The organism is Fictibacillus sp. WQ 8-8 (assembly GCF_024494405.1).
Taxonomy (GTDB): domain Bacteria; phylum Bacillota; class Bacilli; order Bacillales; family Fictibacillaceae; genus Fictibacillus_C; species Fictibacillus_C marinisediminis.
In genome coordinates this window covers 1-56,263 of the sequence record NZ_JAMXKG010000007.1, presented here as the reverse complement: position 1 = coordinate 56,263, position 56,263 = coordinate 1, and the positions used below count along the sequence as shown (strand labels likewise).

The window sequence follows — 56,263 nt, the reverse complement described above, 5'->3', positions numbered from 1 at the left end:
GTGATATCCGATGGTTCTGTCTCAATAACATCCACCATTTTTTGAAGTTCTTTTTTAGACCAATAAACACCAGTTTCGTCAAGAAACGTAAGATTTCCAAGACGGCCTGTTCTTTCAATGTCAGCAGCAAGCTGAACCGCTTGCGCCACCGTCACGGGATCTGAAACAAACCGTATCATATTCATTGATCTTGAGGGCTTATATTCCCATTCCAACGTAACTTTCATCGCAGGTCCTCCCTGAATTTGTAATATCTCATTTCTTATTGTATCCCATTTCGCTATAATAGAAAAAAACAGGAGGGGATCGGATTGATCGAAGTGTATATTGACGGAGCAAGCGCAGGAGATCCGGGTCCTTCCGGGGCAGGCATCTTTATAAAACTAGGAAATGGAACGGTTGAAAAACACAGCATTCCGCTCGGAAGCTTATCCAATCATGAAGCGGAATTCCGCGGCCTGCTTCTTGCTTTAACGATTTGTGTGGAAAAGAACTATGACCCGGTTTCATTCAGGACCGATTCTCAAGCGGTGGAAAGAGCGGTAGAAAAACGGTTTGCCAAAGACAAACGATATGATCCCTTATTGCAGGAAGCCTTACATATGATTGATCAGCTGCAGTTGTTCTTCCTGAAATGGATACCGAGCAAACAAAATAAGGTGGCGGATGATCTTGCTCGAAAAGCTGTCCAGCTCAATGAAGTGCAATGAAAAGAAAAATAGCAGATACCGGTCTTCTTCTTGTTGCATTGGTGTGGGGAACAACATTTGTCATCGTTCAAAACGCGGTTGCCTTCCTCCCTCCGTTTGCATTTAACAGTATCCGTTTTTTTTTGGCTGCTATAATATTGGGAGGCTGGATCGTTTTTGCTGCACCTGACAAGAAGCAGTTTCTCAAGAGTAAACGCATCTGGCATAAAGGGATCTCACTCGGCTTCTGGCTATACCTGGGATATGGATTTCAAACTGTCGGATTAGTCTACACGACATCGTCGAAGACTGCGTTCATCACGGGATTGAGTGTGATTGTCGTTCCCCTTATGGCCGTCTTTTTTTTAAAACAAAGGCTGAATCTTTCCTCTGCAATCAGTGTAATAATGGCAGTAGCTGGTCTGTATCTACTAACAGGAGGAAGCGGCTTAGCTATGAATAAAGGCGACTTTTTCGTCCTGCTTTGTGCATTTTCATTTGGTATGCATATTGTGATGACTGCCAAATTCGCTTCCGGTGCCCCCGTTTTATGGTTAACACTCATTCAGCTGGCAACCGTCTCATTCCTGAGCATGATCACATCGCTCTCCATTGAAAACTGGAAACCCGCTTTCAAGTGGGACATCATGCTCCAAAAGGAAGTGATAACAGCTCTGGTCGTCACTGCTATTTTTGCTACAGCTCTCGCGTTTTTAGCACAAACCTATTTTCAAGGCTACACTACTCCAGCCCGTGTGGCTCTCATTTTTGCTCTCGAGCCCGTTTTCGGTGCTCTGACAGCTTATGTTTGGGCAAATGAAACCCTTGGTGCGAAAGGGATCACAGGATGTATCCTTATCCTTGCAGGAATGATCGCTGCTGAATTTCCATTTGCTAAATTTTTAAAGAAGAGAAAAACAAAAGAGTGGGTAAATTCTTAACCCACTCTTACATTTATCTCAAGCTCAGTAAGCTCGTCCAACAATTTTGATTTATCTACTTTGATCTGTATCTGATCAAAATCAAGCTCAAGAATATCCGGAACATCGGTATATATTTTGCAAAGATCCTTGCTAAGGAACGCCATTTCTCTTCCAAGCTGAAGCTTTTTGAAATACCTTTTGTATTTCTCGTCCAGTTCATCTACCTTATGATAGATGCCCTCAACATTTCCATACTGCTGAATGAGAGGCAGAGCTGCCTTTTCACCTACACCGGCAACACCGGGAATATTATCGCTCTTATCCCCTAACAGTGCTTTTACATCCACCCATTGAGACGGTTCAATGCCATAGTCTGATTGAAAATGAGTCAGCGTATACTTGGTTTCACCCTTCTTTGCAGCGATAAGCTGAGATGTTTTTCCGCATAGCAGCTGAAGCAAGTCCCTGTCGTTACTGTAAATGATGCATTCCCCGTCTTTTTCATCTCTCCATTTTTGAACAAACGTCCCAATGATATCGTCGGCTTCATATTTTGGAACCGTAAACTGAGGAATACCTAAGCTATTAAATAGGGAAACTGCTGTTTCATATTGCTGGATCAATGGTTCCGGCAATTCATTCCTGGTTCCCTTGTAATCTTGATATTTCTGTTTGCGCAGCGTTTCATTTCTCTTTACATCCCAAGCGATGGCTAAGTGAGTCGGTGTGTGGATCCTCAACAATTGCAGCAATTTTTGAATTTTAGCGCGCAGACCATTTATAAACAACCCTTTAGAGTTGCGTTGAAGCTGATGAAGTTCTTTTCCGTAAGCCGTAGCAAAATAACACCTGCTCAGTAAATTAAACCCATCAATCAGCAATAGTTTCTCATGTTTTTCATCAACCATTTCATTCACCGTCCCGCATACCCGGCCATCTCGTCTGCCAAGTTATTTTTATTTCATAAAAAAAACTTATTTTACGTAGTTGTAAAATAAGCTGTTTATGTATGTCCGCTCTGCCGTAACTCATCCTGTCTTAAAACCCGTTCTCACAGGTGGGTATCCGCAGCTGTATTTTCATCTTCCTCTAACGAATGGAGAGGCACGATGTATTCAACAGACATTTAGGATTCCCTTATTACTCATATCGGTTTAAGACAAAATAAGAGCTACTAACATCGCAGACTGTAATTATAACGCCATATTTAAATTTTGTAAATAAGTTTACTTCGTTTTCTTGCCATGGCGATGGCCGCTGCTTCTGGAATCTTCCATAGCAGCAAATTCAGAATCGCTTCGCTGTGCCATTTGTTTCGCATTGTTGTTGCGCTGGGCATTGGCATTTCCTTTTTTCTGTTTTCCCAATGTTTTCAGCTCCTGTTATATAGAGTATAACTATTGTTTCCATTCGTCAAAAATAAATGCGTAACATAATTTTCCTGACAATGGTAACCCTATGAACAGGAGGTTGATGTACAATGTCAAATGCTTATCTATGCCCAAACTGTAAAACCAATCGTACAAGGTTTAATCTGATCGCGCAAGTTCCGCAGTCTGTAAAATTAGATCCGTCAACAGGCTCAGTTGTCAATCAGTACGAAAATGCTGATGACTTGGATCCCTTCCATATTCCGTATAACGGAGCGGAAAGGCTTGTGCAGTGCGCTGCTTGCGGAGTCATCGGGGAAGAAGCTTCATTTATTAAAAGAGCACAGCACAACCCTCGTTAAAAAGATGAACAGTCTTGTTCATCTTTTTTTTGGCTGAAAAAGGAAATCATTCTACGGCGGCGAAATGTAGAGTAAATACCAAAGGAGGAATAAAGCGATTGCACGATAAAAGTCCAGGATCCCATTTGTTTAAAATACCGAGATGCAGCATTCAAAACGATGAGTTTCAAATTGTCTCTCAATATTATGAAAGCGAATACTTGGCGTACAGAACATTTATCGTTTCAAAATTAGGAACACCCTATCTCCTTTATGAACTCGGCATTACATACGGTGCTGCGTACGAGCTGAATCAGTCGTATCCTCTGCATGTTCCGGCCTTTCTGCTTCCTCTTGGATTAAATTTTGTTTATGAAATGCTTGCAGCTCCCTGCCCGCCCCATTGTTCATCCTTAATCACGAAACAGCATATCACCTCACTTACTATTCATTGGAGCAAACTCCCTCCGATCACCGATCATTTCACTTCTCATTCATTCCACAGTTAAAGAAAAAAAACCCGCCTCAGCAGGTTTTACGTATCTTTTTTGACGAGCAGATCTTCTTTTGTTTCTGTTTCAATCCCGCCGCACCAATCCATAATCGTTAAAGTGATAATTTCAGCTGCCTGAAAAATTTTATCCAGCTCAATATGTTCGTCCGGATAATGGGCAACTGAAGTTACTCCAGGCCCGAATACAATGCTCGGTGTATGGCCGACAGATGTTAACAACCCTCCATCTGTTCCCCATGGTGATGCTTCAATAACAGGTTCACTCTGACAGATTTCAGTAAAACGATTGGACAAAAGCTTCATGAGATCATGGTCTTGTTCAATGCTGCCAGGCAGCCACTGTGCTCCAAACCATTCCACAGCGGGAGGATGTTCTTTAAGCCATTGATCGTTGAGGCTCGCCATTCGATTTTCTAGCTCGCCTTTCACATCCTCAAGTGTTTCACTTGGAGCCACACCTATTCTCCCTTCAATAACAATATGATCGGGAACAGATGAAGGCCATTCCCCGCCTGATATTTTCCCTAAGTTAATCGGTACAGGGATAGGAATATTTTGATAGAGAGGATCTGTAATTCTTTCATTTCTTGCTTTCTCAAGGTCTTGCAGCTCCTTAACAACAATCATCGCCTTTTCAAGCGCGCTGACCCCTTCGTATCTTGTTCCTCCATGGGCGGATCTGCCGTACACATTTATCCTGAACCACATGGATCCTTGCTGGCTTGGAAATATCTTCATATTCGTCGGTTCCGGAATGATAGCAGCATCTGCCGTATATCCCCTAAGAATAGCGGCAAGTGTACCTGCCCCTCCGCTCTCCTCTTCCATTACACTATGGAAAATGACATCTCCTTTTAACGGAACGTTCAAATCCTTTAAGCATTGTATTGCTAGAAGCAGGCATAAATTTCCGCCCTTCATATCTGTCGCGCCTCTGCCATACAGTTTTCCGTCCTTAATTTCACCGCTATAGGGATCGTTTTCCCATTGGCTGAGATCACCTGGAGGCACGACATCCACATGCCCGTTCAAAACGATCGACCGCCCTCCTCCGCTTCCTTTTAAAATCCCCGCAACGTTAGGGCTGTTTGAGAAATCTGTTCTCGTCGCACAAAAATAAGGATGCCGGAAAAACGCTTCGCCATCCGGATGCCAAACATCTACTTCCAGACCTATATCCTGAAGCTTATCTGCGATTAGCATCTGGACTTCTTTTTCTTTTCCCTGTTCACTGTTCGAACGTACCATCTTCTGCAAAAATGAGATGGCTTCTGGCTTATTGCTGTCCATCCACTTTTGAATTTCCTTTTTCATGTTCACCCTCCTGCCATTTTTTACTGAAAAGTTCCGATCTGATCGAGAATTTCTAAAGGAGCACCCGTTGATTTCACCACATCATCAACGGTATAGGGATGCATAATTTCTCTTAATACAAGCTTTCCATCCATCACGTCAATTACAGCTTTTTCTGTAATGATCATGTGAGCGCCTTTTTGCACCGTAAGCGGCAATTTGCATTGTTTTACGATCTTTGGATTGCCTTCTTTATCCGTGTGATTCATAAGAACGATGACCTTTTTGGATTTTTGTGCAAGGTCTATGGCTCCCCCCATGCCCGGCACCCTTTTTCCGGGTACAATCCAATTGGCGATGTCCCCTTTTTCACTGACTTCCAAAGCTCCTAATACGGTAATGTCCAGAAGTCCGCGCCTTATGATGCCAAAAGCTGTGGCACTGTCAAAATAGGATGCTCCTGAGATCAAGGTGACTGGATAACCTCCGGCATTGGAGAGGTTGCCGTCTTCTTTTCCCTTTTCTGGTGATCCGCCCATGCCTAGAATTCCATTCTCTGTATGAAGCATGACACCGTGGTCATTCGGAATGTAATCCGCAACTAGCGTAGGTATGCCGATGCCTAAATTGACGATCGTTCCTCTGTCGATTTCAAGTGCTGCCCTGCGTGCTATTCGGTGCCTTGTTTCAATTCCCAAACCCATTCCCAATCCACCCCCTTGCTTTGAACGATATAATCCACGAAGACACCAGGCGTTATAATACATTCCGGATCCAGTTCACCTGCGGGTACGATTTCTTCTACTTCTGCAATCGTTATGTTGCCTGCCATAGCCACGAGAGGATTCGTATTCCGCGCGCTTTTATCGTAGACTAAATTTCCATAGGTATCGGCTTTTTGTGCATAAACGATAGAAACATCGGCTGTAAGGGCAGGCTCTACCATATAAGTCGCTGAGTTAATATCCACTTTCTGCTTGCCGGATTCAACGACCGTTCCAAGGCCTACATCCACTAAAATTCCGCCAAGGCCCATCCCGCCGGCCCTGATTTTCTCGGCCAGGGTGCCCTGAGGAATAAACTCCACAGCCAGTTCACCGCCGTGCATCTGTTTACCCGCTTCCGGATTGGAACCGATGTGGGAAGCGATAAGACGGCTGATCCGCTTCTCAGTGATCAGTTTGCCAGGTCCGATCCAAGGAAAGCCGGTATCGTTGCTGATCATAAAAATATCCTTGATGTTTTGGTCAAGAATGGCATTGATTAAGCAGGGCGGAGCCCCCACCCCTCCAAACCCTCCTACCATCAGCGACATGCCATCATAAAAAAGAGCAGCTGCTTCTTCCATCGTGATGAGCTTTGTTTTTAATGTTGTTTCATTGGTATTGGACAGCATGGTTTTAATCTCCTTTCTTCTAGCTCGTTGCTCGATGAATCACAATTCCTGAAGATACAAGATGGTTCATTAATTCTTGCAAGCTTTCATCCAATATTCTTAATATTTCGTAAACTTGAAAAGAAGTAACAATTAATGGTGGAGAAATTAACACAGCATCTCCCTCGTATCCGGTAACTCCTCCGAAAGCAGGATATATGATGAGTCCTTTGTTGAAGCAAATGGAGATCAGCTTTTCCCCCACACGGTCGCTGACAGAAAATGGCGCGTGGTTCAGCGCATCATTGACAAGTTCTAATCCGCATAAGAGACCTTTACCGCGAACATTGCCGACAAAAGAGTATTTTTGCTCCAGTTCTTTCAATCCATTTAATAAACGTTCTCCTTGTTCCTCGGCATTCTGAACAAGATTTTGTTGATCCATATATTCCATGACTGCACAGCATGCCGCAGCAGAAAGAGGGTTTGCACTGAAGGTGTGCCCGCTCATGACCACTCTGGATCCTTTTCGTATCACATTAATAATGCGGTCGGACACCACGGTTGCCGCCATTGGGGTATATCCTGCACTGAGCCCTTTGCCGAGGGTCATAATATCAGGCTCTATTCCCCAGTGGTCGATAGCAAACATTTTTCCTGTTCTGCCCATCCCCGTCATCACTTCATCGGCGATGGTTAAAATATGATACTTGTCACAGATCTCTTTCACTTTTTCATAATAGCCCGGTGGAGGTACAATCGCGCCGCCTGCAGCGCCAATGATAGGTTCAAAAATAAACGCAGCGATGTTTTCAGGCCCAATCTGTTCAATTGCACGTTCCAATTCGTCAGCACATTGTAATCTGCATCCGGGGTATGTATTTTGCAAAGGACATTGGTAGCAATAAGGTGCGGGAACAGCCGGGAAATCTTCAAGCAGCTCCGAGAATCGTTCTCTTCTCATATGATGGCCGGACATCGACAGAGCTCCGAGTGTTATGCCATGATAGCTGGTCCATCGGGAAAGTATTTTTGTTTTCGTGTAAATTCCTTGTTCCTGGAAGTACTGGATCGCTACCTTTAATGCGGTTTCCGTGGCTTCCGATCCGCTGTTGACAAAAAAGGTCCAGTTCAAGTCACCAGGAGTCATACTTGCTAACTTCTTTGCCAGTTTTTCTGCCGGCAGACTTGTGAAGTGCGAACGGTAAACGAAGGCAACCTGCTTTGCTTGTTCTTGTATCGCATCCGCGATTTCATCTACACCATGGCCGATGTTTGCGGTTACGGCTCCTGAGGATCCATCGATATACCGATTGCCTTTTTCATCATATAAATAGATTCCCTTTCCATGACTGATCATGGGATAGCTTGCATCCAGCACCGGTTTAATAATTCCTGTTTTGTCCATGAAAGGCACTCCTTCCAATCATGATGGAAAAGCAACGGAAATCCGCTGCTTTTCATTGAATGCATATTTAATAGGATTTAAAGTAATTTTTCTTTAAAAAACGTTCTTGAGCCATTAATTCTTTGAACGTCAAAACCTGACTCAGCTTTTTTGTATCAATCAATAAAAGCTGATCTTCAATTTCTTCTACGATTTCATCTTCATGATATTCCATACTGCAAGACTCGCAATAAAGAGCCGGGATTTCTTTTATTTGAAGTGCCCGGGTACCGTCATGCAGTTCCCAGTATCCCGTCTTGGTAATGTCTTTGGCTGAATGATCATTGCACCACATGCATTCCTTCATGAGCGGCCTCCTATGCTTCTTTCACTGTGCCATCATCCTGAGTGGCTGTTTCTTTTTTCAGTTCATGTTTGAATTTCTTTTCTTTCATTTCGTCCCGTTTTTCACGTTTATCTTTCAGCGTGGCATGTGCCGGGTTCGTTTCGTATGTTTTTCTTCGGTCAAATCGGTTTAAGCCTTCAGGAACGATATTGAATTTCTCATCCTTCATAAGTGCTGTAATTCCTATTGCGGCCGGCTGCTCTGTAATACCCATGGTCTGGTTAAAGTACTCATCTGCCAATCCGGCTTTATAGTTTTGAGGTTCGGGATAAGACGTGATAACTCCTTCAAAGTTTCGTAAAATTACTTTATCAGGGCTCTGTGAAATCAAATAATTTGGCTGAAGAGAAATTTTGCCTCCTCCACCCGGTGCATCCACAACAAAAGTCGGAACAGCATATCCGGACGTGTGGCCACGTAATGCTTCTATGATCTCCAGCCCTTTTGAGACAGGTGCACGGAAATGTCCGATGCCTTCAGATAAGTCACATTGATAAATATAGTAAGGGCGTACACGGATCTTTACGAGATCGTGCATCAGCTTTTTCATAATATGCGTGCTGTCATTGATTCCAGCCAGGATAACAGACTGGTTACCGACCGGTACACCGGCATTTGCCAGCATTTCACATGCCTTTTTGGATTCCTCTGTAATTTCAATGGATGTATTAAAATGGGTGTTGAGCCAAACCGGATGATATTTCTTTAAGATGTTGCACAGATTTTCGGTAATTCGCTGCGGGAACACGACAGGAGCACGTGTTCCGATCCGAATGATTTCCATATGCGGGATTTCTCTTAGCCTTTTTAGAATATATTCAAGAATGTTGTCATTGATTAATAAACCGTCTCCTCCAGAAATCAGGCAATCTCTCACCTGAGGAGTCGCTGCAATATAATCAATGGCTGCGTCGAGCTGCTTTTTAGGTACACCCATTCCGATCTGTCCGGAGAAACGTCTTCTCGTACAATATCTGCAGTACATGGAGCATTGATTGGTTACTAGGAATAACACTCTGTCAGGATAACGATGTGTCAGTCCAGGAACTGGAGAATCTTCATCCTCATGCAGGGGATCTTCAAGATCATATTTTGTTTTCAGGATTTCCTTTCCGATCGGTACGGACTGCATCCGGATCGGACAGCGCGGATCATCCTCGTCCATCAGCCATGCATAATACGGGGTGATATTTAAAGGAATCGTCATGGTGGATATACGAACGCCTTCCTCTTCTTCAGGCGTTAAGTTTACGACTTTTTTTAAGTCTTCAATATTTCTTACCGTATGCGTCAGCTGCCAGAGCCAATCATTCCACTGCTCTTCTGTGACGTCCTTCCATAACTCAATTTCTTTCCAATGTCTTTTTGGCTGGTACAATCCATTCATGATAGGCATTGCGTTACCTCCTTGTATACTTAGCTCGTTAATCTATACTTGCAAGTTCCGTGCCAAAATGAATGATACTGAAAAAAAGCCTTAGATCCCTGATTATTCTGATAATGCTAATGTATGCGCCTATCCACTTGTTTGGGAAAAAGAAAAAACTGCCGAAAATCCGGCAGTTCAGTGTGCATTAATTTTTAATTTATATTGAAGTGTCTGTCTCGGTATTTTGAGCAGTTGTGCAGCTTTCTGAATATTTCCATCCGAAGCAGAAAGAGCCTTGGATATCAGCTCGCGTTCCCGATGAGCGAGAGCCTCCCTAAGAGGAGGAATGGGTGTCTGCTCAATAGAGCCTGCAAGAGAAGGAGTGGCCAGGAGATGATGAGGCAAGTCTGCAACTTTTATTTCCGCATTATCATCCGCCATATTCATGGCATATTCGATCACATGTTTCAGCTCCCTGACATTTCCTGGCCATGGATATTGCTGAAAAAGATGGAATGCTTCTTCTGAAAGCCCCTTAATTTGTTTTTTGAATTGAACATTATATTGAGAAATAAAGTGCTCCGCAAGCAGATGAATATCTGAAATACGATACCGCAATGGAGGGATTTCAAAAAAAATCACGTTCAGCCTGTAGTATAAATCTTCCCTAAGTTTATTTGATTTAACACATTCTGAAGGGTGTTCATTCAATGCAGCCATGATCCTTACATTCACCAAATTGCCCTGAACAGCACCGATTCTGCGGACTACCCCATCCTGAAGGACCCTCAATAATTTTGCTTGGATATCAAGAGGCATAGAATTGATCTCATCTAGAAACAGGGTTCCACCATCCGCCAGTTCAAAAAGGCCCGGCCGGTCGACAGCACCCGTAAAGCTTCCCTTCACTGTACCGAATAACATACTCTCCAAGAGCTGTGATGGAATTGCAGCACAGTTCTGGGCAATAAATGGTTTGTTTTTTCTCAATGAATGATTATGTATACCTTGAATAAGAACTTCTTTTCCGGTTCCGGTCTCCCCGAAGATCAGAACGGGTGAGGAAGTTTCAGATACTTTCTTCGACAGTGACTTTAACTGATCAATCTGAGGATCAGCTGAAATAAAGTCCTCTAAGTGATAAGATGCATAATGGCCATTTTTTATGGTAACGGAACGGCCTTTATGGAACTGCGCCTGCATATCAAGAAGCTTCTCGGACAATTGTTTTATTTTTGTAAGGTCTTTTGATATTTCAATCGCACCGATCAGTTCCCCGTCAACTATGAGCGGCAGCGTCGTGTTGACAGTATCCACCCGCTTGCCGTTTACGTTTGTATACGTTTGATGCTGGTTGATGATCGGTTTTCCTGTTTTAATAACGTTCAGCAATGTACTGGTTTGCTGGTTTAATGAAGGAAAAGAGTATAGTACGTGCTGGTTTAGCACTTGAGGAACTTTTAAACCATCAAGCCTTGCGGCAACTTCATTATAAAAAATGGTCATTCCGCTGGCATCCACTGCATGAATTCCTTCATCAATCGTCTTCAATATGGCTTTTAGCATCTCAATGGTTTCAACCGAGTCTTTAAACATAGGCACCTCCACTCTGAATCAAAAGAACAAGCTGCTCAATTTTCATCAGGATCGCCGAAAATTCGGCACTATTTTGCTGACAGATCTCTCATCCAGAGGTTCATGTCCTCGTATTTATCAAAAATCAGGCAATTTTTTGTGAATCTCCCATGATATTTATAGCCTCTTTGAAAAAAGACGGCATTCATTCCAAACGACAAAGAGCGTGCGATGGAATAGGCACAATAGATCTTACGGTTCTTCAGTTCCAGTTCAAGCTTCTCAATCAAGATTTTCATCAGACCAAATTTTCGGTGTTCAGCCAATGTAGCACAGTCTGTAAGTTCTGCATTGTGATATTGCAGATTAATATCCGCAGATGCAGCACTTACAATTTCTTCATTCTGTTCGATCACATAATAAATGGTCCCCTGCTCCATTGTATTTTTAATATAGGAAGGATCATTCATTGGAGTGGGATATACTTGGAATACCTTTCCATATAAAGTGGATAGGCCTTCTGTATCGTTTTGGTCAGCTAATCGGATAAAGTAGTTTTCTGGCAGAGAATATCCGCCGGATTTACCCTCTGGAAGTTCAAAAATTCGATCCATAATCTTATCTTCCTCAACCCAATAGTCACTTCTCTTCCTTTCGTTTGTGTAATATCGGCACATCGCCACAGCATCGCTTCCATTGAAATACTGGCTGAATACCGCTTCAGGCAAAAAGCCCAATGCTAGAAAAGCTCCGACATGTTCTGATTTTGCCTTAATGATCACTTTTGAGAAATCATGCTGAACAGCCAGTTCGTTGACTTCAGCGGCCAAGGAAGAAATATTTCCCCGATAATCATCCACTCTCAATCGTTCATTAAAATAATCCAGAAATATCTCAGCTGTTACATCTTCTTTATTAATTTCTGTTTGTTTATAAAACGTTTCAGTTTGCATTTGATTATTACCCCCATTTCTACCTTGTTTATTCCATAGCCATTTGTTTATTCCTTTAAAAATTTAAAAGGAAAGGCGAAAAGAAAAAACTGCCAATTGGCAGTTTAACGATATTTTTTTGATAAGCTTTTTAACTTTTCTACTGTTATTAAGTCAGAGTATCGATTACCAAGGTCTCCGTGAAAAACTTTTCCGTTTCGAATTCCATGATAATCACTGCCTCCTGTGGGAATTAACTGGTAGCGCTCAGCAAGGTTTCGATAATGCACTTCCTGCTCGGCTGAATGATCCGAATGGTAAACCTCGAGCCCTGCTAATCCATGCTCCTTCAACTGCGGAATCAGTTCGTCCTGATCATATAAACCCGGGTGAGCCAGAACAGGGACACCCCCGGCATCAAGAATAATATTAACGCCATCAGCCGGTGATATTCTCTCAGTGATGGCATAAGCCAGCTTCCCTTTGCCTAAATACTTATCAAATGCTTCTCTCAAAGAGCTGATGATTCCTTTCTCCATCAGTACTTCAGCAATATGAGGACGGCCAATATTACCACTGGATGATTTCCTTTTTGCTGTTACTTCTTCCATGGTGATTGAAATTCCGAGCTCCTGAAGGTTGTTAACGATCTTTTCATTTCTTTTATTTCTGACAGTACGAAGTTCCTCCAGCTTTGAAAGGAATTCAGCATTCTCATGGTCAATGAAATAACCAAGAACATGAATATCTTGTCCGTTGTCGAGCGTACTGATTTCAATTCCTGGGATACATAAAAAGTTTGAATGACTCGCAGCCCCGCTTAGTGCTTCAGAAACGCCTGAAACCGTGTCATGATCGGTAACTGCAAGCCCGCCAAGCCCTTTTTCTGCGGCAAGTCTGACGTTCTGAGCAGGCGAGTTTACTCCGTCTGATGCGGTTGAATGAGTATGCATGTCGATGTTTGCCATATTTATTTCCTTTCATTCATACTTTAAATTACGGTACGTGAAATTATTTTATTGTTTTTCAATTTTATTTTCCGGATAAGATATCCAGTCACTCCAGCTTCCAGGATATAATCTTACATTCTCGATGCCGGCTTCGTCCATGCCGAGTATATTGGCGCACGCCGTTACTCCAGATCCGCAATAGACGATCACTTCAGGTTTTTCTTTCAGACCTTTATGAACACACTTCAGCTCTGATGAGTCAAGCCATTTACTTCCTTCACTCACGTTCTTTAGCCACGGAATATTCACCGCTCCTGGAATATGCCCCGCTTTCTTATCGATCGGCTCATGCTTACCTTTATACCGTTCAGGGTCCCTGGAATCAACAACAATGGCTTCCTTACCATCTTTGAGCGATGCTAGTCTGACTTCTTCCATACTGACCGTTCTCCATTTGCTTTCTTGAGGAGTAAAAACCATTGGCTGCAGAACCGTATTCTCGGACGTCACTGGGTACCCTTTCCTTTCCCAGGCAGAAAAACCTTCCTGCAGGACAAAAACCTTCTCACTGCCAAGAAGCTTCAGCATCCACCATAACCTTGCAGCATATGAGCCTCCCTGATCATCGTAAGCAATAACGGTTTTCTTTTCATCAATTCCTAAACGTCCAAACACTTGCGACATTTCTTTTTTTGACGGAAGCGGATGGCGACCTCCATGCTCTGTGACACTCCTTGACAAGTCTTTTTCTAGATCCACATAAATTGAACCTGGAATGTGTCCCGAATCGTACTGTTTCCTTCCGGCTTCCGGGTCGGATAGGCTATACCTGCAGTCACATATGACAAGCTCTGAGCGCGATAAATGAGACTCCAGCCATTCTTGTGTTACAATATTTTTCATGAGGCGACTCCTTTCGATAAATAATTCACGTTATTTTTATGAAACATAGGGGAAACTGATGTCATACGCAATATTAGCAAAGTGAGGATTGATATCATGAACAACCATATTCCAGAAGCCTGTATCGTACTTTTCGGTGCAACAGGAGATCTGGCTCACCGTAAACTGTACCCTGCACTCTTTCAATTGTACCAAAAGCAAAAGCTCAACGAAAAGTTTGCTGTCATCGGTGTCGGAAGAAAAGAATTTTCACATGAAAAATTTCAGGAAGATGTGAAACTTTCTATATCTAAAGAGAAAAACATCCAAAATGACAAAGTGGATGAATTCATCTCCCATTTTTATTTCCTTCAAATGGATGTAACCAACGAAAAAAGCTATCAAGATCTAAAAGCTCTTGCTGATGAACTCGACAGCAAATACAGCCTTGGCGGAAACCGTATGTACTATCTTGCGATGGCTCCGCAATTTTTCGGTACCATTCCTTCCTTCTTAAAATCAGAAGGACTGACTGAGACGGAAGGCTGGCAGCGCCTGGTTATTGAAAAACCTTTCGGACACGATCTTCAATCAGCCACTGAACTGAATGAGCAGCTTCAGAAGAGTTTTCCTGAGGAAAGCATCTACCGTATCGACCACTATCTTGGTAAAGAAATGGTCCAAAACATTCAGGTCATCCGCTTCGGAAATGCGATCTTTGAATCGATATGGAACAACAAGTACATATCCTCTGTTCAGGTTACCTCCAGTGAAACACTTGGTGTTGAAGACCGCGCATCCTATTATGAAAAATCCGGTGCGATATTGGATATGCTGCAGAACCATATGCTGCAGATGGCGATGATGGTTGCTATGGAGCCTCCCGGCGGACTGGATCCCAAATTAATCCGCGATGAAAAAGTTAAAGTGCTTCGTGCCCTGCGTTTCTACAATGAAGAAGAAGTTGCTAAAAACGTGATTCGCGGACAATATAAGGAAGGCACAATGAACGGAAAAACCGTTCCTGCTTACGTGGATGAAGAGAATGTCGATCCTGCTTCAAAAACGGACACATTTGTTGCGGCTCGCGTGTTTATTGATAATTTCCGCTGGGCTGGTGTACCGTTCTACCTTCGTACAGGTAAACGTATGGCAACAAAGGCAACAGAAATCGTGGTTCAGTTTAAGAACGGACCAATGGCGCTCTATCACGAGCATGTTGACCATTATCAGCCAAACCTTCTGAGAATTCATATTCAGCCGGATGAGGGCTTGAGTCTCTCGCTGAACGCGAAGCCTCAAGGTGATTTCCCTGCCCTTCTGCCGATCAACATGAGCTATTGCAACAACTGCCATAATGAGTTGAACAGTCCTGAGGCATACGAGAAACTGATGCACGATTGCCTCCTCGGAAATTCAACGTATTTCACGCGCTGGGACGAAGTGGCTCTTTCTTGGGAATTTATTGATGGAATTACAAATGCCTGGAGAAATGGAAATATTCCTCTCTACAAATATTCTTCAGGAACAATGGGTCCTCTTGAAGCGGAAGAACTATTGAACGAAGACGGCTACACTTGGTGGCCGCCAACAAACCTTAGAACTGATCGCGATGAAAAGTAAAAAGCTCACGGCATATGCCGTGAGCTTTTTAATGCAATGCAGGGTTCAGCGGTTTTGCCTGCCCTTCTTCTTTTTTGCCTTTCTCACCTTTTTCCTTTTCGGGTTTAATCGCAAAAAAAGCAAGCAGTGCAGCAAACAGACTGACACCCGCGGATGTATAAAATACGATGGAATGATCGGATTTCATGATGATCGCATAAATGGGAGGTCCGAGAGCAACCCCGACGAAGCGCATTGAGCTATACAATGAGGTGATGGTCCCTCTCTCTTCTTTCTCTATACCTTCTGTGATTAAAGCGTCCAGACATGGCAAGGCTGATCCAATTCCTATTCCGCTGACAAAAAGAATGGCAAGCAGGAAATAGAGTCCATCTGTAAACGTAACACTCAAGATCGAAACGGCAAGCAGCATGATTCCCCCGAAAGTGAGCCATTTCATGAAAGACTTGTTCTGGCCGATCTTCTTGCCAGCAATATATGAAGAAATAGATAACGCAAGAAGCGGAATGGCTAATACGAATCCCTTTTTAATCCCGTGTATGCCGTATTCTTCTTCAAGTGTTGTGGATAAATAAAATAAAATGCCAAACAGCACAAACATGATGATCCCCCCGATTGCAAAGATAGCGATCAGCCATTTGGCGTTGTTCTTGAACGTTTTCTTAAACGATCGTAAAAATTTCTTGAAAGCCGGCGGTGCCTGTTCTTCTTTCTTTGGAGTCTTCACAAGAAAAAAAACAAGGCCGATGGAAATCAAGCAGAAAATGGGAATAAACCAAAAAGGAAGATGCCAGATGAAGGTTGCCAATATAGCCCCCACGATTGGGCTCAACACTTTGCCAAACGTATTGCTCGTTTCGATCAGGCCGAGACCTGAGCTTACTTCCTTTTCATCATCAAACATATCCCCCACCAATGGGAGTACGACCGGAGCTGCTCCTGCTGAACCGATCCCCTGCAGCAGCCGTCCGGCCAGGATAATGTAATAAGGATCATTCATTTTCCAAGAAGCCCAGCCTGTTACGAGCCCTCCAATACCTGCTATGATCAAACTTGGAATGATGACTTTTTTTCTGCCCAGCCGGTCGGACAGGTAGCCCGCGATAGGAATAAGGATGATAGCCACTATAGAATATACCGTAATGATCATCGAGACTTGAAAAGAAGATATATGCAGTTTCTTTTCAATCGAGGGCAGTACAGGGATCAACATTGAGTTTCCCAGCGTCATTACCAGCGGGATTGATGCAAGTGAAATTAAGTCCAGCTTTTTTTTCGATTCCATATTCTCCTCCAGATCCAAATAGCATACAGGCTTTTTCTTAGTATGGTTTTCACAGCTTTTTACATACAAGAAATTCAAACCATTGACTCTAAAAGGAGTTTAAAGCTAAACTTAACAACAACAGACATCCGCTGCTAAAAGCAAACGGATAAAGAAAGGAAGAATGAGTTGGAACATTTATTGAATCCCTCGGTCAGACATATTCAAATATCGGGGATCCGTACGTTTTATAACCTTGTCAGCCAATATCCGGACGCCATTTCTTTTACCTTGGGACTGCCTGACTTCCCTACTCCGGAGCATATTAAAGATGCTGCCAAACAGGCCATTGATGAAAACAAAACCGTGTATTCTCATAATGCCGGCTATTTAGAGTTAAGGAAAGCCGCCTCTTCCTTCTTGAATGAAAAATATGGAATGGAATATCATCCAGAACATGAAGTGATCGTAACGAACGGTGCCAGTGAGGCAATCGACATTTCTCTGCGCACGATCTTAGATGAAGGATGTGATGTCCTGCTGCCCGGTCCAGTATACCCAGGCTATGCTCCTGTCATCGAGATGTGCAAAGCGAATCCAGTTTATGTGGATACCACAAAAAGCGGCTTTAAACTTAACGCCGAGCTAATTCAGGAACACCTCACCCCCAATACAAGGTGCGTGATCCTGCCCTATCCTTCCAATCCAACGGGCTGTATATTATCTCCTGGCGAGCTCAAGGAAATTGCAGATGTGCTAAAAGATCAGGATGTTTTTGTACTATCCGATGAAATCTACAGCGAACTCACTTACGAGCAGGATCATGTCTCGATCGCATCGATGCCAGGGATGAAAGAAAAAACGATTGTTATCAACGGGCTCTCCAAGTCACATTCTATGACCGGATGGCGGATCGGCCTCGTCTTTGCCCCCGCAGAGATTTCAAAACATCTATTAAAGGTGCATCAATACAATGTGACATGCGCTTCAACTATTTCACAGATGGCTGCGATTGAAGCATTAACAGCCGGCAAAGACGATGCGCTTCCCATGAAAAAAGAATATAGCAAGCGTTTAGAGTTTGTCATCAGAAGGTTAACTGAAATGAAACTGCACGCCGAAAAGCCAGGAGGAGCTTTTTATATTTTCCCTGATATCTCTCCATATGGGATCACTTCACTGGAATTTGCCACAAAGTTATTGGAAAAAGAAAGAGTAGCCGTAGTTCCCGGTTCAGCCTTTTCTGAACTGGGTGAAGGCTACATCAGGATTTCTTATGCAGCATCTATGGAACAGCTATCTGCCGGTTTAGACAGGCTGGAATCCTTTTTAAAATCCCTATCCATCACTAATCCTTAATTATTTTAGGAAATCACAAAAAAAACCAGGCATTTAAGCCTGGTTTTTCTTGTGCGCATATTCCTTTACCATTTGTTCTGTGATCAATTTTCGCTGAGGAACAATCCCCTTTTGAGCTAGCTGGTTCATTTGTTTACTTACTTCATTAATCTCTTTCACACTGAAAGGAAGTCCTTTTCCGCATTGCTCAACCGCGATATCGATCAAATTTTCTCTTCTTTGTTCCAGCATCAGAAATTCTGATACAATCGCATGCTGTCTGCTGGAATGTTTGCTGATCTCTTGATGTACACTCATTCCTTTTCCTCCTCAAACCTCATCTTTGGTTTAGTATACCATGTGATTGATCAACATTCATTTTTCATAACATTTTAAATAATTTATCATTTTACAACTGACTGAAAACATAATAAACTAGATTTTGCCGGCCGATTTCTAGAAAATTACATATTTAGGGAGGTTTTGTGATATGAAGAAATTTATGAGTATTGCCGCAGTACTTTTGCTTGTGCTGAGCGTAGGATGCAGCCAGGAAAAAGAAGCAAAAGGCCAGGAAAAACCAAAATCAGAAACTTCATCGGACAAAAACAAAGAAAAATCCGCAGTATTGGATTTTGAAGTTGAATTAGGAGCAAAACTGCGTGAATATCATGCGCCGTTCAATGCCTATGCAGCAGCTCTTGATCCTGAAAAGAAAACACCAAAAGCAGACCTTGAAAAATTAGCTGCAGCAGCCAAGGACTCTGGAGAGAAAGCAGCGAAAGAAATCCCTGAGCTGAAGGTTCCATCTTCCTTGACGAAAGAAGATCAAGATGTCTTCAAAACAGCTTTCAAAGACCTTAGCCAATCGTATAAGACAAGAGCTGAAGGCCTAGGAGATGAAGCGAAAACAGCAGAAGCTGACAAACAGTTCAGTGCTTTTGCCGAAAAAGTAAATAAAATCCATAAAAAACTAGGATTGATCGAAGCAAGCTTTGTCAGTGAGATCCAATAAGAGCAAAAGGAAACCGTCTAAACGGTTTCCTTTTTTTATAATTGATTCAGTTCCAGTAAGCTTTTCTTCATCGTTTCCAGAAGCCCAGGAGTTTCAAGCGCTTTAAGCAGCCCTTCATAATAAAGGACAGCTTCTTCTTTTCTACGGCTGATTTCGGATCGCGCTGAATCATTAAATGCTGAAAGATAATACATATAGAACACTCCTGCACTATCATCCACAAAAGTTTGAACTGGGTTTTCCATCATGGTGTACATCTTTTCCATGATGTTTTTCTTTCCCCCTTCTTCAAAGAAATGACGTGCGTTCTTAAATTCTTTAAGAATCGTTTGTTTTCCCTCGGCCTCGTGAAGCTTCGTTTCAATTTCAAGGCTCTTGAACTGAATTTCCTCTTTTTCCATGTGATACTCCGGACCATTAAACCTTTTCAATGCCTGATCCATTTCCACGTGCATCTCACTGAGCAAGTATAGAATGTATTTCTCTACCCTGAGCATGGTTGCCCTCGATTCCTGCTGCAGATCAAATTGAATCCTCTGATGCAGTTCTTTCCAGCTTTCAGGCAAAGCGTTCTTTTGTTCTTTTACCGATCCTGTGATCACAGAGGAGTTGAATGCCTCATTAAAAAATTCGGTAAACCGAAGCATAACTCTTTGTTTTACATAAAACAGCAGCTCATTGATCTCTTTTTGAAGAAGCTCTTCTTTTTGCTGCAGAAAATAGCCTTCCATCGTTTGCAGCACGTTCGTGCATGTATTCTTAAGCTCTTGTGTTTTTCTTTCACGGTCCTTTTGACTGGAGGCTGCTTCGTCGATCAGCCGCTCCAGCATAAACTTGGATTGCTGGAATTGGTTAATCGCTGAATTCATCAGCACATCTGCAAGGTCTTCTTTTAAGAAGGACATAAAGGCGTTCATGAACGGCAGGAATCCTGTCCGCTGCAATAGTTCCTGCCCTTGTAACTCTTGGTATTTGCTTCCCAGCCGGTTTCGTTCCTCCTGAGACAGTTCACCCGTCGGTTTTTGTCCCAGCAATGAAAAATAGCTCGACATCGGATACAGCTTTGGATGTCTAATCCCGAACCGGCGCAAATTATCACCGACGTGTTCCACAACATCGATGAGCTCTTCACCATCCTTCGCCAGATCTGATGCATTGACCACGAAGAACATTTTATCCAGTTCAAAGGTGTCTTTGACACGTCCGAGCTGGATCAGAAACTCACGGTCAGCGGCTGAGAATGCATGGTTATAATAGGTTACATATAGTATGGCGTCTGATTTTTTTATAAATTCAAAAGCGACGTTCGTATGGCGGGCATTGATGGAGTCAGCTCCCGGTGTATCCACCAATGTCACCCCCATCTTTGTCAGCGCGCAATCATAATAAACCGATACACTTTCTGTAAAACATGCCTTTTCTTCATCGGCAACGAATGCCTTAAACTCTGCAGCAGTAATTGACATTTCGGTACCCATCCGCTTTTCTATGGCACTGAACCCTCTATGGACCGCCATTAAAAATTGAAGGTGTGGACGAAGCTTATCAGAGCTTTTTCGACTGTCAATCTGGCCCGCTGCCTGTATGGCTTCGAGAATGTTTCCTGCCTTTTTTCCAAAATGAGAAAGTGACAGGTTGATCTCATCTAAAAGATCTTGTTCTTTTTTAAAATAAATGAGTGCTGTGCCGTGCTGATGCTCTTGATCAGGCGGAACAATCCTATTGATCGTGGCAGTCGTTGGATTCGGAGAAACGGGCAAGAGTTCTTCCCCGATCAGCGCATTGGCAAACGATGATTTTCCAGCAGAAAAAGCACCAAACAGCGAGACCGTAAAATCCCGGTTTAAAAGCCGTTCTGAAAAACGTTTCATATCATCAGAACGATTTTTCATCATCTCAAGCCTGGACAGGATGGTTGCTGCGGATTCAAGCTTTTCTGCTTCATCCTCAAGACGGGACGACTCCCCGGTCTTTGCGCGGTTCACTGCTGTTTCTCCAATAGGGACGTTATCCAGTATTTCGGTTTCTTCAGAAGGATTGGCGTTTTTCTTTAAGTCTTCAACGGTAAGTTTAGAAACCTCCTCCACTTGTGCTGCAAGGACGAGATCTGCTTCTTCCATCGCAACTGCATGGTTTTGTTCATTGTACAAGGCATCTAAAACCATGCTTTCTGTGGATATCCATTTTTGTCTCACTTCTTTTGTTTTTCGCAGTGCGGCTAAAATATTTTCCTGCTCTGAGATCAGCACCTTGTACTGTTGAATCTCTGCTTGCGCGTTTTTGTCTGTCTCAATAGTGATCTGATCAAGTTCCGGCCGGTAATGCGACATAAAAGTACGCTTGATATCTTCCACGACATCATTGCAGTATTGCAAAACATAATTGCCGTTTAATGAAGCTCCAGGCTTGATAAGAGCAGCCAGCCGGTCTGAACTCAGTACCGGCTCTTTTTTCATTACAACGGAATGTGCATGAAAGTAATCTTTAAGATGCCAGTTGATCTGTGTCTTTATGTTCTCCTGCACTGATTCATAAAAGGCATGAAGCCGTGCATTTCGTTCGGCTTCAGTTTTTTTAGAGGCGAACAGAACGCCTACTTTAAAACTATCCTGCCGGCTCTCAATGTAGTTCTTGGCAAGTTCTCTCGTCTGAAAGGGCATAAGGATAGCGTTGTCCAGGATGTCTTTAAACCGTTTCGCGGCATCCGCTTTCTTTTGTACCACATCTCTTTCCAACGTTTCCATTTTACCAAGAAAATGAACAGCTTTTTGTTCACTCGCGTTTTCTTCTTCTCCTTCAGCTGTTTCAAATGCTTCTCTATAGCGGTCTTCATCAAGGTCAAGACCAGTTTGTACCGTTTTTCTGATCAAGCGCTCAGTTTCGCTGAAGGCGTTTTCCTGAATCCATTCGTCCTTCGCCAAATAAAATTTTTGGAAGAGCGTTTTGATCTCCTGAAGCTGGTTCCCGGAATGGCTGTGATCCATGATGGTGGTAAAAAAGATCTCTTCCGGTTCAATGTCCCAGCTCTTGAATCCGCTCTTAATTTTGTTTGTAAATTCACGGAACGTGATCTCTTTTTCATTGTGTTTATCGATCTGATTCACGATCAGGTACAATTTCTTTCCCTGTTCTTTCAGCAGCCGGATAAAAGTAAAATTCAGCTGTGAAAGAACATGGTTATAATCCATGATATAAAATACGACATCTGCCATATGAAGGGCAGATTCTGTTGCAACCTTATGGGCATCATCCGTTGAATCAATGCCTGGTGTATCATAGATGGCGATTCGGTCGGGAAGAACAGTACGGTCCACATTGATTTCAATACTCTCGATCTCTTCGCCGTTCTTTGCCCATTTTTTTATCTCTGACACATCAATAGGTGGATCTACACTCACTATTCCTTTGTTTCTTAATAAGATTTTTGCTGAAGGTGTTCCATTTTGAACTTTCACCACATTTGCACTTGTTGGAATCGGGCTTGAGGGCAATATGTTTTCCCCGATGAGCTCATTGATCATGCTGGATTTACCGGCAGAAAAATGGCCGCAGAACGCGATGGCAAACTGCTGGGTTTTCACTTTTTCATACAGATCCAAGACCGCACCAGCCTCGCCCCCAGAACCGAGTTTTTTTAATTCACGGTAAGCTGCGGCAATGGATGAAGCCGCACTCTTTATTTGCTGTTCACTTTGTTCGGTGATTCCTGCTCTATTCATTGAACTCTCCACTTCTCCAATACCTTTAGTCCTCTTCACTTTACCATAATTATGTATGATTCTCTATGAATGAATCTATAAAAAGAAAACTGGGGCTGCCCAGTTTTTCGCTACTCGCTTTCTTTTTTAAGGAAACAGGCCATATACCATTCATCCTGCAGTTCTTGATTGATGATCACTTGTCCTTTTTGAACGCCTTCCACGGTAAAACCAGCTTTTTCATAAAGCCTGATGGCGATTTTGTTTTCTGAGAAGACAGTCAGCCAGATCTTATAAAGTCCGTTCTCCTTCCCCCATTGGATGGAATAGTCCATTACCTCTTTGCCTATCCCTAAACCCTGTCCTTTTGAATTAATCCACGTTCTAAACATCCCCGTATGTTTTTTCATCGTAAGTTCACCTTTAATGATACGGGCGATCCCGATCACAGTTCCCTGTTTTTCGATGGCGGTATACATATTTCCTTTCATCCGGCAGTCACTGATAAAATCTTCTTCCTCACTTTTTGTGCGGGGCCTCTCTTTTTGTAAAAATTCTCCTGCATCAACGATTTCCTTTACTGCATCAACGATCTGCCCGGCATCTTCCATAACAACAGGTCTCAAGGTTATTTTTTCACCGTTCTTGGCATTAAATGTATAGGTTGAACCGATCATTTCCATCGTTATCCCTCCTATAGCTAGTATGCCAAAATCGGGTCATTGAAACCAAAAAATAAAAAAGGAACCTGCTGATTCGCAGATTCCTTTCGTATGTTATCTTGCTTTTTTGTCTTCTCTCATGCGTTTTGGCGCACGGTATGACATGTCTCGGTTGCCGCCGCCTTGACGCTGTTTGTCACTGCGGTTGCCTCCGTTTCTTCTCTTGTCTCTTGATTCGTTGCTGCTGCCGCGCTGAGGGCGTCGGCGGTCTCCGAATCGGTTGTCACGGCGTTTTTTCACCGAAAGTGGCGGTTCGAATGTCAATTCGATCGGAGTGCTATCCGGCTCTTTAGTCAACAGTTTTAATGCTGCAGACAACAGGGATACGGAATCATGCTCTTCAAGCATTTCCATCGCTGTTTGTTTGTAGATTTGGATATCTCCGTCTTCAATCACGTTAAGAAGCTTATCAAGCGCCATGCGCTGCTGGCCTTCAATCGCCTCGTTAAGTGAAGGAACAGGACGTTTCACCATTTTACGCTTCGTGATTTTTTCAATCGTATAGAGGTGATCGATCTCACGAGGAGTGATGAATGTAACCGCATATCCTGTTCTTCCCGCACGTCCTGTACGTCCGATACGGTGAACATAGCTTTCAGGATCCTGTGGAATGTCAAAGTTATATACGTGAGAAACACCGCTGATGTCTAATCCGCGAGCTGCAACGTCAGTAGCGACCAGTACTTCAATCGTGTTGTTCTTAAACGCGCGAAGAACCATGTCACGTTTCGATTGCGGAAGGTCACCATGGATTCCTTCAGCAGAATAGCCTCTCTTGTTCAATGCTTCAGCCAATTCATCAACACGGCGCTTCGTACGGCCGAAAACGATGGCAAGCTCTGGAGATTGAATATCAAGCAATCGGGTAAGAGCATCAAACTTTTGTTTTTCTTTAACTTCTACATACTCTTGTTCAATGCTTTTAACCGTCATCTCACTTGCTTTCACACGAATGACAAGAACATCTTTCATGAAACGCTCAGCGAGCTTTTGAATCTGTTTCGGCATTGTAGCAGAGAAGAGCATCGTATGGCGCTCAGTCGGGACATTTTCAAGGATTGTTTCAATGTCTTCGATAAAGCCCATGTTCAGCATTTCATCTGCTTCATCAAGAACAACAGTATGAACGTCTTCAAGCTTTAATGTTTTTCTGTTGATATGGTCGATCACTCGACCTGGTGTACCCACAATAATATGCGGATTGTTTTTTAGTGCTTTGATCTGTCTGACGATTGATTGTCCACCATAGATCGGAAGGGTTTTAATCCCCTTATATTGGCCAATCTTGTTTAGTTCTTCACCAACCTGAACTGCGAGTTCACGTGTTGGAGCAAGAACGATTCCTTGAATTTTACGGGCTTTTACGTCGATCTTTTCGATCAACGGAATACCAAAAGCAGCGGTTTTTCCTGTTCCTGTTTGAGCCTGTCCGATAAGATCCGTTCCATTAAGAGCGGTTGGAATCGTATCACGCTGGATCGGCGTAGCTTCTTCAAAACCCATATTGTTAATTGATTTTAGCAATTCGGGACTTAAACCTAATTCACTGAATGTTGTCAATGTGTAACTGTCTCCTTTTTCGTCAAAACCATTTCCTTATACTTCCAAGTAAATCTCCTGAAATCATCTTTTACAATCTTAAAAATCACTGGTTTAGTGTTCAAAATAAAGATTATTAAACAAAGTAGGCCTTAAAAAAAGGCACATATTTAGATATAATATGCCCCTATACAGAAGTATATATAAACAGTTTTGCTTCCAATTTATTATCGAACATAACCTTAACATGACAGAAGAAATAATGCAACCTCTACATGCTGCAAACAGATCTTGCGCATACATAATAGTGTATGCCGGTAAAGCTTTGTTGGCGATTCATGAACGATCAAGAATAATTTCCCTTGAGCATCACATGATAATGATTAGTCAATCCAGATGAATCGGGGGGCATTATGAATCAAACTTGGCTGTCCATCATACCTTTTCTTGTTGTCATTCCCATAGCGGTTAAAACGAGGCAAGTTCTGCCGGGCTTATTTATCGGCTTTCTGGCGGGCTGCTACCTGTTGGAGCCTTCCCTCATCGGCGGCCTCAAAAAAATGATCACTTTTGTCATTGAGGGCTTAACCGATAAAAGCAACCTGAAAATCCTGTTGTTTCTTTATGCTTTTTCAGGACTGGTCGGCATCATTAAACTTTCAGGCGGTATTCGCGGTTTCGTAGAAGCAGCCTCTTCAAGGATTCAGACAAAAAAAGGAGCGTTGTTCTTAACTTACGTTTCTACGATCGGCACTTTCAGCGCACCCAGCTTCCGGTTCGTAACCATTGCTCCGATCATGAGGTCATTGATGAAAAAAGTAAAAATGTCTACTCAGGAATTGGGGTTTGTCATCGAAACTACAGCTACGCCGATCATTGTACTCATCCCGATCGCGACCGCTTTTGTAGGCTATATGACTTCCATTGTTGATATGGCTTTAGAGAATGAAAAGATAAAAGGCGATGCCTATTCCCTCTTTATCCAAAGCATTCCCTATAATTTTTTTTCAATTGTTATGATCATCCTTGGCATTTATTTAAGCTTTTTCCACCATTCCAGCTCACAGCCCATGAGCAGCAATGAGTCCATCGAAACTGAGGAAGATGACTGGCATAACTGTGACCCTGCTGTGTCAAAAGATCTTCCCGTCAAGCCGTGGAACTTGCTCATTCCGTTGATTATTGCCGTTTCTCTCACGTTATTCCTCACTTGGTGGGACGGGAGCAAAAAAAGTGAAGGATTTTTTAACGCCTTCATTAAAGCGGATGTACTAGATGCCATGGTGATGGCTCTTATCATCACCATATTGTTTTCGTTCGTCTACTACCGATTTCAAGGTGTGAAAACGGGGCCCCTGATGGAGGGCTTCATTGCCGGCGGAAATGAGCTGATGTCTGTTATCGTACTGCTTACCGTCGTCTGGGGCTTGTCCTCCGTGACCGACAAGCTGGGATTCTCGCGGTTTATTACCGACCATTCAGGATGGATTCCTTCCGCATTCGTGACTCCTGCTCTATTCGTTTTCGGTGCAGCAGTGTCCTATTTTATTGGTTCAGCCTGGGGAACATGGGGCATTCTGATGCCGCTCGGGATCTCCATGTCCCAAGCTGCCGGCATCTCCCTTCCTCTTGTGATCGGAGCTGTATTCGCGAGTGGAACGTTCGGAGCCTTTGCATCACCGCTCAGCGATGATACGAACACGATCGCCCGGATATTGAATCTTCCAGTCATTGATTATGCGAAATACAAACTGAAGCCCGCGCTTATTGCTGCAGGAATTACTGCCGTCCTGTATGGTGTAAGCATGCTTTTCTTTTTTTAAATGTAACCCACGGCCTCAGTAACCTCGGCTATCTGTGCACTATACCGATCCTTTGACCAGGAATTATAGGAAGGATGAGGGACATCGCTGACAACTTTCCAGTTGGAAGACTGGACATCAGCAAGCCGGAACTGTTTCTGTGCAAACCGTCCGCACGGGACGATGACCAAAGGCTGATTGACAAGTTCGGTTAACCTTTGGTTAAAATCCTGCTGCATGATTTCCTGGAAAGCATTCCATGTTTCGTCCCTGTACACATCTTTATCATTCCCCACACGGACTTTTTCTGCAGCATTCACAAATTCAGGGTGGCTATCACCCCATTTGCTATCTGGAATCGCTGCGCTCTGCAGCGGAAACGGGCAAACATTCAAGATGCCAAGATGGCAATAAGGTTTCTTATCGCTATTTTCTTTCAGCAGCAATCCAAAGGGCAGGCTTTGTTTCCCTTCAAATAAAACTTTGCTTACCGACCTCCCTGAAGAACCGGCCAACGGTATATGATGTTTGATTTCCTCGCGATGCGGGGACTCCAGGATAAACAGAATTCGTACATGAGGTGATATGATGTCGGACACTGAAAAATTCGCCTTCGCCTGCTGAAATAATTGTTCCATTGTTAAGAAGCTCATGAACTTTTCCTTCCTTTCTTCTTTTATTTTTTCGCTGCTCAAGCCACTATACCCGTTTTAAAAGGATGCAAAAAAGCCCGTAATTAACGGGCTTTAATCTTTCCTATTCTTTGGCCCATTTTAACAGCTGAACCGGCTTTGACAGATGGATCTAGCTCCATTTTTCCGTTTTGAAAGATTAAGATGACGGTCGAACCGAATTCAAAATGGCCGATTTCTTCCCCTTTTTTATATCGTTCAGAGGGATGCTCCGTTTTTAGCACCTTTTTTCTTGCCCGTTTATACGGCTCGCAGTATGCCACTTGCACACTTCCGACGATGAATGCTCCGACCTTCACGATGGCGATCTCCCCTGCTTTTGTGTCAGCATAGGTGACGAGTCTTTCATTTTTCGTAAAGAGCCCTTTGACATGATTAACGCCGATATCGTTGACAGGAAACAGACGCCCCGGTATATACGTGCTCGAAGTGATTTTTCCGTCAAGCGGCATATGGATGCGGTGATAATCTTTTGGACTTAAATAGATCGTAATAAAGCTTCCTTCTTCAAAGTCCTCTTTCGCCTCACCCAATAAAGAATGAACCGAATAATCGATTCCTTTCGCCTGGATGATCGTCCCCTTTTGAATTCGTCCAAACTGAGATACCACTCCGTCAACCGGAGAAATGATCGAGTCAGCCGAATTATCAATCGGGCGCGCATTGATCTTTAATTTTCTTGAAAAAAATTCAGTAAGGTGCTTATAGTCCTGTATTGGTTTTTCAATTTCTGATAAGTTAATGTCATACATTTTGGCATATGGTTTAACATACCATTTGCTCATTTTTGTTCTTCCCAAGGAACCGGCAATACGGGAGATCCCATTTTGCGGAAGCATGGAAATAAAAACCTTTGCTACTCTATGTTTCACACTATTGTCCCCTTATATGTTACCTGTATTTCTGTCCGGTATGTATCGATATTATTATAACATGTTTCATTTAAAACAAAATTCTTTATTTGATGAGAGGCTTCAGCTATAGTAGCAATGATGAGGAATGGAATGTTACAATCATGCTCTCAAGGAGGTTTTACTTACTACTATGAAGATGAACATTACGGACTCTGCTGTTGCATGGTATAAGAACGAAATGGAAATAAAAACGGGAGATTTTGTGCGTTTTTTTGTGAGGCTCGGCGGCTGCAGTACAGTCCAGAGCGGCTTTTCACTGGGAGTTGCAAAAGAACAGCCGAAAGAAGCAGGTTCTGAAGTTCAGAAGGATGGAATTACATTCTACGTTGAACGAGATGACATGTGGTATTTCGATGATCATAACCTGAACATCGACGTGGATGAAGACGGTCAAACGATCGATTTTCAGTATGAATAAACAAATGTGAGGAATCGTGATTACCGATTCCTCTTTTCTGTCTTTTTTATCAGCCTTTCTACCTGATCCATTTTGTTTTCTGCCCGAAGAATTGCTGTTTGCCTGTGCCCCATCAGATCAAAGTGGGGATAGCCATGACGGTGATGGATCCATTCTTTCTTTAGGCCATACTTCTTACCCCATTCTTCTAAGGCTATCAGATCTGAACAGCCAACCTTCGTCACCGTTTTCATATCAGGAAAGCGGGGATCATACCAAAAATGAGTAATAAAAGCAATTTTGCCGCTGGCCGCTTGTTTCTTCCAATTGTTCAGCTCTTGTCTTGCTAAACCGAATGCCATGATTATCCCTGCTTTTGTTTTTTCTGTGCTTCATAAGCCTGATGCCAATCCGGAAAAACTTTTTTAATTGAAATGGGACGAAATGAATCTTTTTTGACACAAACATGTGTCGAATTCCCAGTCACACACAGCTCATCTTTGGAATTTCTGATTTCATAACCGTATTTTACCTTCAGTCCTGTATATTCATCCACCCATGTGAAAATCTTGGCCTGATCGCCATATGTTAGAGGCTTCTTATAATTGGCATGGATCTCAGTGACTGGAGATAAAATTCCATCCTTCTCCATCTGTGCATAACTGAATCCGAGATCTTCAATAAATGCCGTCCGGCCAATCTCAAACCAAATTAAGTAATTGGCATGATAGACGACACCCATTTGATCTGTTTCTGCATACCTTACGTCCACTTTTGCTTCTGAAACTAACATGTTCTGTCATCACCTGTCTTATATTTTCCTTTATCCGCCATTCCAATAAAGTGTAACACAGTAAAGGTGCACGGCTGAAGCAATATGCAAAAAACCCCCTATCGCAACGAATGTTACAGCAGGGGGCGGTTCTTTTATCTATTGGTTATTGCGGTAAGATTGCTCATCTTCAATCTCGCTCTGAAACGATTGAATGCTTTCTTCTCTTCTCTCGTTCTTGTTCTTGATCTGTTCTTTTTGCTGGGAAGTCATATCTGTATTCTGAACAGATTCATTTGCTTCCTGAATGTTTTGCTGCGTATTTTCTACCATCTGCTGCAGCCTTTCAACATTATTGCTTCTGTCGTCTGGTTTAGCCATCGGGATTCCCTCCTCTAAATTTGAATCAAACATAGTTTGTATCAAAGAGGAAAAAATATTCCGGGCTAATTTCTGTTCATAATGATTGGCGAATGATGTTCGATGCTGAGCTCGCATAATTCTTTAAAAGCGTTCCAGCAATCCACCACTTCCTTGTCCTCCAGGTTCTGCATGGTAATACCGAGCCAATTAAGCTCTTCCGCAAGCCTGACTGAGGAACCAATCCAAATTTTTTTATTTTTCACCGTTATGAAGAATGGCTCTTCAAACCGGAACGGGAGATAGAACCCTTCCACATTCGGATGCATGATAATGTGCTGATAGACTGTGCCTTTTGTTAATTTTGCATAAAGCAAAAGAACACCGTCGCTTTTAGCGGCAGCTTTTTTAAGTTTATTTATGATTGAGTCAGGCCCAATCTCAACCGATCCTATTTCATTTCCCCAATTTAATTCTTCACGAAAAGGAACAAGATGACCGAGACGCTGCATCTGTAATTCAAGCTCCCGATATAAAACGTCCTGATCTTCCTTCTTGGTTGAGACAGGCAATGGTTTCACTTCTGCAGTTATCAACCGTACCCCTCCTATTTCTCATCTACTACATACTTCGCTAAATATGTTGATTTATATGGTGGTAGTGAACAAAACAAGAAGGAAATGCCAGGGTTTTCTTTCGGAAAATGGCAAAAAAGAGGTTCTATCGCTGACGTGCAGGCAATAGAACCTCTTTTTTATTCAGCCTTTTGTGGGCACATAATCAGGATGTTCATTGCCTTTGTTGGCCATTTGTTTTCCCTTATTGCCTTTTCCTTCTCTTGGCTGTGTCCCCAGATGGCTGGGTACAAAGGATTGCGGATGTCTTTTCGGGTTGCTCATATTTATCTGCCTCCTTCATTACATAATATTTACTCAAAATAAAAAAAGAAACAGGAACTTCCTGTCTCCATTAGGCTTTTTTTGTATGCTTTTCTTCAAGTTTCTTCTCAATTCGTTCCATGGCTTCCTGATCGCCCAGCAGTTCCCTCTTGTTTTCTCTGACCAGGTCCTTAAACGAGATGTGTCTGTTCTTCCTCAAAATCATCACTCCATCATCCATATTCTGTTACTGTTATGGACAGGAAAAAATGTTATTATTCAAATTTCAGAAAAATAAAAAAGCCCTCCCAAAGGAGAGCTTCAATATTCATTTAGTTTTGAGGCTGTTTGTTGGAAATTTTGTTGCGAAGAACCATTGGAAGAATTCCTCCATGGCGGTAGTAGTCAATCTCTACTTCACTGTCGAAGCGTGCGATGACTTCAAACTCAATTTTTGATCCTTCTTCAGTCACGGCCGTAACCTTAATTACGTCACGCGGCTTTACATTCTCATCAACTTGTACAGTAAAGGATTCCTTTCCTGTAAGACCGAACGTTTCTGCAGTTTCGCCTTCTTTGAATTGAAGAGGAAGCACACCCATCAACACGAGGTTGCTGCGGTGGATCCGTTCAAAACTTTCAGCAAGAACCGTTTGGATACCAAGAAGGTTTGTACCTTTTGCTGCCCAGTCACGAGAACTTCCCATTCCGTAATCTTTCCCGGCAATGACCATTAAGCCTGTGTTGTTTTCTTTATATTTCATTGCAGCTTTATAGATGCTCATTACTTCATTTTTCGGCCAGTATGTTGTCCAGCCGCCTTCTGTTCCAGGTGCGATCTGGTTGCGGATACGAATGTTGGCGAACGTTCCGCGCATCATCACTTCATGGTTACCGCGGCGTGAACCATAAGAGTTAAACTCGCGAGGCTCTACACCGTTTCTGATCAAATATTTTCCTGCTGGAGAATCTTTAGCGATTGCACCTGCTGGAGAAATGTGGTCAGTTGTAACTGAATCACCGAACTTCGCGATCAGGCGAAGATCTTTCAGCGGCTGAATTTCTTTCAAGTCAGCAGAAAGTTCTTCAAAGAACGGCGGATTTTGAATGTAGGTTGAGTTTGCATCCCAGCTGTAAAGCTTTTCAGCACTTGTTTTTAATGCGTTCCAGCGAGCGTTCTCATCAAAAACACTTTCGTATTCTTTTTTGAACACTTCCGGTGTAACCGCTTGGTTCATCGCTTCTTTAATCTCAGCAGAAGAAGGCCAGATATCTTTGAAATAAACATCGTTGCCTTCACTGTCTTTGCCAAATGAATCATTTTGAAGATCGATGTTTACCGTTCCCGCAAGCGCGTATGCCACAACAAGCGGAGGAGAAGCGAGATAGTTCGCTTTTACCAGCGGATGGATTCGTCCTTCAAAGTTACGGTTTCCTGAAAGTACAGAGGTAACCGTAAGATCATTTTTAGCGATGCCTTGTTCTACCTCTAGAGATAGTGGGCCGGAGTTACCGATACAAGTCGTACATCCGTATCCGACAAGGTTAAAGCCTAATTGGTCAAGGTAAGACATAAGTCCTGCTTTTTCTAAATATCCTGTAACAACTTTTGATCCAGGAGCAAGAGATGTTTTCACATAAGCTGGAACTTTAAGTCCTTTTTCAATGGCTTTTTTTGCAAGAAGCCCGGCACCAAGCATTACATATGGGTTAGATGTGTTTGTACAGCTTGTGATCGCAGCGATAGCAACTGCTCCCGTTTTCAAGACAGATGTTTCTCCGCTCGGATGCTTCACTTTAACTTCCTTGTTGATCTCTTCGTCTGTTAAACCGAATCCTGCGTTGCCTTGTGGAGAAACAAGCGCTTTATTAAAAGCTTCTTTCATCTTAGACAGCGGAATCAAGTCTTGAGGGCGTTTAGGACCGGAAAGATTGGATTCAATTTGTGTTAAATCGATTTCAACTACGTCAGTGAAGATCGGATCTTCAGCTCCCGGTGTGTAGAATAAGCCATTTGCTTTGCTGTATTCTTCAACAAGGGTGATCTGCTCTTCACTTCTTCCAGTAAGCCGAAGATAGTTTAGCGCTTCTTGGTCTACAGGGAAGAATCCGCAAGTCGCGCCATACTCAGGCGCCATGTTGGAGATCGTGGCACGGTCTGCCAACGGCATTTCCGCAAGCCCAGGTCCAAAGAATTCAACAAACTTGCCGACTACTTTCTTTTCGCGCAGAACTTGTGTCACTTTTAACGCAAGGTCAGTTGCGGTTGCACCGTCAGGAAGTTCACCGACAAGCTTCACGCCGATTACTTCAGGTACTGGGAAATAAGATGGCTGTCCAAGCATTCCAGCTTCTGCTTCAATTCCGCCGACACCCCATCCTAATACACCAAGACCATTGATCATTGTTGTGTGGGAGTCCGTTCCAACAAGTGAATCAGGGAAAGCTTCAAGTTCCCCTTCTACTTCGTAGCTTTGCACGACAGAAGCAAGATACTCAAGGTTTACCTGATGGACAATTCCTGTAGCAGGCGGCACCGCACGATAGTTATCGAACGCGGACTGAGCCCAGCTTAACAGCTTATAGCGCTCTTCGTTTCGTTCAAATTCAAGGTTCATGTTTACATTTAAAGAATCAGCTGTTCCATATTTATCAACCTGTACAGAGTGGTCAACTACAAGGTCAACCGGAATGTCAGGGTTAATTTGAGCAGGGTCTCCACCCATATCTTTCATGGCTTTTCTAAGAGAAGCCAAGTCAACAACAGCAGGCACACCCGTAAAATCCTGCAGGATTACACGTGACGGCTTGAAAGGAACATCGATATTCTTAAGTTCTGGAGTTCCCCATTTCGCTAGGTTCTCAATATGTTCTTTTAGAATTACTCTGCCGTCATGCTGCCTTAAAACGGATTCAAGCAAAATTTTAACGGAGTACGGCAATTTAGAAACGTTGCCCACACCCGCTTCTTCGAGTGCATTCAGTCGATAGTAGTTGTACGTTTTTCCATTTGCGCTAAATGATGAACGCGCTTTAAAAATGTCATTTTGTTGTTTAGTCATAACTCCACTCTCCTCCTTCAAACCAATCATACACCAAACAAGAGAAAAATTGTCGAAAAGTTGCACATATACTGCAAAATTCTCTCTTTACTCATTCTACAATTTCCTTCCCTTACCTATCATACGAAAGTGCTTTCAATAAGTAAATAACAGATATGTTATTAAACAATATAAGAAAATCTTATGTTCGTTTCCATTCACCAAAGATTTGCGTTTTCGTATGATATAGAGACTTAAATAACTCTCTTGGGAAAGGAGCTGAGGGCACATGGCTATTCTAAAACAGCTTGCTACACTTCTTGCAATTATCGGAGCACTGAACTGGGGTCTGATTGGTTTATTTGATTTTAACGTAGTTACCGCAATTTTTGGAAGCGGTTCCGCATTAACGCAAATCATTTATGTATTGGTTGGCTTAAGCGGTCTCTGGCTGCTTGTCGACTGGTTCAGGAAAAAATAGTCTGTTCTTTTATAAAAAGCACTCCAGAATTAGGGAGTGCTTTTTTTCTTTGTTCTGCACACACTAAAGGAACAAGGGGGGTGGATCTTATGGCAAAAGCAAAAGGGAAAGCGAATCATATCCGTCCGGGAATGAATGCAGCTAAAGCTCAAGGCGGCGGCGCAGGATATGAGACGGAATTTGGCAACGAACAGCTTCACGCTTCCAACGAACCTTTGACAGAGGCACAGAAACAGAACAATAAAAAGACAAAAAAACGAAAATAAATCAGCTGTTATATTGTGAAATAAACCCTTGGAGCTCTGAACGGTACTGCTCGAGCTGCTGTCTTTGATGTTCAGAGGACACTTCGAGTGCATTATCGATCTGCTGCAGTGCTTCTTCTGCTTCTTTTTTCAGTTCTTTTACCCTTCTGCCATAATCGGCAGCTTGGGTTTGAATGAGCTGATTTGCAGAAACTGCCTGAGAATATCCTTTTTCTGCATCTTGAAAAGCCTGTTGTTTATCTTTGTGATACGGCATTGTTCTTTCTCCTTTGTTTGATGTCATAATGTCTTTACTATGCCAAAACAAAGAATAATTTATTCAATACGGAGGGTCTTATGACAGAGCATAATAGGTTTGATGATATTCGCAAAAATGCCCCAAAAGGTCAAAATCCAGGACAGCCTGAACCGCTGAGCGGATCAAAAAAAGTGAAAAACAGAAACCACACCCGCCAGAAGCACGGCGGAAAAATGTAATTCCTCTAAAAGCCAACCTAAGCGTTGGCTTTTAGTTTAGGTTTAAGAACGTTTGAATCAGAGCCTTTTCATCCGTTTCATCCAAAGTCCTCGGATCGATGACACATTTATTGTTTCTTACCGTTACGATCACAGGAACTCTCTGCTTTCTTAACTTCTCCGCAAGCTCAGAGGGTGACAGATTACGATCCGTTACTTCTATTATATAGGCAGGCAATAGCACATCCGGCATCGTTCCGCCTCCCGGCATGGAAAACCCTTTTTTCACCGTACAATTGAACGTGCCTTCCAGCTTTCTTGCAATCCTTCCGGCCTGTGTCTGAATTTCCTCCTGTGTTCTCAGCATGTCCCGGATAACAGGAATCTCTTTCGCTTTCTCATCATTATGATAAGCGAGCAAAGTGGCTTCCAGAGCAGCAAGTGTAAGTTTATCTACACGAAGCACCCTCGCAAGCTGATGGTTTTTTAATACGGTTATTAATTCCTTCTTTCCAGCGATAATCCCCGCTTGAGGGCCGCCAAGCAATTTATCCCCGGAAAAAGAGATCAAGTCAATTCCTGCCTGAACGGCTGGCTTTATCTCAGGTTCGTCTCCGATCTTATACCGCGAGAACGGAAAGAGCGATCCGCTCCCCATATCCTCATATAAAATAAGTCCCGGATTTTTTTCTTTCAATTTCAGCAGTTCGATTGCAGGAATACTTTTTGTAAAGCCACTCATTTTGAAATTGCTGCTATGGACTTTCATAATCATAGCCGTTTCACTTGTGATCGCTCGTTCATAATCTGCCATATGCGTTTTATTAGTCGTGCCCACTTCAATCAGGCGGGCACCGCTTTCTTCCATGATGGATGACACTCGAAAGGAGCCGCCAATCTCCACAAGCTCTCCCCGCGAAACGATAACTTCTTTCTCTTTCGCTAAAACATTCAGGATAAAATAAACGGCTGCGGCATTATTGTTTACCACCAATGCCGCTTCACTGCCAGTGATGGATGTGATCTGCTTCTCAATAACCTCATTCCGAGATCCTCTCGATCCCTCTTCAAGATTGTATTCAAGGTTCGTATAGGAAGACGCAGCCTCGGCCACCCTTTCTGCGGCAGCTCTGCTCAGCCTTGCCCTCCCTAGATTCGTATGTAAAACAACACCTGTTGCATTGATTACTTTCTTCAACAAATAGGGACCTTCTTCGTAAAGCCTGCGGCTGACTGCTTCACATACCCGGGATAGTAGTTCTGTATTTTCGGCTTTTCCATTATAGCTGCCCTTCAGTATGGCTTCCCGGAGATTACTGATTTCTTCCTGAACCCATCGTGTAATTATTTCTGCCGGAACTTCCAATTTCTCCGCCTGCCAATCTTTGGCCTGTAGAACAGCATTCACAGCAGGCAATCTCCTCAACTTTTCCTTCACGTTCCTGCTCCTTTCTTCTTTCTCTTTTTTTTAATTGTACTTTTTCGCACTTCGCCTCAAAAATGTTTATACTACATTTAAGGAGGTGGAGTTCATGACAAGCCAGGATAAAATCCGTTTGACCCAGTTTTCAACCAAAGGCGGCTGAGGCTGCAAAATCGGTCCCGAGGACCTGGCACAAGTTTTGTGCCATTTACCAGAAAGAGAAGCTGACCCTAACTTGATCGTCGGCCTGGAAACTTCTGATGATGCAGGAGTATACAAACTGAGTGAAGAAGTTGCCATGATTCAAACCGTAGATTTCTTTACACCCATTGTAGATGATCCGTATATGTTCGGACAAATTGCTGCAGCCAATGCTTTAAGCGATGTATATGCGATGGGCGGCACCCCAAAAACCGTCTTAAATATTGTCGGTTTTCCGCTAAAAAAATTGGGCCATGAAGTATTAGCGGAGATTCTAAAAGGCGCGGCCGACAAAGTGCAAGAGGCTGGTGCTCTTATCGTTGGAGGACATTCCATCGATGATCAGGAGCCAAAATTCGGCTTATCTGTTACAGGCTTTGCCCACCCGGCGCAGATCTACAAAAATGTAGGATTAAAGCCCGGCGATGCTCTTATTCTTACAAAACCGATCGGAATCGGCATTCAGACAACCGCCATCAAGCAGAACCGTTTTAATGAGGGGCAAGTCCGGTATGTTTCGGAGATCATGGCCACATTGAACAAAACCGCGGCAGAATGCCTTGCTAACTATCAGCCTAATGCTGTGACCGATGTGACCGGATTTGGTTTGCTGGGACACGCCAGTGAGATGGCTAAAGGCAGTGAATCAGTTTCGGTCGCTCTCTCTTATTCCAGAACACCGGTCGTCGAAGGAACAGAAGCACTTGCCATGCAGGGAGTCGTCCCAGGCGGCACGAAAGCGAACCATCAATGGATTGAAGATTTGATCAGGTATGATGAGTCGCTGACAGAAACACAGCAATGGATATTATGTGATGCTGTTACGTCCGGCGGATTATTAGTCAGTCTGCCGGAGAACCAGGCCGATGCTTATCTTAGAGATCTGCATAGCGCAGGATTAAAGCAAGCAGCAAAGATCGGCAGTGTTACTGAACGAAAAGAAAGATTGATCATCATTGAACCTTAAAAAAACTCCGATTACTGCGGAGTTTTTTTCATGCCTTATTCCATCTTCTATGATCACCTGCACGTTCTGTATATCCCAGCTGATCCAGTAATTCAAGAAACGGAATAAGAAATTTCCTGGATACCTTCAATGCCGTTTTTGCTTCCTGTATGGAAAAGGACGGTGCACAGTTCTCCTTTAATGTCTTCATATGCAAATTCAGGGCTTTGCTGTGGATCAGCCTGTCTCCCCCTGCTTGCACAGCCTGGCCTGTGCGTCGCAAATAGGATAAGATGTCCAGTCGCATTCCTTTCGGCAGTCCAGCCTGTTCGTAAAGCTGATCAAAAGGATCTGACTCAATTCCCTGCTGAAACAGCCTTTGCTCCAACTGTTGGTAACGCACTTTCCATTGATTTGGAATCTCCGGCTGAAAATTGCTTTTTGCGATCAGATTCTGATTTTGCCGCAATGCAGCTTCATGGAGCAGTTCTTTTAAAACATATTCAATCAGCAAGGCAGGATATCCTTTGAGCCGCTGTAGAAGTTCGGCTTTATCCAACCCTTCCCGCAAAGGATATAGCTGATGAAAGCGAGCTGCTTCTTCTACGATCCTGTTTTTTATCTCCGAAACGCTCTCTGAAAGTGCATATTGTTCTGAAGAAACCTCAACGATGTGCTTTTCTGCCAGTAAACGCTGTAGATGGCCAGACAGAACGGCAGGGATGCCCGTCAATTTTGCCATCTCATCCACGTGCAGCAAATGATGTGATTGCAGGTGACGGATGATCCATTCTTCTGGAGCACCCTCTTTTTTCTCCTTCAGGAATGCAACAGTCTCCTCTCCAAACCGGTATTTTCCACCATTTGGATCGATCACTTCTCCGCCGCCGATCGTTTGTTCAGGAGAAGGACGCCTCAAAATGAACCGGTCACCCCGCTTGGCTATGACCGGGTGGACTAACCGAACCTGACAATAAGCAGCTCCCGCTTTTTCAGTAGATTCGTTTCTGTCAAAGAATACGATCTTACCCATGATTTCTGTAGTTCCTATGTAAAATTTGATGAGCTGGCGCTGCTTGATCTTCTTATGATTCTTGGTTAACAGCAGCATGATGTCCAATGTATCCGTAACTTGATACTCTCCTGGAGAAAAAAGAACATGCCCTCTTTTAACATCCTCATGCTTGATCCCCGCGACATTCAGGGCGGCCCTTTGTCCCGCCAGGGCATAATCCACTTGTCTGTTGTGTATCTGCAGCTGCCTTACTTTTACTATATCTCCGCCCGGCTCCATTTGCAGTGTGTCACCGACAGAGGCGGAACCTTCTAAAATCGTTCCTCTTACAACCGTTCCTTGTCCTGCTACAGTAAACGAATGGTCGATCGGCAGCCGAAATGGACCGCAGACATTTTTAGCGGTTACGTTTTCCGCCATGCCGAGGAGTTCCAACTTCAGTTCTTCCAACCCTGTTCCTGAAAAGCTGTCGACAAAATGAACAGAATGGTTAAGGAACGAGAAGCTCTTCATCATCTCTTCGATCTCTTCGAGGAGCAATGACTTCCATTCTTCATTAACCTTATCTGCCTTGGAAACTGCACAAACTAGATTCGTGATTCCCAGAAATTGAAGAATTTCAAGATGCTCAACGGTTTGCGGCATAATTCCTTCATCTGCTGCAATCACAAGGATGACCATATCAATTCCTGCTGAGCCAGCAATCATCTGGCGGATGAACCGTTCATGCCCAGGAACATCAATGATAACTGATTGGATTCCATCACCGAGGTGAAAATGAGCGATCCCGGGTTCAATTGTAATGCCTCGCTCTTTTTCCTCTTTTAACGTATCAGTATCCACGCCGCTCAACGCCTTCGTCAGTGCTGTTTTCCCATGGTCAATATGGCCGGCAATTCCAATCGTAATATGCTGTGCTCCGATCGCAGACACCTCCCTGTATTTTCTCTTTTCTTATCATATCGTACCATTTTATTTGCAGACAGGCTTCTGCGGTGAAGCTTTATTCGGGTGAAACTATCTATTCCATTGCCATTGTGTTATACTATTTAAAAGTGAGGTGGCGTTTTGAACGTTTATAAACCTAAAAAAAGCAATCTTAAATCTTTAATTGCTGATAAGAACATGAAGATCCAAGCTCTTTCAAAAAAAACCAATATCTCTGTTGACCAGTTAAACGATTACCAGTCTAAAAAAGTAATGAGTCTAAGCAATGCTATGACCATCGCAAAAGAATTAGATTGTCAGATTGAAGAACTTTATGACTGGAAGGTAGTAAAAGAGTGAAACTTTCACTCTTTTTTTCCTTTTTGTTTGTTACTTAGGGCTGAAGCAATACTTTATTACGAATTAGGGAGAGAACCAACCTGAAAAATAATCTGTTTGCCGCCGGTGAATCCGTAAAAATTAAAGCTACCGATGAAATGGTCACTGTTTTACGATGCAAGTTTATTAAGAACATGAAACGCTATTCTTACATTGTGAAAGAAAATCCTTCAACATTCTACTTTGAGGAAGAACTTGTTAAGAAATAACTTCCTTCCACGGGGCCAGAAGTGCAGCTGGTGCTCGCCTGGGTCTTCAACACCTCTTGGGAGGCGCGTGCCGTCTCCGGTGGGTTCGATTCCCACATGGTCCCGCCATTGAAAATGAATGAACCAAATATAAAAGAAGACGGCAGATGCCGCCTTCTTTTTTTATTGTTAGTTATACTCACCGGCCAGTACATCAGCAAATGCTTTCACATATGGCGGCAGGTCTGGCGGACGGCGGCTTGAGACCAGGTGGCCATCAACGACTACTGCCTCATCCAGCCACACTGCTCCGGCATTCTCCATATCATCCTTTATCCCGGGTGTGCTCGTTACATTTTTACCCTGAAGCATTTTTGCAGAGATCAGGACCCATCCGGCATGGCAAATTTGACCGATTGGCTTTTTATGAGTTTCCATATGCTGAACGATTTCTATAACCTTTGAAAAACGTCTCAGTTTGTCGGGTGCCCACCCGCCTGGAACGAGTAAAGCATCATAGTCTGAGGGATCAATCTCGTCAAATGAATAATCCGATTCCGCAGGTACTCCGTATTTTCCTTTATAGGTTTCTCCCGCTTTCTCCCCGGCAAGATCGACTTGAGCTCCTTCTTCCCGCAAACGCAGAATAGGATACCATAATTCCAGATCTTCAAACTCATGATGTACAAGACTCAATACCTTTTTGTCCGCTAACCGCATGTACGGCACCTCCAAAATAATAGATTACTCTCTGTCCGATAATGTAACGTGATTTTTAAGGTGAAGTCAAGCCATCCCGCTTGCTGCCATGATCATTATTTCCCAGCATCCATAAACGGTAGGGAGGTATACTTCTTTTTCCAGCAGGTTATCCAAGCGTTTATGCACATATGAATATTTATGCAGGCTTAGTTATCCCAGGTTTATCCACAATTTAAATTATTTACAGTTATCCACAACAAGACCTGTTATAGTGTTAATAACTTTCTGTACCAATGAATAAACTGTTATAGTTCCATTTTCGAACTGTTATAATCCTGTGGAGGATGTCATTTTTTGTCGTATAAATTATTTCCCGTAATCGATCTTTCCCTCCCCTCTTCACACACTTCCAGATGTTTATTGATTTCGTCCTGTTTCTCAAGATATAATTGTTAGAGAATACATTATAAGGTTGAAGAAACCTATTGATCGGGGTGGACAGCATGTCTGCAGGTTTTTTTCTATTCATTGCAGCCTGGACAATATTTTTAATCTCAATGTTTGCGATCGGCGGTTATTTTATGTTTCGAAAGTTTTTGAAACGGCTTCCGAAAGAAGACGGAAAATCAATCTTGGACTGGCAGGATTACTATATCCAGGAGACGATCCATTTATGGACTCCGCCGCAAAAGGCCTTTTTGGAGGAACTCGTCACACCTGTTCCCGAACTTTTCCGTGATGTTGCCCGTGAAAAGATTGCAGGAAAAATCGGCGAACTTGCCATACAGGAAAAAGCATCTGTGATGACGCAGGATCTTATAGTACGGGGATACATTATCGCTACACCGAAAAGAGATCATAAATGGCTTATCAAAAAGTTAAACGAAAAGCACATTGACCTCTCTCCCTATAAGAGCCTTTTAGGATAAAAAAACTCGATCACCATTTGGTGATCGAGTTTTTTTATGATTTCAGCACTTTTTGATATCCGAAATACATCGCCACTCTCCAGGGGAGAATCATCCCAAACGCCACGATAAAAAACAGACCGCTCGTTTCTGTATAGGAGATCTGATGGCCAAGGTACGTCTTCATCGCCATTCGTATGAGGAAAAGAGCAATCAAAATCGCCACAAAAGCTTTTGAGCGGATAAGATAGACCTCCCCTCCCCTCTTTTCAAACTTGCTTGTTTTTATAAGAAATATGGAAAAGAGACAGCCCACCAGGAACGCCTCCCCTGCCTCCCACCAGGTAACTCGGAACTCAGGAAATGCAAACATGAGAAACCCGGTGGACATGAAAAAAGGAGGAAGTATAATCTTTTTAAGTGAGGCAGGTTTTTTCGTAGCCTTCAAACGTACAAAAATAACGGTGACAGCCATGACGGCTGCCAGTATACTGCTTGCAATAAAAAACAAAATCTTTTCCTTCTTTCTTATTCAGATGGCTCAAAAAATTGTTGTTGTTTTTAAAATAAGATCGTTGCTGCTTTCTTTCCAGGAGTGATCCTTCTTAAAATCCTTGAAAGCCGCCAAAAACGCGATTTACGAGAAACGAAGTGAACTTGGTCATCCAGTCAAAGTATAACATGACCCCCATAGCGACCATAAGAAAACCGCCAGATTTCATTATTTGAACATTATATCTCTTTATGCTGCTTAGTTTATCCAAAAAGAAACTTAAAAAGAAAAAAGGAACCGCAAAACCAAGAACATAAAAAGCCATATACAGCATGCCCGCTCCTGGATTGGACACAGCCAGAGCGATCACTGCACCTAGAATCGGGCCTGTACAAGGTGTCCATCCTGCAGCAAAACCGATTCCAATCAAGATGGAGCCCATGTATCCCGCAGGCCTGTTTCTGAAAGCCAGCTTTCTGTCCTTCATTAAAAACGCCGGCTTCAATAAGCCTAAAATGATCAAGCCAAAGATGACAATGATAATCGCTCCGAACTGGCGAAGAAAATCTTTGTATTCAACAAAGATATTGCCGATGAATGAAGACGATAACCCCAGGACGATAAAAACGATCGAAAAACCGAGCAAAAAATAAGCCGTATGCAGCATGGCTTGTTTTCTTTTCATTCCCTTTTCTTCTTTGATCTCCCTGACTGAAATTCCTGTGATATAAGAAAGGAAAGCCGGATAAAGCGGCAGGCAGCACGGGGAGATAAAAGACAGTAAACCAGCTCCAAAAGCCAGCCATATATTCAAGTCTGCCATCAAGTCTACTCCTCTTTATGTAATACTTTTAGTTTATAGATTTAAGACCGCTAGTTCAATGAAAATGAAGAAAAATTCCTCAGGGAGGATCATCTGGCATCATAGAAGAGCTTTCCTTTTAGCTGAAGGGAATACATTTTGTGATATAAGCCTCGTGCTTCCACCAGTTCTTGATGAGTTCCTCTTACCACAATCTCTCCCTGATGAAGAACAAGAATCAGATCAGCATCTTGAATAGTGGACAGACGGTGAGCGATTGCGATCGTCGTTCTACCTGCCCTCATTTTCTTTAATATATAACTAAGATATATTCTCCGACAACTCTTCCTCTAAATCCACTTTAACAGCAAATATTTCAGCTGCAGCTGAATCATTTCCTGGAGCATGAATTACCATCTCAACCTTGTACAGATTCTCATTGTCAGTTAAGTATTCTCCCTGCGATGGGACAGTTTGAAATTCGTAATATCCAGCATCTCCATGGTCTTCGCCTTTAGAGTATAAATGCAAATAAATTTTTATCATAGAGTTCCCCCATCCTTAACTAACTCACTTTTCTCCCTGTAAAGTAAAACCTATACGTCTAGCCGACTCGGCTCTATATCTACTCCATTCGATAAAAGGAATTAATTTCCTTTAACTGAAAGAAAATCAACTTCCTTTTTCAATTGCTAGTAATACTCCTCCATTAATCTTCTAATTTCATTAAAAAAACCACCCTTCTGCTGAATCTTACGCAGAAAAAGTGGTAGTTGTCGTGATATAAGAAAAATTAACCAATGACTTAAGGAATGATCAACTGATTAATCTTAATTGATGAAAAAAGCCTGCTGGTACGGGCCTTTTACTTCATCTGGTTGTTCATTGCTTTCATCATCTGATTGATTTTCTTTTGGGACGGCTTCTGACCCATTTGCATCATCATCACACGCAGCATGTTTTCATTGATTGGTGGATTCTTTTGTAGGTAATTCATCATGTATTTGCGGGCAATGAAAAATCCAATTGCTACTCCTGCAAGAAGCGCTAAAATGCCCACAAGGATATAATAAAACATAGTAAAACTTCCTCCTTCGTGTTGTCTAGCACTAGTTTACTATAAAAAGACAATCAGTTACAAGATACACGCCAAAATATTTATGACCCATAGCCTGACCTAGCCTTTAACGGATTCAACCAGCCATAGCGGTAATACTTAAAATCCATCGCAAAAAAACAGCGTTCAAACTTTCGTATGTTTTCAAAAATGGCTGTTTCCGCCTCAAAACTGCCTACGCTTTGAAGAAGCATATAACGTTCTGAAAAACTGAGCCGCGCAGAGCTTTTTTCACACTCCAGAAGGAAAGAGTGGACTTCCGCCTGAAATCCTTTTGATGAGAGCAGCATCTGTTTTATAAACGATTGAAGAGGGTTCAGCTGAAGCGGAGAGGTGATGTAAAGGATTTGTTTCATCAATACTTCTTTTTGCTGAGTAAAGGTTTTGTATTCTTCCAAAAACAGCTGAAAGAGTTTGATTTCTTTCCCAAAATACTCTTCGGCGACATCTTCCTTTATCTTATAGATCAAATACTCTCTCAAAACCGCCACCTCTCTCCCTTTTTTACAATTAGTATAATGGATTCTTTACAAAATACTTGTCTTATGCTGTAGCATGAGGCCACTTCTTTTGTCGAAAAAGAAACCCCGGAGAAAATATTCTCCGGGGTTTATACAGCTTATTTATTCAATAAAGCTTTTAATTTATTGGATACATTTTCGACTGTAAAGCCGTATTCAGCAATGATTTTTTCTCCAGGTGCTGAAGCGCCAAATTTGTCAATCGCAATTGTGTCGCCATCCAAACCAACATATTTGTGAAGGCCTTGAGATGCCGCCATTTCAATACCGAGTCTTGTTCTTACCGATGAAGGAAGAACGCTCTCTTTGTATTCTGCAGATTGCTTTTCAAAACGATCCCATGAAGGCATAGAAACAACAGAAACTTGGATTCCCTCTTGTTTTAATTGTTTCTGTGCTTCGATCGCCAAGCTGACTTCAGAACCAGAAGCGAGCAGCAACCCTTGAGGTGTACCTTCAGCTTCAGAAATAACATATGCACCTTTTTTGACATTCTCATATGCACTTTCTTTTGTCCCTTCTAGAATCGGAAGGTTTTGTCTTGTTAATACTAGTGCAGTTGGCTGATCTACACTTTCAAGAGCCAGCTTCCACGCAGCAACAGACTCATATGCATCTGCTGGCCGGATGACAGAAAGCCCAGGCATCGCACGGAGTGACGCAAGCTGTTCTACCGGCTCATGGGTAGGGCCGTCTTCACCAACTGCTACACTGTCATGGGTAAACACATAGGTTACCGGAAGCTTCATGATGGAAGCCAGACGGATTGCCGGGCGCAAGTAGTCTGAGAATACGAAGAACGTTGCACCGAATACTTTCAGTCCGCCATGAAGCGCCATTCCGTTAACAGCTGCACCCATCGCAAATTCCCTTACTCCAAACCAGATGTTGCGGCCGCTGTAATTTTCACGGCTGAAGTTTGTTTCTCCAGTAAGCATCGTGTTGTTTGATCCTGCAAGGTCAGCAGATCCTCCAAACAACCATGGAATATTTTTTGCAAAAGCATTCAATGCTTTTCCTGAAGAAGCCCTTGTCGCAACAGCTTTATCAAATTCAGGAAGATTCGCATCAAAGTTTTCTGGTAATTTGTTATCGATCGCTGTTTTCAATTGAGCTGCAGCTTCACTGTGCTCTTTTTCATAGCGTGCAAATAACTCATTCCATTCCTGTTCTTTCTTTTTGCTATCTTCTTTCAATGAAGCAAAGTGATCACTTACTTCATCAGGTACGAAGAAGTCTTCTTCAAACACCCAGTTGTATGCTTCTTTTGTCAGTTTTACTTCATCTGATCCAAGAGGAGCACCATGAGAAGCAGATTTACCGGACTTGTTAGGAGAACCGTATCCGATTACTGTTTTCACTTCGATTAACGTCGGATGTGAAGTATCCTTTTTTGCTTCGGCGATCGCATTTTCGATCTCTTCAAGGTTTGTTCCGTCTTCTACACGAAGTACTTGCCATCCATATGCTTTAAAGCGGTCTTCTACACTCTCAGAAAACGAAAGATGAAGATCTCCATCAAGAGAGATATCATTTGAATCATAAAGAACAACAAGTTTTCCGAGTCCAAGATGACCTGCTAAAGATGCAGCTTCAGCTGATACGCCTTCCATCAAATCTCCGTCTCCACAGATAGAGTACGTATGGTGGTCAACAACTTCAAAGCCGTCTTTGTTGTAAGTTGCAGCAAGATGGCGTTCTGCCATTGCCATACCTACAGCCATCGCGATCCCTTGTCCAAGCGGTCCTGTTGTAGCATCTACACCAGCCGTATGTTTGTACTCAGGATGTCCTGGCGTTTTGCTTCCCCATTGGCGGAATTGTTTTAAGTCTTCCATGGACAAGTCATAGCCTGAAAGGTGAAGCAGGCTGTAAAGCAGCATGGAGCCATGCCCTGCAGATAACACAAAACGGTCACGGTTAAACCATTCAGGATTTTCCGGGTTGTGATTCATGAATTTCGTCCAAAGACTGTAAGCCATCGGTGCAGCACCCATTGGCATACCAGGGTGTCCAGATTTGGCTTTCTCAATGCTATCTATAGCCAAGGTACGGATAGTGTTGATTGATAATTGGTCAATTGAAGCAGTAGACATTATTTAATCATCCCTTCATCTACATATGTAAAAGATTTCTCGATACCATCATAAACATATTGGACATTTTATACAAGCACAATGCCCACCAATAGTGTCCCATAAAATCTTTCTTTGATACAAATAAAAAAACCTGCATTATAACTTTATAACTTTTTGTTATAATACAGGTTCCTTTATTTAGTTTAACGCAGGGAACTCACAATAAAAGATATCTTCCCCTTCGTCATAGTCCAGTTTCATATCATCTACGAGCCAGCGGTCATCCGGTTTAATACAAAATTTCAATCCGCTTATTTCCTGAATATCATCACCGTCTGCCGGCTGAGCTGGGATGACGCCTAATGAGTATCCGCCGTTGCTTGCACTGCCGGCATATCGCGCATATAACCGGAGTGCCTCACCTTCATTAAGATCGATCTCACTATACAGTCTGACCACAGAATCCGTTATTGAAAAGGCCAAGGTGTTCTCCCCTTTCACAGTTGTTATATAACAGTATATACGAAATTCTGAATTTTGCAACAACAAAAAAGCCTGATTTCTTTGTACTGAAATCAGGACTTTTTCCTTAATGCTTCATATTGTTCTGGCTTTTTTTACTTTCTTTTAGCTTATCCGGTGTTACATCATTGCCTTCAGGGTCAATGAACTTCAATGAATGCAATCTATTTTGAAAAGAAGTTCTGACGTTTTTCAGATACTCCTCCCTTAATTGCTTTTGTTCTTTGGCTTCTTCTGTTGACAAACCTTCTTGTTTAGATTTTTTGGCAAGAAAATTTATCCGTTCCAGTTTATCTGGTGTAAGCATGGAACACCTCTCCTTTTTCTTCGATATCCCTATCGTAACGAATATTAAGTAGAGTTTCCAGTCGGAGCACTTTCTAAATACTCCTTATACCTGCGGTGAACTGTCGCTTTTGATGCTTCATATCCAAAACCCCTTAGCGTAACGGCAATTTCTGCAAACGTAAGATCCATTCCTCTAAGCCGGATGATTTCATCAACCGGAAGCACCTTCCGGTCTCTTCCTCCATGATGGATGTTCTTTAAATTCTTTTGTGGTTTATAGCCTTTTTGAACAGCCTTCCTCATTCCTCTTTTTATCTTTAAGTTATGTAGCTTGCGCTGATATTCCTCTACAACGGCAACGATTTCAAGCACCATAGACTCCGCTTCGGAAAGATGGTATTCCCCTTGGCTGCTGTAGGTATAAACTTTAATGCTCCTCTTCTGTAGTTCGTGAAGAAGAACGATCTTGGCGTTCCCCCTGCCTAAGCGGGTATCATCCGTTACAAGAAGAACATCAAATTCTTCGTTTTGGGCCCGCTCGATTACCTCAAACAAACCATCCCGTTCCAGGCTGTATCCGCTTTCTCTATCTTTTATAACAGAGACAATGCCGAACCCATGGCTCACTGCCAGCTGTCTCAATTCATCTTCCTGCCGGGATAAAGAGGATGTCTGCTCTTCCTTTTCGGTGCTTACTCTGCAATAAATGATCGATCTCAATTGTGCCTCACCTGTCTTCTTCTGCCTTGATCGGTATCGTTAATTTCTGTCCTGGGGTAATGGTTCCTGCCTGTATTCCGTTATTCTTTTCAACCCAGTTGACAAATTCCCAATTTGAACCTTTGTCCTTCGTATATTCTTCGGCGATCTCCCAAAGTGAATCACCTTTATTAACGGTAATCTCCATATATTCTCTGGATCCTTCTGCGTGAGACTGATAAGCGAACATAATAAAACCTGCTGCAACAATAGATAATAGCATAAATACCGGTGAAAATCCCTTCATCGTATATCTCCCCTTTGCGAATATGTGTTCTTATTAATTTTCATTATAATAGGAACACCTGTTCTTTACAAGGGTTTTCTTCGAACTTATGTTTGTATATCTTGTTCCTGCATGCTATACTTTTTTCAAGAGTATTCAGTGAATGAGGTGTAATCATGACAAAATTATCCAGAAGACAAATCGATATCCTGGATTTTATTAAGGAAGAAGTAAACGCGAAAGGCTATCCACCATCAGTCAGGGAAATCGGTGAAGCAGTTGGACTGGCTTCAAGCTCAACCGTACACGGCCATTTATCCAGGCTTGAGAAAAAGGGACTGATCAGGCGTGATCCTACCAAACCCAGGGCCATTGAAGTGCTCGGCCTCGAATCAGATCAGATCATAAACAGAACGCGATCAGTTAATGTACCGATCATCGGTAAAGTTACCGCGGGTTCACCGATTACAGCAATCGAAAACGTTGATGAATATTTTTCATTGCCAGAACACGTTGTAGGAGACGATAATGTTTTTATGTTAACTGTAGAAGGAGACAGTATGATAGAAGCTGGCATCTACGACAGGGACCTCGTGGTCGTCAAGCAGCAGCCAACAGCTGAAAACGGTGACATCATTGTGGCCATGACAGAAGAAAATGAAGCGACTGTAAAACGCTTTTTTAAAGAAAAAGACCACATTCGCCTGCAGCCGGAAAACGCCGCTTTATCTCCAATTTTGCTGCAAAACGTGACCATCCTTGGTAAAGTAATCGGTGTATATCGAACACTTCAATAAAGAAAAGCAAAAAACAGCGACCCCGCAAACATGGCTGGGTCGCTGTTTTAGTTATAAGGATAATATTAATTATGAAAGTTTGTACCGTCCGTCGTTGCTTCCATAATGCCCGCACGAATCACAAAGTCTCCAAAGTGCTCGCCTTCTTCGCGTTCTTTCGCAAATCTAGGGAACAGCATCTTCAATTCTTTTAAAATCTCTTCCTCCCCTATGTTTTCACGATACATTTTGCTCAATCGGCTGCCGTCAAACGCTGCACCCAAATACATGTTATATTTTCCTGGGGCTTTACCGATAAACCCAATTTCACCTAGCGCATGGCGGGCACATCCATTGGGGCAACCCGTCATCCGAACGGTAATCTCTTCGTTTCTCAAGCCGTTTTCTTCAGCTATGTTATCGATCTTGTTCATTAGCACCGGAAGATAGCGTTCTGCCTCCGCCATGGCTAGACCGCAAGTAGGAAGGGCCACACAAGCCATGGAATTGCGCCGGATCGCAGAAACTTTTTGGCTGTCGAGCATTCCATACTGTTCCAACAACTCTGTAATCTCTTGTTTCTTCTCTCTCGTAATATTGGCAATTATAAGGTTCTGGTTGGCGGTCAAACGGAATTCCCCTGTATGGACCTTTGCGATTTCCCTTAAACCGGTCATCAGCTTGTAGTTCTCAAGATCCGCGATACGGCCGCCTTCAACAAACAGAGTAAAATGCCAATTCTCCTGCACACCCTGTACCCAGCCATACCGGTCTCCATTATCTTCAAAAGAAAAGTCTTTCGCTTCATCCAGACTCCAGCCTAAACGGTTTTCCAGCTCTTCTTTAACGGTTTGAAGACCTAACCGGTCGACTGTATATTTAAAGCGGGCGTTCTTACGCTGTGAACGGTTTCCATAATCTCTCTGAATGGTAATGACTTTTTCAGCCACCTCAAGAATCTGGTCCGGTATGCAAAAACCAATCACTTTTGACAGCTGCGGATAGGTTGCTTTATCTCCATGTGACATTCCCATGCCTCCACCAATGGACACATTAAATCCAATTAGCCTCCCATCTTCTACTACGGCGATTAAACCGAGGTCCTGTGAAAAGACATCAATGTCATTGGAAGGTGGAACTGCAATGCCGATTTTAAATTTACGCGGCAAGTAAAGCGGTCCGTACATCGGTTCAACTTCTTCTGTTTCTGGAGTGCCTGCTACTTTTTCCTCATCCAGCCAAACCTCGTGGTACGCTCTCGTTCTTGGCAAGAGATAGTCACTGAGTTTTTTGGACCATTCATACACATCAGAATGAACTTCTGATTGATAAGGATTGGAGATGCACATCACATTACGGTTTACGTCACCGCAAGCTGCAATCGTATCGAGCATTGATGCATGGATCTCCTGAATGGTACTTTTCATGTTCCATTTTAAAATGCCGTGCATTTGAAACGTCTGGCGTGTGGTTAATTTTAATGTTCCATTACCATACTGGTTGCCCAGCTGATCCAAAACCAGCCATTGAGAAGGCGTCACCACTCCCCCTGGCAATCTTACGCGGAGCATGAACTGATAAGCTGGTTCAAGCTTTTGTTTCTGCCGCTCTGTACGAAGGTCTCTGTCGTCCTGCAAATAGCTGCCATGATGCTTCATGAGGCGGTTATCATCATCCGGGATACCTGCACTGATCCGGTCAAGCATCACTTCCTTCAGCGTACCCCGTAAATAATTACTCTCTTCTTTTATACGTTCCACATCACTCGGTTTGCCTTCCGGTGCTTTTAATAATGGGTTTGACATCTCTTTAAACTCCTTTCTGTTGCCGGTCAATACACGTCACGCTGATAACGTTTTTCCTGCTGCATGCGGGCCACATACTCTTCCGCTTGTTCATGGGTCATGCTGCCTTCATTTTCAATGATTCCGATCAGTGTTTGATGAACATCATGGGCCATGTTTTTCTCATCGCCGCATATATATAAAACAGCACCTTCTTCTAACCAATGGAAGAGTTCTTTACTGTGTTCAAGCAGACGATGCTGTACATATACTTTTTCCTCGGTGTCGCGGGAAAACGCCACATCCATTTTTGTCAGAACGCCATTCTCCAGCCACTTTTGCCATTCTGTCTGGTATAGGAAATCACTGACAAAATGCTGATCTCCAAAGAACATCCATGATTTCCCCTCTGCACCTGTTTCCTCACGTTCTTGCATGAACGCCCGGAATGGCGCTACTCCTGTTCCTGGTCCTACCATAATGATCGGTGTTTCTCCGTTCGCTGGCAGTTTAAAATTCTGATTGTGCTGGATGTAAACCGGAAGTGTGTGCCCTGGCTCCAGCCTTTCCGCACATAAAATGGAACAAACGCCGCTGCGGCTGCGTCCGAAGGATTCATAACGCAAAGCGCCGATGGTTAGATGAACCTCGTCCGGATTGGCATTCAGGCTCGAAGCAATCGAATACAAACGAGCTGGCATTTTACGTAAAATGTTGACAAAGTCCTGTGGTGAAACGGCCCATGGGCCAAAGTCATGAACGAGATCCAGAAGATCACGGCCTGAAAGATAACTTTTCAGCTCGCTCTCATGCCCTGCTGACAAAAGTTCATGCAGTCTTTCATTTTCAGTTAACTGTGCTGCCTGCTGAAGCAGCGGCTTTGTTAAAACTGTAATTTCAAAATTGGTGATAAGCGCCTGCTTCAGAGCTGCCACATCTCCCTGCTTGTTCACTGTTACAATTTCTTCAGGATTCCAATGTAATTCCTCAAGAAGCAAATCAACCAGTTCCGGATCATTTTCAGGGTAGATTCCAAGACTGTCGCCCGGTTCAAAAGATAGATTCGACCCTTCAAGTGAAAGTTCTAAATGGCGGGTCTCCTTTTTCGAACCGCGTCCGTTCAAATCAATATTTTCAAGGACCTCCGCATGAAATGGATTTGTCCGGGTATACGTTGCCTCTTCTGCGAGGGTTGCTGAAGCCTCTTGAAAGGCTTCACTTGCAGTCTCTCCCTGAGCCTCATTTAAACCTAATATTACTTTTGACAGCCATTCTGCTGCCGGCTCATCATAATCGAGATCGCAATCCACACGCGGAGCCAGGCGTTTACCCCCAAGCTCTTCCAGGACCTTATCAAAATCTTTGCCCGTCTGACAGAAAAACTCGTAGGAACTGTCACCTAAAGAAAGGACTGAAAAACGAAGATCTTCTAGTTTTGGAGCTCTTTTGCCATGAACAAATTCATGGAAAGAAATCGCATTATCCGGCGGATCTCCTTCTCCATGTGTACTAACAATGATCAGCAGGTTATTGAGTTTCTTTAGCTGATTCGGTTTAAAGTCACTCATGGAAGAAACCGTTACCTCAAAACCTTTCTCTTTGAGAACTTTACTGCTGTTATCCGCAAGGCCTTGAGCATTCCCGGTTTGAGATCCGTAAAGGATGGTTACTTCTTTTGAAACGGGCAAAATGGAGCCGTGCTTTACAACAGCAGCTGGTCCCACTGGTGCTGCAAGTGACTGAGAAGCCGCTAAGTAACCGGAAAGCCAAAGCTTTTGTGCTTCAGTTAACGTCGGTATCAGCTTGTTAAGGAGCTCAGCTTGCTCCTGATCGAATGGACTGTTTGTTGCCTGAAGTTGCAATGATAACACCTCACATACATAATTTTCCGTCATTTTTTACTTTAAAAGTTTCCCTCTAGGTTAAGACTAAATTATTTCTATCCATTAACTCGGTTTTAATCTTAAAAATAGTCAGAACCCTTAAAAAATTTATATCCTCTACTTTACCTCAGTACAAAACATTAGTAAAATACATATTAATTATCGTTGCCATTAAGATTACTAATAATAAAGGATGTTTTAAAAAATGTATTATGATGCATTAAAAACGTTCGTCACCCTGGCCGAGGTAAAAAATTTTACAAAAACAGCAGAACTTCTTCGGATGTCTCAGCCGAGTGTCAGTTTGCATATTAAAAATCTGGAAAAAGAGTTTCAAACCAAGCTTTTTCTCCGCTCACCCAAGTTTCTGCAAATTACGCCTACAGGTGAGATATTATATGACCGGGCAAAACTGATCCTTACGATTTACGAACAAGCCCGGCAGGAGATTGGAGAGCACCATACAACGATTAAGGGTGAGCTGAAGATTGGGGCCAGTTTTACAATCGGAGAATATATCCTCCCCTCACTTCTTTATGAGCTGCAAAATCAATACAAAGAGCTTCAGCTGCAAGTGCTGATTGGAAATACGGAAGAAATCGTTGGATCCGTGCGCAACTACAAAGTGGATGTTGGATTGATTGAAGGGCAAACAAACGAAAAGGAGCTTTCTGTCCATCCGTTTATGAGTGATGAACTCTTTATCGTTTCTTCCCCAAGCCACTACCTTGCCTCCAAGGACAAAGTGACCATAGATGATCTGCAAAATCAGCAATGGGTTTCAAGGGAAACGGGATCCGGAACACGCGATTATCTTAATCATGTCATCAGATCCAATGGTTTGAAAACAAAGTCTCTGCTGACGATCAGCTCCAATCAAGGCATTAAAGAGTCCGTCATTCATGGGCTGGGGCTGTCACTTCTTTCCGGCAGCGTGATCGAACGGGATGTACAGTACGGCAACCTGTCTATTATAAAAATCCAGAATCACTTCTTTAACCGAAAATTTTCCTACCTTTATTCGCCCATTGTCCAGGAAAACAGAAACGTCTCTGCTTTTCTTCAGGTCATCCATCAGAAATATCCCTCTTCAATTTAATAACTGCATAACAAAAGACACTGCTTTATTTTGCTGTGTCTTCTTCATGTCTCTGCAGCTGATTCAATAGTAGAACAATGAATCATGTTTCCGTCAAGGTTGTCTAATTGGAAAATAATAATTTTCATATATATTTTAATCTGCTTAATTACTAGATATATTTAACTTACTCACCTTTCACGTCAAACATTAAGGAAGGATCTACGATGAAACATCATTCAGTCCCCTTATTAAACATCGTTTTCATTGCTATTCTAGTATTGATATGGGGCCTTACCTGGCCGATTTCCAAGGTAGCACTTCATTATTGCCCTCCTGTACTCTTATCGGGTTTCCGATCACTTGGAGCCGGAATTCTATTGTTTCTTTTTGCTTTGCCACGATATAAAAAAATGGACATTAACAGAAACTGGAAGATGTACTTTTTCTCCAGTCTGTTTAATTCGGTCTTGTTCTATGGCCTGCAAACCATTGGACTGATGTTTATGCCAGCAGGATTGTTTAGTGTCATTGTTTATTTACAACCTGTGCTGATTGGTATTATTGCGTGGTTATGGATTGGAGAAACCATGACAGCTTGTAAACTTACAGGTTTGATTCTTGGTTTTGCCGGAGTGGCTACGGTCAGCCTTGGAGGATTATCTTCTCATATTTCTCTCATTGGCATACTGCTCGGGGTCTGTACAGCTTTAAGCTGGGCAATCGGTACCGTTTATATGAAATCAATCAGCACAAAAGTCGATGGGATCTGGCTGATTACCATTCAAAGTATTATCGGCGGACTGATCATGACAGGAGCAGGAAGCGGAGTGGAGAAATGGTCCAGCATTACATGGAGTTTTCCCTTTGTTCTGACCATGTTGTTTTTAGCTTTATTTTCTGTAGCCATTGCTTGGTTGATCTACTTCCATTTGCTCTCCAGAGGAAATGCAAGCATGATTGCTTCTTTTAATTTTCTCGTGCCGATCATCTCTATTTTTATTGGTATCTTATTTTTGGATGAGCCGTTCACCAACACACTTTTAATCGGATTACTCCTGATCATTGCCAGCATATATCTGGTGAATCGTAAATCAAAATTATCTGTGAGAAGAGCGAACGCTAATTTACCTACCATAAAATAAATTAATATGTATCGATTAGCCAGCTTTAGTTTTCCAATTAACAATGTAGTCCCCTGCAAATTTTGATTTTCCGTTTTCAATAGCCTGACAGGCTTTCATTCCTATAATGTCTTTAGATGTATAACCTCCGTCTTTTATAACTTTTTGTTCCAATGCCCGCATAGAAACGGCGTTTTGTGTATTTTCTTTACATAATATAACAGCTCTTAGTTGTTTTTTTAAATTAAAGGCTGATTGAGAGCAAAATAAAAAGCACCTAAAAAATTAGGTGCTAACTAACGCACCCGTTACTTGAATAAGGATTTTACTTTTCCAGTTAAATTATCTAAGAAAATTCTTAATTTAAAGGGATATGTTTCTGGTATATACAATATAAGTTTGTACTCATCCTTAGAGCTTTTTTCTTTTTTTCTTTTTATTGAGTTTTCTTTTTAACTTTGGCTTTATCCAGAAAAGAAAGCGGTCATAATCTTTTTTTTGCAAGATGACTATCCAAATAAATGCGAATAGTTCCCACAGCACTCTACAAACAAGAAATGCAAGGCTAATGTAAGCCACCCAAGATAATATAAATTCTATGGGGTCACCATTCATTACAACCCTCCTTTGTTTTTACTCGGTTCCAATATTCCCTCTTATATGTTTCTATGTTCTAAATAAACTTTTTATCTCTAGTTTTCTAAGCTCATACTTCAACTCCCTCAGTTTAATACGATTTTCTTGCGAATACTCGCTTATTCACAGGATTTCAAAACCACTGAATTTAAGCTAACGGGTAGATAGAGTAACTTTGGGATCTAAAGGCTTCGTGAAGGCAT

Annotated in this window: 62 protein-coding genes, 1 tRNA gene, 1 other RNA gene and 1 pseudogene (1 of these 65 cut by a window edge); 19 read left to right on the top strand and 46 right to left on the bottom strand. The window is 42.7% G+C overall.

Annotated features, from left to right (window positions below; translation table 11 throughout):
• On the bottom strand, positions 1-227 hold the 5' portion of the coding sequence (locus M1K46_RS16385) for a reverse transcriptase-like protein (RefSeq protein ID WP_256226844.1). 436 nt of this gene lie to the left of the window's left edge; 227 of the gene's 663 nt are visible here — the first part of the coding sequence; it begins with the start codon at positions 225-227; its stop codon lies off the left edge, out of view.
• Between the two features lie 84 nt (positions 228-311).
• Between M1K46_RS16385 and M1K46_RS16380 the strand changes: the two genes are divergently transcribed.
• Together M1K46_RS16380 and M1K46_RS16375 are read left to right on the top strand one after the other, a co-directional pair.
• A complete protein-coding gene (locus M1K46_RS16380; protein WP_256226843.1) occupies positions 312-710 on the top strand; it encodes a reverse transcriptase-like protein in 399 nt (132 codons plus the stop codon).
• Complete coding sequence (locus M1K46_RS16375) at positions 707-1,630, top strand: DMT family transporter (protein ID WP_256226842.1); 924 nt, start codon at positions 707-709, stop codon at positions 1,628-1,630. Before M1K46_RS16380 ends, M1K46_RS16375 begins: the two co-directional genes overlap by 4 nt.
• Here the strand turns inward: M1K46_RS16375 and M1K46_RS16370 are convergent.
• The 3 genes from M1K46_RS16370 to M1K46_RS16360 all read right to left on the bottom strand — a co-directional run bounded on the left by M1K46_RS16370 (position 1,627) and on the right by M1K46_RS16360 (position 2,979).
• Positions 1,627-2,520: a 5'-3' exonuclease gene (locus M1K46_RS16370; protein WP_256226841.1), complete on the bottom strand. Its 894-nt coding sequence runs from the start codon at positions 2,518-2,520 to the stop codon at positions 1,627-1,629. The two genes, M1K46_RS16375 and M1K46_RS16370, sit on opposite strands and share 4 nt — an antisense overlap.
• A 98-nt stretch (positions 2,521-2,618) precedes the next feature.
• Positions 2,619-2,804: non-coding RNA, 6S RNA (gene ssrS, locus M1K46_RS16365), on the bottom strand.
• A 34-nt stretch (positions 2,805-2,838) separates the two neighbouring features.
• Complete coding sequence (locus M1K46_RS16360; RefSeq protein ID WP_197275459.1) at positions 2,839-2,979, bottom strand: hypothetical protein; 141 nt, start codon at positions 2,977-2,979, stop codon at positions 2,839-2,841.
• A gap of 113 nt (positions 2,980-3,092) precedes the next feature.
• Between M1K46_RS16360 and M1K46_RS16355 the strand changes: the two genes are divergently transcribed.
• Entirely contained in the window at positions 3,093-3,344 is a 252-nt protein-coding gene (locus tag M1K46_RS16355; RefSeq protein WP_062232046.1) for a hypothetical protein, read from the top strand.
• Between the two features lie 98 nt (positions 3,345-3,442).
• On the top strand, positions 3,443-3,832 hold the full coding sequence (locus M1K46_RS16350; protein WP_062232044.1) for a hypothetical protein: 390 nt from the start codon (positions 3,443-3,445) through the stop codon (positions 3,830-3,832).
• A 26-nt stretch (positions 3,833-3,858) separates the two neighbouring features.
• Here the strand turns inward: M1K46_RS16350 and M1K46_RS16345 are convergent, their stop codons facing one another.
• From M1K46_RS16345 to M1K46_RS16300, 10 genes are all read right to left on the bottom strand, one after another.
• Positions 3,859-5,151: a peptidase gene (locus tag M1K46_RS16345; protein WP_256226839.1), complete on the bottom strand. Its 1,293-nt coding sequence runs from the start codon at positions 5,149-5,151 to the stop codon at positions 3,859-3,861.
• A 20-nt stretch (positions 5,152-5,171) separates the two neighbouring features.
• A complete protein-coding gene (locus M1K46_RS16340; protein ID WP_062232039.1) occupies positions 5,172-5,834 on the bottom strand; it encodes a 3-oxoacid CoA-transferase subunit B in 663 nt (220 codons plus the stop codon).
• Positions 5,801-6,526 (bottom strand): CoA transferase subunit A, encoded by a 726-nt coding sequence (locus tag M1K46_RS16335; protein WP_248252686.1) that lies wholly within the window; start codon positions 6,524-6,526, stop codon positions 5,801-5,803. Before M1K46_RS16335 ends, M1K46_RS16340 begins: the two co-directional genes overlap by 34 nt.
• A 19-nt stretch (positions 6,527-6,545) precedes the next feature.
• A complete protein-coding gene (locus tag M1K46_RS16330) occupies positions 6,546-7,913 on the bottom strand; it encodes an aspartate aminotransferase family protein (RefSeq protein WP_256226837.1) in 1,368 nt (455 codons plus the stop codon).
• Positions 7,914-7,980: 67 nt separating this feature from the next.
• Entirely contained in the window at positions 7,981-8,259 is a 279-nt protein-coding gene (locus tag M1K46_RS16325; protein ID WP_091005596.1) for a YokU family protein, read from the bottom strand.
• A gap of 10 nt (positions 8,260-8,269) precedes the next feature.
• Positions 8,270-9,694 carry a lysine 2,3-aminomutase gene (ablA, locus tag M1K46_RS16320; protein WP_305585683.1) on the bottom strand — a complete coding sequence of 475 codons (1,425 nt, stop codon included), beginning with the start codon at positions 9,692-9,694 and terminating at the stop codon, positions 8,270-8,272.
• 168 nt (positions 9,695-9,862) lie between these two features.
• Positions 9,863-11,263, bottom strand: a complete 1,401-nt coding sequence (locus tag M1K46_RS16315) for a sigma-54 interaction domain-containing protein (RefSeq protein ID WP_256226835.1) — start codon at positions 11,261-11,263, stop codon at positions 9,863-9,865.
• Positions 11,264-11,331: 68 nt separating this feature from the next.
• Positions 11,332-12,195, bottom strand: coding sequence for a putative beta-lysine N-acetyltransferase (gene ablB, locus M1K46_RS16310; RefSeq protein WP_256226834.1), 864 nt, complete (start codon positions 12,193-12,195; stop codon positions 11,332-11,334).
• A 104-nt stretch (positions 12,196-12,299) separates the two neighbouring features.
• A complete protein-coding gene (locus M1K46_RS16305; protein WP_256226833.1) occupies positions 12,300-13,142 on the bottom strand; it encodes a PHP domain-containing protein in 843 nt (280 codons plus the stop codon).
• Between the two features lie 48 nt (positions 13,143-13,190).
• Entirely contained in the window at positions 13,191-14,027 is an 837-nt protein-coding gene (locus tag M1K46_RS16300) for a sulfurtransferase (protein ID WP_256226831.1), read from the bottom strand.
• A gap of 93 nt (positions 14,028-14,120) precedes the next feature.
• On the opposite strand from M1K46_RS16300, the gene zwf reads away from it, so the two are divergent.
• Positions 14,121-15,629: a glucose-6-phosphate dehydrogenase gene (gene zwf, locus M1K46_RS16295; RefSeq protein ID WP_375162214.1), complete on the top strand. Its 1,509-nt coding sequence runs from the start codon at positions 14,121-14,123 to the stop codon at positions 15,627-15,629.
• Between the two features lie 28 nt (positions 15,630-15,657).
• Here zwf and M1K46_RS16290 read toward each other — a convergent pair whose 3' ends face one another.
• Complete coding sequence (locus M1K46_RS16290) at positions 15,658-16,914, bottom strand: MFS transporter (protein WP_062232025.1); 1,257 nt, start codon at positions 16,912-16,914, stop codon at positions 15,658-15,660.
• A gap of 168 nt (positions 16,915-17,082) precedes the next feature.
• On the opposite strand from M1K46_RS16290, the gene M1K46_RS16285 reads away from it, so the two are divergent.
• A complete protein-coding gene (locus M1K46_RS16285) occupies positions 17,083-18,252 on the top strand; it encodes an aminotransferase A (RefSeq protein WP_053354359.1) in 1,170 nt (389 codons plus the stop codon).
• 33 nt (positions 18,253-18,285) lie between these two features.
• Here M1K46_RS16285 and M1K46_RS16280 read toward each other — a convergent pair whose 3' ends face one another.
• Entirely contained in the window at positions 18,286-18,549 is a 264-nt protein-coding gene (locus tag M1K46_RS16280) for a DUF2533 family protein (RefSeq protein ID WP_256226828.1), read from the bottom strand.
• A gap of 172 nt (positions 18,550-18,721) precedes the next feature.
• Between M1K46_RS16280 and M1K46_RS16275 the strand changes: the two genes are divergently transcribed.
• Entirely contained in the window at positions 18,722-19,246 is a 525-nt protein-coding gene (locus M1K46_RS16275) for a hypothetical protein (RefSeq protein WP_256226826.1), read from the top strand.
• 35 nt (positions 19,247-19,281) lie between these two features.
• Here the strand turns inward: M1K46_RS16275 and M1K46_RS16270 are convergent, their stop codons facing one another.
• The 3 genes from M1K46_RS16270 to M1K46_RS16260 all read right to left on the bottom strand — a co-directional run bounded on the left by M1K46_RS16270 (position 19,282) and on the right by M1K46_RS16260 (position 25,226).
• Positions 19,282-22,965: a dynamin family protein gene (locus M1K46_RS16270; RefSeq protein WP_256226825.1), complete on the bottom strand. Its 3,684-nt coding sequence runs from the start codon at positions 22,963-22,965 to the stop codon at positions 19,282-19,284.
• A 110-nt stretch (positions 22,966-23,075) separates the two neighbouring features.
• Positions 23,076-23,627 (bottom strand): GNAT family N-acetyltransferase, encoded by a 552-nt coding sequence (locus M1K46_RS16265; RefSeq protein ID WP_256226823.1) that lies wholly within the window; start codon positions 23,625-23,627, stop codon positions 23,076-23,078.
• 93 nt (positions 23,628-23,720) lie between these two features.
• On the bottom strand, positions 23,721-25,226 hold the full coding sequence (locus M1K46_RS16260; RefSeq protein WP_053354364.1) for a DEAD/DEAH box helicase: 1,506 nt from the start codon (positions 25,224-25,226) through the stop codon (positions 23,721-23,723).
• Between the two features lie 392 nt (positions 25,227-25,618).
• Here M1K46_RS16260 and M1K46_RS16255 point away from each other — a divergent pair, with 392 nt between their 5' ends.
• Positions 25,619-27,028, top strand: coding sequence for a Na+/H+ antiporter NhaC family protein (locus M1K46_RS16255; RefSeq protein ID WP_053354365.1), 1,410 nt, complete (start codon positions 25,619-25,621; stop codon positions 27,026-27,028).
• Here the strand turns inward: M1K46_RS16255 and M1K46_RS16250 are convergent.
• Together M1K46_RS16250 and asd are read right to left on the bottom strand one after the other, a co-directional pair.
• A complete protein-coding gene (locus M1K46_RS16250; protein WP_256226821.1) occupies positions 27,025-27,660 on the bottom strand; it encodes a uracil-DNA glycosylase family protein in 636 nt (211 codons plus the stop codon). The genes M1K46_RS16255 and M1K46_RS16250 overlap by 4 nt on opposite strands.
• Before the next feature lie 83 nt (positions 27,661-27,743).
• Entirely contained in the window at positions 27,744-28,571 is an 828-nt protein-coding gene (asd, locus tag M1K46_RS16245; RefSeq protein ID WP_254781471.1) for an archaetidylserine decarboxylase, read from the bottom strand.
• A gap of 172 nt (positions 28,572-28,743) precedes the next feature.
• Here asd and M1K46_RS16240 point away from each other — a divergent pair, with 172 nt between their 5' ends.
• Positions 28,744-29,031 carry a HesB/YadR/YfhF family protein gene (locus M1K46_RS16240; protein WP_053354368.1) on the top strand — a complete coding sequence of 96 codons (288 nt, stop codon included), beginning with the start codon at positions 28,744-28,746 and terminating at the stop codon, positions 29,029-29,031.
• Between the two features lie 20 nt (positions 29,032-29,051).
• On the opposite strand, the gene M1K46_RS16235 is transcribed toward M1K46_RS16240, so the two are convergent.
• The 7 genes from M1K46_RS16235 to acnA all read right to left on the bottom strand — a co-directional run bounded on the left by M1K46_RS16235 (position 29,052) and on the right by acnA (position 34,082).
• A complete protein-coding gene (locus tag M1K46_RS16235) occupies positions 29,052-29,372 on the bottom strand; it encodes a hypothetical protein (protein WP_256226820.1) in 321 nt (106 codons plus the stop codon).
• Positions 29,373-29,374: 2 nt separating this feature from the next.
• Positions 29,375-29,803, bottom strand: a complete 429-nt coding sequence (locus M1K46_RS16230; protein WP_091005574.1) for an acyl-CoA thioesterase — start codon at positions 29,801-29,803, stop codon at positions 29,375-29,377.
• 138 nt (positions 29,804-29,941) lie between these two features.
• On the bottom strand, positions 29,942-30,163 hold the full coding sequence (tlp, locus tag M1K46_RS16225; protein WP_053354371.1) for a small acid-soluble spore protein Tlp: 222 nt from the start codon (positions 30,161-30,163) through the stop codon (positions 29,942-29,944).
• A gap of 65 nt (positions 30,164-30,228) precedes the next feature.
• On the bottom strand, positions 30,229-30,738 hold the full coding sequence (locus M1K46_RS16220) for a hypothetical protein (protein WP_091005571.1): 510 nt from the start codon (positions 30,736-30,738) through the stop codon (positions 30,229-30,231).
• 162 nt (positions 30,739-30,900) lie between these two features.
• A complete protein-coding gene (locus tag M1K46_RS16215; protein WP_053354373.1) occupies positions 30,901-31,041 on the bottom strand; it encodes an acid-soluble spore protein N in 141 nt (46 codons plus the stop codon).
• 70 nt (positions 31,042-31,111) lie between these two features.
• The gene (locus M1K46_RS16210; RefSeq protein WP_082316242.1) at positions 31,112-31,240 is read right to left on the bottom strand and encodes an FbpB family small basic protein; all 129 of its coding nucleotides are present in this window, start codon (positions 31,238-31,240) and stop codon (positions 31,112-31,114) included.
• Positions 31,241-31,352: 112 nt separating this feature from the next.
• Complete coding sequence (gene acnA, locus M1K46_RS16205) at positions 31,353-34,082, bottom strand: aconitate hydratase AcnA (protein ID WP_256226818.1); 2,730 nt, start codon at positions 34,080-34,082, stop codon at positions 31,353-31,355.
• A gap of 268 nt (positions 34,083-34,350) precedes the next feature.
• Between acnA and M1K46_RS16200 the strand changes: the two genes are divergently transcribed.
• Entirely contained in the window at positions 34,351-34,542 is a 192-nt protein-coding gene (locus tag M1K46_RS16200; protein WP_053354375.1) for a DUF378 domain-containing protein, read from the top strand.
• An 89-nt stretch (positions 34,543-34,631) separates the two neighbouring features.
• Positions 34,632-34,808, top strand: coding sequence for a small acid-soluble spore protein O (gene sspO / locus M1K46_RS16195; RefSeq protein WP_062231999.1), 177 nt, complete (start codon positions 34,632-34,634; stop codon positions 34,806-34,808).
• Position 34,809: 1 nt separating this feature from the next.
• On the opposite strand, the gene M1K46_RS16190 is transcribed toward sspO, so the two are convergent.
• Positions 34,810-35,064, bottom strand: a complete 255-nt coding sequence (locus M1K46_RS16190) for a hypothetical protein (protein WP_053354376.1) — start codon at positions 35,062-35,064, stop codon at positions 34,810-34,812.
• An 80-nt stretch (positions 35,065-35,144) separates the two neighbouring features.
• Between M1K46_RS16190 and M1K46_RS16185 the strand changes: the two genes are divergently transcribed.
• Positions 35,145-35,285 carry a small acid-soluble spore protein P gene (locus M1K46_RS16185; protein WP_062231995.1) on the top strand — a complete coding sequence of 47 codons (141 nt, stop codon included), beginning with the start codon at positions 35,145-35,147 and terminating at the stop codon, positions 35,283-35,285.
• A 31-nt stretch (positions 35,286-35,316) separates the two neighbouring features.
• Here the strand turns inward: M1K46_RS16185 and selA are convergent, their stop codons facing one another.
• Complete coding sequence (gene selA / locus M1K46_RS16180) at positions 35,317-36,702, bottom strand: L-seryl-tRNA(Sec) selenium transferase (protein WP_256226815.1); 1,386 nt, start codon at positions 36,700-36,702, stop codon at positions 35,317-35,319.
• A gap of 94 nt (positions 36,703-36,796) precedes the next feature.
• Between selA and selD the strand changes: the two genes are divergently transcribed.
• Positions 36,797-37,855, top strand: coding sequence for a selenide, water dikinase SelD (selD, locus tag M1K46_RS16175; protein ID WP_256226814.1), 1,059 nt, complete (start codon positions 36,797-36,799; stop codon positions 37,853-37,855).
• Between the two features lie 28 nt (positions 37,856-37,883).
• On the opposite strand, the gene selB is transcribed toward selD, so the two are convergent.
• Positions 37,884-39,782 (bottom strand): selenocysteine-specific translation elongation factor, encoded by a 1,899-nt coding sequence (gene selB, locus M1K46_RS16170; RefSeq protein WP_256226813.1) that lies wholly within the window; start codon positions 39,780-39,782, stop codon positions 37,884-37,886.
• Between the two features lie 135 nt (positions 39,783-39,917).
• On the opposite strand from selB, the gene M1K46_RS16165 reads away from it, so the two are divergent.
• Complete coding sequence (locus tag M1K46_RS16165; protein WP_256226812.1) at positions 39,918-40,136, top strand: helix-turn-helix domain-containing protein; 219 nt, start codon at positions 39,918-39,920, stop codon at positions 40,134-40,136.
• Between the two features lie 259 nt (positions 40,137-40,395).
• A tRNA-Sec gene (locus M1K46_RS16160) sits at positions 40,396-40,492 on the top strand.
• A 60-nt stretch (positions 40,493-40,552) separates the two neighbouring features.
• Here M1K46_RS16160 and M1K46_RS16155 read toward each other — a convergent pair.
• Positions 40,553-41,083: a type 1 glutamine amidotransferase domain-containing protein gene (locus M1K46_RS16155; protein WP_062231982.1), complete on the bottom strand. Its 531-nt coding sequence runs from the start codon at positions 41,081-41,083 to the stop codon at positions 40,553-40,555.
• Between the two features lie 485 nt (positions 41,084-41,568).
• Here M1K46_RS16155 and M1K46_RS16150 point away from each other — a divergent pair, with 485 nt between their 5' ends.
• Positions 41,569-41,994 (top strand): DUF2621 domain-containing protein, encoded by a 426-nt coding sequence (locus M1K46_RS16150; RefSeq protein ID WP_053354383.1) that lies wholly within the window; start codon positions 41,569-41,571, stop codon positions 41,992-41,994.
• A gap of 34 nt (positions 41,995-42,028) precedes the next feature.
• Here the strand turns inward: M1K46_RS16150 and M1K46_RS16145 are convergent, their stop codons facing one another.
• From M1K46_RS16145 to yneA, 11 genes and pseudogenes are all read right to left on the bottom strand, one after another.
• Complete coding sequence (locus M1K46_RS16145) at positions 42,029-42,487, bottom strand: CcdC family protein (protein ID WP_091005558.1); 459 nt, start codon at positions 42,485-42,487, stop codon at positions 42,029-42,031.
• Between the two features lie 91 nt (positions 42,488-42,578).
• Complete coding sequence (locus tag M1K46_RS16140; protein WP_256226811.1) at positions 42,579-43,289, bottom strand: cytochrome c biogenesis protein CcdA; 711 nt, start codon at positions 43,287-43,289, stop codon at positions 42,579-42,581.
• Positions 43,290-43,378: 89 nt separating this feature from the next.
• A pseudogene (locus M1K46_RS16135) lies at positions 43,379-43,582 on the bottom strand (hypothetical protein); the annotation flags it as partial.
• A gap of 7 nt (positions 43,583-43,589) precedes the next feature.
• Positions 43,590-43,814: a hypothetical protein gene (locus tag M1K46_RS16130; RefSeq protein WP_256226809.1), complete on the bottom strand. Its 225-nt coding sequence runs from the start codon at positions 43,812-43,814 to the stop codon at positions 43,590-43,592.
• 319 nt (positions 43,815-44,133) lie between these two features.
• Positions 44,134-44,346, bottom strand: coding sequence for a YneF family protein (locus M1K46_RS16125; protein ID WP_053354387.1), 213 nt, complete (start codon positions 44,344-44,346; stop codon positions 44,134-44,136).
• An 80-nt stretch (positions 44,347-44,426) separates the two neighbouring features.
• The gene (gene sirA / locus M1K46_RS16120) at positions 44,427-44,867 is read right to left on the bottom strand and encodes a sporulation inhibitor of replication protein SirA (RefSeq protein ID WP_256226807.1); all 441 of its coding nucleotides are present in this window, start codon (positions 44,865-44,867) and stop codon (positions 44,427-44,429) included.
• A gap of 137 nt (positions 44,868-45,004) precedes the next feature.
• Positions 45,005-47,002 carry a transketolase gene (tkt, locus tag M1K46_RS16115; protein WP_256226806.1) on the bottom strand — a complete coding sequence of 666 codons (1,998 nt, stop codon included), beginning with the start codon at positions 47,000-47,002 and terminating at the stop codon, positions 45,005-45,007.
• A gap of 180 nt (positions 47,003-47,182) precedes the next feature.
• The gene (locus M1K46_RS16110) at positions 47,183-47,467 is read right to left on the bottom strand and encodes an iron-sulfur cluster biosynthesis family protein (RefSeq protein WP_053354390.1); all 285 of its coding nucleotides are present in this window, start codon (positions 47,465-47,467) and stop codon (positions 47,183-47,185) included.
• Positions 47,468-47,573: 106 nt separating this feature from the next.
• Positions 47,574-47,813 (bottom strand): DUF896 domain-containing protein, encoded by a 240-nt coding sequence (locus M1K46_RS16105; protein ID WP_256226804.1) that lies wholly within the window; start codon positions 47,811-47,813, stop codon positions 47,574-47,576.
• A 44-nt stretch (positions 47,814-47,857) separates the two neighbouring features.
• Entirely contained in the window at positions 47,858-48,514 is a 657-nt protein-coding gene (locus M1K46_RS16100; RefSeq protein WP_062231971.1) for a YneB family resolvase-like protein, read from the bottom strand.
• Positions 48,515-48,521: 7 nt separating this feature from the next.
• Positions 48,522-48,800 (bottom strand): cell division suppressor protein YneA, encoded by a 279-nt coding sequence (yneA, locus tag M1K46_RS16095; RefSeq protein WP_053354393.1) that lies wholly within the window; start codon positions 48,798-48,800, stop codon positions 48,522-48,524.
• Between the two features lie 155 nt (positions 48,801-48,955).
• On the opposite strand from yneA, the gene lexA reads away from it, so the two are divergent.
• The gene (gene lexA / locus M1K46_RS16090; RefSeq protein ID WP_062231969.1) at positions 48,956-49,576 is read left to right on the top strand and encodes a transcriptional repressor LexA; all 621 of its coding nucleotides are present in this window, start codon (positions 48,956-48,958) and stop codon (positions 49,574-49,576) included.
• A gap of 65 nt (positions 49,577-49,641) precedes the next feature.
• On the opposite strand, the gene cysI is transcribed toward lexA, so the two are convergent.
• Positions 49,642-51,360, bottom strand: coding sequence for an assimilatory sulfite reductase (NADPH) hemoprotein subunit (gene cysI, locus M1K46_RS16085; protein WP_256226801.1), 1,719 nt, complete (start codon positions 51,358-51,360; stop codon positions 49,642-49,644).
• A 26-nt stretch (positions 51,361-51,386) separates the two neighbouring features.
• A complete protein-coding gene (locus tag M1K46_RS16080; protein ID WP_256226793.1) occupies positions 51,387-53,201 on the bottom strand; it encodes an assimilatory sulfite reductase (NADPH) flavoprotein subunit in 1,815 nt (604 codons plus the stop codon).
• 226 nt (positions 53,202-53,427) lie between these two features.
• On the opposite strand from M1K46_RS16080, the gene M1K46_RS16075 reads away from it, so the two are divergent.
• Positions 53,428-54,321 carry a LysR family transcriptional regulator gene (locus M1K46_RS16075; RefSeq protein WP_256226788.1) on the top strand — a complete coding sequence of 298 codons (894 nt, stop codon included), beginning with the start codon at positions 53,428-53,430 and terminating at the stop codon, positions 54,319-54,321.
• Positions 54,322-54,527: 206 nt separating this feature from the next.
• Entirely contained in the window at positions 54,528-55,445 is a 918-nt protein-coding gene (locus tag M1K46_RS16070) for a DMT family transporter (protein WP_256226787.1), read from the top strand.
• 390 nt (positions 55,446-55,835) lie between these two features.
• Here M1K46_RS16070 and M1K46_RS16065 read toward each other — a convergent pair whose 3' ends face one another.
• Positions 55,836-56,039, bottom strand: coding sequence for a hypothetical protein (locus M1K46_RS16065; RefSeq protein WP_256226786.1), 204 nt, complete (start codon positions 56,037-56,039; stop codon positions 55,836-55,838).
• Positions 56,040-56,263: the final 224 nt, after the last annotated feature.

What these genes read in the sequence shown, in the direction of transcription:
- M1K46_RS16200 (WP_053354375.1), top strand. Translation starts at nt 34,351, where the DNA reads ATGGCTATTCTAAAACAGCTTGCTACACTTCTTGCAATTATCGGAGCA.
- M1K46_RS16155 (WP_062231982.1), bottom strand. Translation starts at nt 41,083, where the DNA reads ATGCGGTTAGCGGACAAAAAGGTATTGAGTCTTGTACATCATGAGTTT.
- M1K46_RS16275 (WP_256226826.1), top strand. Translation starts at nt 18,722, where the DNA reads ATGAAGAAATTTATGAGTATTGCCGCAGTACTTTTGCTTGTGCTGAGC.
- M1K46_RS16130 (WP_256226809.1), bottom strand. Translation starts at nt 43,814, where the DNA reads ATGATAAAAATTTATTTGCATTTATACTCTAAAGGCGAAGACCATGGA.
- M1K46_RS16255 (WP_053354365.1), top strand. Translation starts at nt 25,619, where the DNA reads ATGAATCAAACTTGGCTGTCCATCATACCTTTTCTTGTTGTCATTCCC.
- M1K46_RS16230 (WP_091005574.1), bottom strand. Translation starts at nt 29,803, where the DNA reads ATGTTAGTTTCAGAAGCAAAAGTGGACGTAAGGTATGCAGAAACAGAT.
- M1K46_RS16070 (WP_256226787.1), top strand. Translation starts at nt 54,528, where the DNA reads ATGAAACATCATTCAGTCCCCTTATTAAACATCGTTTTCATTGCTATT.
- M1K46_RS16370 (WP_256226841.1), bottom strand. Translation starts at nt 2,520, where the DNA reads ATGGTTGATGAAAAACATGAGAAACTATTGCTGATTGATGGGTTTAAT.
- M1K46_RS16325 (WP_091005596.1), bottom strand. Translation starts at nt 8,259, where the DNA reads ATGAAGGAATGCATGTGGTGCAATGATCATTCAGCCAAAGACATTACC.
- ablB (WP_256226834.1), bottom strand. Translation starts at nt 12,195, where the DNA reads ATGCAAACTGAAACGTTTTATAAACAAACAGAAATTAATAAAGAAGAT.
- M1K46_RS16105 (WP_256226804.1), bottom strand. Translation starts at nt 47,813, where the DNA reads ATGCTTACACCAGATAAACTGGAACGGATAAATTTTCTTGCCAAAAAA.
- cysI (WP_256226801.1), bottom strand. Translation starts at nt 51,360, where the DNA reads ATGTCAAACCCATTATTAAAAGCACCGGAAGGCAAACCGAGTGATGTG.
- M1K46_RS16330 (WP_256226837.1), bottom strand. Translation starts at nt 7,913, where the DNA reads ATGGACAAAACAGGAATTATTAAACCGGTGCTGGATGCAAGCTATCCC.
- M1K46_RS16340 (WP_062232039.1), bottom strand. Translation starts at nt 5,834, where the DNA reads ATGGGTTTGGGAATTGAAACAAGGCACCGAATAGCACGCAGGGCAGCA.
- M1K46_RS16240 (WP_053354368.1), top strand. Translation starts at nt 28,744, where the DNA reads ATGAAGATGAACATTACGGACTCTGCTGTTGCATGGTATAAGAACGAA.
- M1K46_RS16315 (WP_256226835.1), bottom strand. Translation starts at nt 11,263, where the DNA reads ATGTTTAAAGACTCGGTTGAAACCATTGAGATGCTAAAAGCCATATTG.
- yneA (WP_053354393.1), bottom strand. Translation starts at nt 48,800, where the DNA reads ATGAAGGGATTTTCACCGGTATTTATGCTATTATCTATTGTTGCAGCA.
- M1K46_RS16375 (WP_256226842.1), top strand. Translation starts at nt 707, where the DNA reads ATGAAAAGAAAAATAGCAGATACCGGTCTTCTTCTTGTTGCATTGGTG.
- M1K46_RS16300 (WP_256226831.1), bottom strand. Translation starts at nt 14,027, where the DNA reads ATGAAAAATATTGTAACACAAGAATGGCTGGAGTCTCATTTATCGCGC.
- M1K46_RS16270 (WP_256226825.1), bottom strand. Translation starts at nt 22,965, where the DNA reads ATGAATAGAGCAGGAATCACCGAACAAAGTGAACAGCAAATAAAGAGT.
- M1K46_RS16215 (WP_053354373.1), bottom strand. Translation starts at nt 31,041, where the DNA reads ATGAGCAACCCGAAAAGACATCCGCAATCCTTTGTACCCAGCCATCTG.
- M1K46_RS16150 (WP_053354383.1), top strand. Translation starts at nt 41,569, where the DNA reads ATGTCTGCAGGTTTTTTTCTATTCATTGCAGCCTGGACAATATTTTTA.
- M1K46_RS16235 (WP_256226820.1), bottom strand. Translation starts at nt 29,372, where the DNA reads ATGGCATTCGGTTTAGCAAGACAAGAGCTGAACAATTGGAAGAAACAA.
- acnA (WP_256226818.1), bottom strand. Translation starts at nt 34,082, where the DNA reads ATGACTAAACAACAAAATGACATTTTTAAAGCGCGTTCATCATTTAGC.
- M1K46_RS16265 (WP_256226823.1), bottom strand. Translation starts at nt 23,627, where the DNA reads ATGGAAATGATCGGTTCAACCTATACATTTAATGCCAAGAACGGTGAA.
- M1K46_RS16290 (WP_062232025.1), bottom strand. Translation starts at nt 16,914, where the DNA reads ATGGAATCGAAAAAAAAGCTGGACTTAATTTCACTTGCATCAATCCCG.
- tkt (WP_256226806.1), bottom strand. Translation starts at nt 47,002, where the DNA reads ATGTCTACTGCTTCAATTGACCAATTATCAATCAACACTATCCGTACC.
- M1K46_RS16065 (WP_256226786.1), bottom strand. Translation starts at nt 56,039, where the DNA reads ATGAATGGTGACCCCATAGAATTTATATTATCTTGGGTGGCTTACATT.
- M1K46_RS16140 (WP_256226811.1), bottom strand. Translation starts at nt 43,289, where the DNA reads ATGGCAGACTTGAATATATGGCTGGCTTTTGGAGCTGGTTTACTGTCT.
- M1K46_RS16190 (WP_053354376.1), bottom strand. Translation starts at nt 35,064, where the DNA reads ATGCCGTATCACAAAGATAAACAACAGGCTTTTCAAGATGCAGAAAAA.
- M1K46_RS16075 (WP_256226788.1), top strand. Translation starts at nt 53,428, where the DNA reads ATGTATTATGATGCATTAAAAACGTTCGTCACCCTGGCCGAGGTAAAA.
- M1K46_RS16125 (WP_053354387.1), bottom strand. Translation starts at nt 44,346, where the DNA reads ATGTTTTATTATATCCTTGTGGGCATTTTAGCGCTTCTTGCAGGAGTA.
- M1K46_RS16250 (WP_256226821.1), bottom strand. Translation starts at nt 27,660, where the DNA reads ATGAGCTTCTTAACAATGGAACAATTATTTCAGCAGGCGAAGGCGAAT.
- M1K46_RS16335 (WP_248252686.1), bottom strand. Translation starts at nt 6,526, where the DNA reads ATGCTGTCCAATACCAATGAAACAACATTAAAAACAAAGCTCATCACG.
- M1K46_RS16305 (WP_256226833.1), bottom strand. Translation starts at nt 13,142, where the DNA reads ATGGCAAACATCGACATGCATACTCATTCAACCGCATCAGACGGAGTA.
- tlp (WP_053354371.1), bottom strand. Translation starts at nt 30,163, where the DNA reads ATGGCTAAACCAGACGACAGAAGCAATAATGTTGAAAGGCTGCAGCAG.
- sspO (WP_062231999.1), top strand. Translation starts at nt 34,632, where the DNA reads ATGGCAAAAGCAAAAGGGAAAGCGAATCATATCCGTCCGGGAATGAAT.
- M1K46_RS16345 (WP_256226839.1), bottom strand. Translation starts at nt 5,151, where the DNA reads ATGAAAAAGGAAATTCAAAAGTGGATGGACAGCAATAAGCCAGAAGCC.
- lexA (WP_062231969.1), top strand. Translation starts at nt 48,956, where the DNA reads ATGACAAAATTATCCAGAAGACAAATCGATATCCTGGATTTTATTAAG.
- M1K46_RS16280 (WP_256226828.1), bottom strand. Translation starts at nt 18,549, where the DNA reads ATGAGTGTACATCAAGAGATCAGCAAACATTCCAGCAGACAGCATGCG.
- M1K46_RS16355 (WP_062232046.1), top strand. Translation starts at nt 3,093, where the DNA reads ATGTCAAATGCTTATCTATGCCCAAACTGTAAAACCAATCGTACAAGG.
- ablA (WP_305585683.1), bottom strand. Translation starts at nt 9,694, where the DNA reads ATGCCTATCATGAATGGATTGTACCAGCCAAAAAGACATTGGAAAGAA.
- M1K46_RS16185 (WP_062231995.1), top strand. Translation starts at nt 35,145, where the DNA reads ATGACAGAGCATAATAGGTTTGATGATATTCGCAAAAATGCCCCAAAA.